Origin of the sequence: Granulicatella sp. 20925_1_45 (assembly GCF_041433555.1) — a bacterium.
Taxonomy (GTDB): domain Bacteria; phylum Bacillota; class Bacilli; order Lactobacillales; family Aerococcaceae; genus Granulicatella.
This window is the reverse complement of record NZ_JAPWBR010000008.1, coordinates 1-57,671: the sequence shown is the minus strand read 5'-3', so window position 1 is coordinate 57,671 and position 57,671 is coordinate 1. Positions and strand designations below refer to the sequence as shown.

The 57,671-nt window shown below is 38.1% G+C and carries 49 protein-coding genes and 1 other annotated feature (1 of these 50 running past the window's edge); of the genes, 46 read left to right on the top strand and 3 right to left on the bottom strand.

The features are described from left to right. On the top strand, positions 1-824 hold the 3' portion of the coding sequence (locus tag O3798_RS04040) for an ABC transporter substrate-binding protein (protein ID WP_371463485.1). Its footprint begins 247 nt before the window's first position; only the last 824 of its 1,071 coding nucleotides appear in the window; its start codon lies off the left edge, out of view; its stop codon occupies positions 822-824. Positions 825-1,354: 530 nt separating this feature from the next. Here O3798_RS04040 and O3798_RS04035 read toward each other — a convergent pair. After that, positions 1,355-2,842 carry a DUF1846 domain-containing protein gene (locus O3798_RS04035; RefSeq protein ID WP_371463484.1) on the bottom strand — a complete coding sequence of 496 codons (1,488 nt, stop codon included), beginning with the start codon at positions 2,840-2,842 and terminating at the stop codon, positions 1,355-1,357. Between the two features lie 160 nt (positions 2,843-3,002). On the opposite strand from O3798_RS04035, the gene O3798_RS04030 reads away from it, so the two are divergent. Then, positions 3,003-4,289: a DUF2974 domain-containing protein gene (locus O3798_RS04030; protein ID WP_371463482.1), complete on the top strand. Its 1,287-nt coding sequence runs from the start codon at positions 3,003-3,005 to the stop codon at positions 4,287-4,289. 59 nt (positions 4,290-4,348) lie between these two features. Here O3798_RS04030 and O3798_RS04025 read toward each other — a convergent pair whose 3' ends face one another. Beyond that, positions 4,349-5,539 (bottom strand): acetyl-CoA C-acyltransferase, encoded by a 1,191-nt coding sequence (locus O3798_RS04025; RefSeq protein WP_371463481.1) that lies wholly within the window; start codon positions 5,537-5,539, stop codon positions 4,349-4,351. Positions 5,540-5,775: 236 nt separating this feature from the next. On the opposite strand from O3798_RS04025, the gene O3798_RS04020 reads away from it, so the two are divergent. The 13 genes from O3798_RS04020 (at position 5,776) to O3798_RS03960 (ending at position 22,662) form a co-directional block, all read left to right on the top strand. After that, a complete protein-coding gene (locus O3798_RS04020) occupies positions 5,776-6,936 on the top strand; it encodes a hydroxymethylglutaryl-CoA synthase (RefSeq protein WP_371463479.1) in 1,161 nt (386 codons plus the stop codon). A gap of 779 nt (positions 6,937-7,715) precedes the next feature. Continuing rightward, positions 7,716-8,684 carry an asparaginase gene (locus O3798_RS04015; RefSeq protein ID WP_371463519.1) on the top strand — a complete coding sequence of 323 codons (969 nt, stop codon included), beginning with the start codon at positions 7,716-7,718 and terminating at the stop codon, positions 8,682-8,684. A gap of 15 nt (positions 8,685-8,699) precedes the next feature. Further along, positions 8,700-9,815, top strand: coding sequence for a 23S rRNA (adenine(2503)-C(2))-methyltransferase RlmN (gene rlmN / locus O3798_RS04010; RefSeq protein ID WP_371463477.1), 1,116 nt, complete (start codon positions 8,700-8,702; stop codon positions 9,813-9,815). A gap of 148 nt (positions 9,816-9,963) precedes the next feature. Further along, entirely contained in the window at positions 9,964-11,574 is a 1,611-nt protein-coding gene (locus O3798_RS04005; protein ID WP_371463475.1) for an ABC transporter ATP-binding protein, read from the top strand. A gap of 392 nt (positions 11,575-11,966) precedes the next feature. Then, positions 11,967-12,785, top strand: a complete 819-nt coding sequence (locus tag O3798_RS04000; protein WP_371463473.1) for a 3D domain-containing protein — start codon at positions 11,967-11,969, stop codon at positions 12,783-12,785. Between the two features lie 179 nt (positions 12,786-12,964). After that, positions 12,965-13,915 carry a peptidylprolyl isomerase gene (locus O3798_RS03995; protein WP_371463471.1) on the top strand — a complete coding sequence of 317 codons (951 nt, stop codon included), beginning with the start codon at positions 12,965-12,967 and terminating at the stop codon, positions 13,913-13,915. 147 nt (positions 13,916-14,062) lie between these two features. After that, positions 14,063-14,314: a binding site (T-box leader), on the top strand. 108 nt (positions 14,315-14,422) lie between these two features. Next, positions 14,423-15,277: a MetQ/NlpA family ABC transporter substrate-binding protein gene (locus O3798_RS03990; protein ID WP_371463469.1), complete on the top strand. Its 855-nt coding sequence runs from the start codon at positions 14,423-14,425 to the stop codon at positions 15,275-15,277. Positions 15,278-15,391: 114 nt separating this feature from the next. Next, a complete protein-coding gene (locus tag O3798_RS03985; protein ID WP_371463468.1) occupies positions 15,392-16,186 on the top strand; it encodes a hypothetical protein in 795 nt (264 codons plus the stop codon). Positions 16,187-16,411: 225 nt separating this feature from the next. Further along, positions 16,412-17,875: an NCS2 family permease gene (locus O3798_RS03980; protein ID WP_048709643.1), complete on the top strand. Its 1,464-nt coding sequence runs from the start codon at positions 16,412-16,414 to the stop codon at positions 17,873-17,875. Between the two features lie 129 nt (positions 17,876-18,004). After that, positions 18,005-20,200 carry a Tex family protein gene (locus O3798_RS03975; RefSeq protein ID WP_371463466.1) on the top strand — a complete coding sequence of 732 codons (2,196 nt, stop codon included), beginning with the start codon at positions 18,005-18,007 and terminating at the stop codon, positions 20,198-20,200. Positions 20,201-20,847: 647 nt separating this feature from the next. Further along, positions 20,848-21,120 (top strand): DUF1507 family protein, encoded by a 273-nt coding sequence (locus tag O3798_RS03970; RefSeq protein WP_048784348.1) that lies wholly within the window; start codon positions 20,848-20,850, stop codon positions 21,118-21,120. A 12-nt stretch (positions 21,121-21,132) separates the two neighbouring features. Then, positions 21,133-22,353, top strand: a complete 1,221-nt coding sequence (locus O3798_RS03965; protein WP_239681756.1) for an FtsW/RodA/SpoVE family cell cycle protein — start codon at positions 21,133-21,135, stop codon at positions 22,351-22,353. Between the two features lie 12 nt (positions 22,354-22,365). Continuing rightward, positions 22,366-22,662, top strand: coding sequence for a YlbG family protein (locus tag O3798_RS03960; RefSeq protein WP_048712297.1), 297 nt, complete (start codon positions 22,366-22,368; stop codon positions 22,660-22,662). Between the two features lie 50 nt (positions 22,663-22,712). Here O3798_RS03960 and O3798_RS03955 read toward each other — a convergent pair whose 3' ends face one another. Next, complete coding sequence (locus O3798_RS03955) at positions 22,713-23,033, bottom strand: hypothetical protein (protein ID WP_371463464.1); 321 nt, start codon at positions 23,031-23,033, stop codon at positions 22,713-22,715. A gap of 145 nt (positions 23,034-23,178) precedes the next feature. On the opposite strand from O3798_RS03955, the gene opp3b reads away from it, so the two are divergent. The 31 genes from opp3b to O3798_RS03800 all read left to right on the top strand — a co-directional run bounded on the left by opp3b (position 23,179) and on the right by O3798_RS03800 (position 57,495). Continuing rightward, on the top strand, positions 23,179-24,123 hold the full coding sequence (opp3b, locus tag O3798_RS03950) for an oligopeptide ABC transporter permease (RefSeq protein ID WP_048784346.1): 945 nt from the start codon (positions 23,179-23,181) through the stop codon (positions 24,121-24,123). Then, a complete protein-coding gene (opp3C, locus tag O3798_RS03945; protein ID WP_048712288.1) occupies positions 24,123-25,115 on the top strand; it encodes an oligopeptide ABC transporter permease in 993 nt (330 codons plus the stop codon). The genes opp3b and opp3C overlap by 1 nt, the downstream gene beginning before the upstream one ends. Before the next feature lie 10 nt (positions 25,116-25,125). After that, the gene (locus tag O3798_RS03940) at positions 25,126-26,172 is read left to right on the top strand and encodes an ABC transporter ATP-binding protein (RefSeq protein WP_371463461.1); all 1,047 of its coding nucleotides are present in this window, start codon (positions 25,126-25,128) and stop codon (positions 26,170-26,172) included. After that, entirely contained in the window at positions 26,165-27,058 is an 894-nt protein-coding gene (locus tag O3798_RS03935; protein ID WP_371463459.1) for an ABC transporter ATP-binding protein, read from the top strand. The genes O3798_RS03940 and O3798_RS03935 overlap by 8 nt, the downstream gene beginning before the upstream one ends. 183 nt (positions 27,059-27,241) lie before the next feature. Then, positions 27,242-27,481, top strand: a complete 240-nt coding sequence (acpP, locus tag O3798_RS03930; protein WP_371463457.1) for an acyl carrier protein — start codon at positions 27,242-27,244, stop codon at positions 27,479-27,481. A 284-nt stretch (positions 27,482-27,765) separates the two neighbouring features. Then, positions 27,766-29,559: an oligopeptide ABC transporter substrate-binding protein gene (locus O3798_RS03925; RefSeq protein ID WP_371463455.1), complete on the top strand. Its 1,794-nt coding sequence runs from the start codon at positions 27,766-27,768 to the stop codon at positions 29,557-29,559. Between the two features lie 1,067 nt (positions 29,560-30,626). Next, a complete protein-coding gene (locus O3798_RS03920; RefSeq protein WP_371463453.1) occupies positions 30,627-31,745 on the top strand; it encodes a lanthionine synthetase LanC family protein in 1,119 nt (372 codons plus the stop codon). Positions 31,746-31,760: 15 nt separating this feature from the next. After that, entirely contained in the window at positions 31,761-33,491 is a 1,731-nt protein-coding gene (locus tag O3798_RS03915) for an ATP-binding cassette domain-containing protein (RefSeq protein ID WP_371463451.1), read from the top strand. Next, positions 33,475-36,366, top strand: coding sequence for a thiopeptide-type bacteriocin biosynthesis protein (locus O3798_RS03910; protein WP_371463448.1), 2,892 nt, complete (start codon positions 33,475-33,477; stop codon positions 36,364-36,366). The genes O3798_RS03915 and O3798_RS03910 overlap by 17 nt, the downstream gene beginning before the upstream one ends. Next, on the top strand, positions 36,332-37,219 hold the full coding sequence (locus O3798_RS03905; protein WP_371463446.1) for an ATP-binding cassette domain-containing protein: 888 nt from the start codon (positions 36,332-36,334) through the stop codon (positions 37,217-37,219). The genes O3798_RS03910 and O3798_RS03905 overlap by 35 nt, the downstream gene beginning before the upstream one ends. Before the next feature lie 11 nt (positions 37,220-37,230). Then, on the top strand, positions 37,231-38,418 hold the full coding sequence (locus tag O3798_RS03900) for a hypothetical protein (protein ID WP_371463444.1): 1,188 nt from the start codon (positions 37,231-37,233) through the stop codon (positions 38,416-38,418). Then, positions 38,405-39,385 carry a hypothetical protein gene (locus O3798_RS03895; protein ID WP_371463442.1) on the top strand — a complete coding sequence of 327 codons (981 nt, stop codon included), beginning with the start codon at positions 38,405-38,407 and terminating at the stop codon, positions 39,383-39,385. The genes O3798_RS03900 and O3798_RS03895 overlap by 14 nt, the downstream gene beginning before the upstream one ends. Positions 39,386-39,936: 551 nt before the next feature. Then, positions 39,937-41,727 (top strand): oligopeptide ABC transporter substrate-binding protein, encoded by a 1,791-nt coding sequence (locus O3798_RS03890; protein WP_371463440.1) that lies wholly within the window; start codon positions 39,937-39,939, stop codon positions 41,725-41,727. Between the two features lie 198 nt (positions 41,728-41,925). After that, complete coding sequence (locus tag O3798_RS03885) at positions 41,926-43,701, top strand: oligopeptide ABC transporter substrate-binding protein (protein ID WP_371463517.1); 1,776 nt, start codon at positions 41,926-41,928, stop codon at positions 43,699-43,701. 312 nt (positions 43,702-44,013) lie between these two features. Continuing rightward, the gene (locus tag O3798_RS03880) at positions 44,014-45,015 is read left to right on the top strand and encodes an ABC transporter ATP-binding protein (RefSeq protein ID WP_371463439.1); all 1,002 of its coding nucleotides are present in this window, start codon (positions 44,014-44,016) and stop codon (positions 45,013-45,015) included. Next, positions 45,015-45,959, top strand: coding sequence for an ABC transporter ATP-binding protein (locus tag O3798_RS03875; RefSeq protein WP_371463437.1), 945 nt, complete (start codon positions 45,015-45,017; stop codon positions 45,957-45,959). The genes O3798_RS03880 and O3798_RS03875 overlap by 1 nt, the downstream gene beginning before the upstream one ends. A 2-nt stretch (positions 45,960-45,961) precedes the next feature. Beyond that, the gene (gene opp4B, locus O3798_RS03870) at positions 45,962-46,924 is read left to right on the top strand and encodes an oligopeptide ABC transporter permease (RefSeq protein ID WP_371463435.1); all 963 of its coding nucleotides are present in this window, start codon (positions 45,962-45,964) and stop codon (positions 46,922-46,924) included. Between the two features lie 18 nt (positions 46,925-46,942). Next, on the top strand, positions 46,943-47,863 hold the full coding sequence (locus tag O3798_RS03865; protein ID WP_371463433.1) for an ABC transporter permease: 921 nt from the start codon (positions 46,943-46,945) through the stop codon (positions 47,861-47,863). 135 nt (positions 47,864-47,998) lie between these two features. Beyond that, positions 47,999-48,754, top strand: coding sequence for a CPBP family intramembrane glutamic endopeptidase (locus tag O3798_RS03860; RefSeq protein ID WP_371463431.1), 756 nt, complete (start codon positions 47,999-48,001; stop codon positions 48,752-48,754). Between the two features lie 218 nt (positions 48,755-48,972). Beyond that, positions 48,973-49,407, top strand: coding sequence for a hypothetical protein (locus O3798_RS03855; protein WP_371463429.1), 435 nt, complete (start codon positions 48,973-48,975; stop codon positions 49,405-49,407). Further along, complete coding sequence (locus O3798_RS03850; RefSeq protein ID WP_371463427.1) at positions 49,391-49,822, top strand: NusG domain II-containing protein; 432 nt, start codon at positions 49,391-49,393, stop codon at positions 49,820-49,822. The genes O3798_RS03855 and O3798_RS03850 overlap by 17 nt, the downstream gene beginning before the upstream one ends. A gap of 178 nt (positions 49,823-50,000) precedes the next feature. After that, positions 50,001-50,144: a hypothetical protein gene (locus tag O3798_RS03845; RefSeq protein ID WP_371463425.1), complete on the top strand. Its 144-nt coding sequence runs from the start codon at positions 50,001-50,003 to the stop codon at positions 50,142-50,144. 194 nt (positions 50,145-50,338) lie between these two features. After that, on the top strand, positions 50,339-50,914 hold the full coding sequence (rsmD, locus tag O3798_RS03840) for a 16S rRNA (guanine(966)-N(2))-methyltransferase RsmD (protein ID WP_371463423.1): 576 nt from the start codon (positions 50,339-50,341) through the stop codon (positions 50,912-50,914). Between the two features lies 1 nt (position 50,915). Next, positions 50,916-51,449 carry a pantetheine-phosphate adenylyltransferase gene (gene coaD / locus O3798_RS03835; RefSeq protein WP_371463421.1) on the top strand — a complete coding sequence of 178 codons (534 nt, stop codon included), beginning with the start codon at positions 50,916-50,918 and terminating at the stop codon, positions 51,447-51,449. Beyond that, a complete protein-coding gene (locus O3798_RS03830; RefSeq protein ID WP_371463419.1) occupies positions 51,436-52,479 on the top strand; it encodes a SepM family pheromone-processing serine protease in 1,044 nt (347 codons plus the stop codon). Before coaD ends, O3798_RS03830 begins: the two co-directional genes overlap by 14 nt. Before the next feature lie 59 nt (positions 52,480-52,538). Continuing rightward, positions 52,539-53,171 (top strand): helix-hairpin-helix domain-containing protein, encoded by a 633-nt coding sequence (locus tag O3798_RS03825; RefSeq protein ID WP_371463417.1) that lies wholly within the window; start codon positions 52,539-52,541, stop codon positions 53,169-53,171. Further along, positions 53,168-55,495 carry a DNA internalization-related competence protein ComEC/Rec2 gene (locus O3798_RS03820; protein ID WP_371463415.1) on the top strand — a complete coding sequence of 776 codons (2,328 nt, stop codon included), beginning with the start codon at positions 53,168-53,170 and terminating at the stop codon, positions 55,493-55,495. The genes O3798_RS03825 and O3798_RS03820 overlap by 4 nt, the downstream gene beginning before the upstream one ends. A 47-nt stretch (positions 55,496-55,542) precedes the next feature. Beyond that, positions 55,543-56,574, top strand: a complete 1,032-nt coding sequence (holA, locus tag O3798_RS03815) for a DNA polymerase III subunit delta (RefSeq protein WP_371445321.1) — start codon at positions 55,543-55,545, stop codon at positions 56,572-56,574. A gap of 142 nt (positions 56,575-56,716) precedes the next feature. After that, the gene (gene relB / locus O3798_RS03810; RefSeq protein WP_371463411.1) at positions 56,717-56,935 is read left to right on the top strand and encodes a type II toxin-antitoxin system RelB family antitoxin; all 219 of its coding nucleotides are present in this window, start codon (positions 56,717-56,719) and stop codon (positions 56,933-56,935) included. Continuing rightward, positions 56,935-57,210, top strand: a complete 276-nt coding sequence (locus O3798_RS03805) for a type II toxin-antitoxin system RelE/ParE family toxin (protein ID WP_371463409.1) — start codon at positions 56,935-56,937, stop codon at positions 57,208-57,210. Before relB ends, O3798_RS03805 begins: the two co-directional genes overlap by 1 nt. 9 nt (positions 57,211-57,219) lie before the next feature. Next, entirely contained in the window at positions 57,220-57,495 is a 276-nt protein-coding gene (locus O3798_RS03800) for a hypothetical protein (RefSeq protein ID WP_371463407.1), read from the top strand. Positions 57,496-57,671: the final 176 nt, after the last annotated feature.

The window sequence follows — 57,671 nt, the reverse complement described above, 5'->3', positions numbered from 1 at the left end:
ACGATATCGCCATTCCTAGTGAGTACACTATCAATAAGATGGTAAAAGAGAACTTACTAGAAAAACTGGATTACTCAAAAATCAAAGGGATGGAACATATCGATCCACGTTTCTTGCATAAATCCTTTGACCCAGACAACACTTATAGCATCCCTTATTTCTGGGGAACGCTAGGAATTGTTTATAATAAGAAAGTTTATCCAGAAGGGTTTATAAGCGAGTGGCGCGATTTATGGAAAACGGATTTGAAAGATTCGATTCTCTTTATCGATGGTGCTCGTGAAATGATGGGGATTGCCTTACAAACTCAAGGGTATTCTCTCAATGAAAAAGACGAAACGATTGTTAAAGAATCTGGTAAGTTCTTGAAGACATTGATGCCAAATGCTAAAGCAATCATCGCTGACGAAATGAAGATGTATATGATTCAAGGGGAAGCAAACGTAGCCGTGACTTTCTCTGGAGAAGCCTCAAAAATGTTGAGCGAGAATGAAGATTTAGCCTATGTGGTTCCAAGCGAAGGAACGAACTTATGGTTTGATAATATTGTCATTCCAAAAACGGTTGGCAACAAGGAAGGCGCGTATGCGTTTATCAACTTCATGTTGCGTCCGGAAATCGCAGCTAAGAATGCTCAGTATGTTGGGTATGCAACTCCTAACAAGGATGCGCTAGCACTCTTACCAGAAGAAATTACTTCGGATGAGAGCTTCTATCCGAGTGAGGAAGCGATGGAAAAAATGGAGGTTTACGAGAATTTAGGAACCGACCTATTATCGCTTTACAACGACCTCTTTTTAGAAGCCAAGATCTTTAGAAACTAAGAAAAATCGAGACACGCTCTCGATTTTTTTTGTGCAAAAAAATGAATAAAGGAACTTCGTTCCTTTGAAATTCGGGAGCAGAGAAATAAGTTCAGAACATCAAACAAATTATAAAAACTACGAACTCTCCTCGGATATCTTCATGATAGTGATAATAGCTGTACCGGTGTGAGCCTTACGTCTCATCACCTATCGAGCCTCAAAGTGACTCTAGGAAATAAATTTCCAGAGTCACTAATTCGCATCGATTACACTCGCTATTATTACTATCATAGAATCCGGGGAGTTCTCCGTTTTTATTAATACATTGATGAATTGATTATTTTAAGAGGCCGAATTTCAAAGTAACGAAGATTTTTTTGAAAAAAGGAGAGAATGCGGACTTTTAGGGTTCTGCTTCTAGAAAGAGGTGTTGGAAAGAGGAATAGGTCTTAGGGACAGCTAGAGGAACAGGGAGAGTGCTGAGACGGGTGCTAGGAGGATGATTGTGCTAATAAAAAAGCCCTCGTCCGATTGGAGAGGGCTGGAGGTTAGTTTGTGTAGTAAAGGTTTGTGCCAGCAAATTGTGGTTCGCAAGTCGCCATCACTCCTAGGCTTCGGAAGGTTTCTTCGTCGGCTTTTTGAAGGATGACGGTGCTGTGTGCTTGTAAGTGGCGCAAGTTTTGTAATTGGTTTTTGGCAGCTTCTGCGGCAGGGTTAGTGACTGCTGAGATGCTGAGTGCGATTAAGACTTCTTTGCTATCGAGTGAGCGGCGTTGGTGTTTTAGAACGTCGCTTCCGAGTTGTCCAATCGCATTTAAAATGACTGGTGGTAATAAATGGATAGAGTCACCAATTTCTGCTAATTCCTTAATGCAGTTGAGTAGGCAGGCTGCGCTGGCTGTCATGGTGTCTGATTGTTTTCCTGTAATGATTTTGCCGTTTGGAAGTTGTAAGGCTACAACTGGGACTTTGGCTTCAGCTTCTTTTTTAAGAGCGGCTTTTACAACTGGACGGTCTTGTGGAGAGAGTCCACTTTCTTCCATGATGTATTTGCCACGTTGAGCTGCTTCCAGTGTTCCGATTCCGCGTTTGTAATCGCATTGGCCTGCGTAGTAACGGCGGATGATTTCTTGGTTGGAAGCTTCGCGAACGACTTCATCATCAGTGATAGCAAATCCGACACGGTTCACGCCCATATCTGTTGGAGAGTTGTAAGGGATTGGGGCGTCGCCGTAAATCTTCGTCAAAATACGACGGAGAAGTGGGAAGGCTTCGATGTCTCGGTTGTAGTTCACGGTTGTTTCACCGTATTTTGCAAGGTGGAAGGTATCAATCATGTTGACATCTTCTAAGTCTGCAGTGGCTGCTTCATACGCCACGTTAACTGGGTGATTTAATGGTAAATTCCATACAGGGAATGTTTCGAATTTAGAATAGCCGGCACGACGTCCACGTTTTGTTTCGTGATACAACTGGCTTAAGCAAGTCGCTAGTTTTCCGCTGTTGGCACCAGGAGCGGTTACGACGACAAGTGGGCGAGTCGTTTCGATAAATTCGTTTGCGCCATATCCTGCGTCACTAACGATGGTTTCGACGTCCATCGGATAGCCTTCTGTGTAGCCGTGCGTGTATACTTTAATTCCGCGACGTTCGAGTGAGTTTTTGAATTGCGTTGCAGCAGGTTGCCCTGTGTAACGAGTGATGAGGACGCTGTTAATTTTAAGGTCCCAATAGTGAAGGTCGTCCATTAAGCGAAGAACATCTTGGTCATAAGTAATCCCAAGGTCACTGCGAACTTTATTTTGTTCGATATCACCAGCGTACACGCAGATAATAATCTCTGCTTGGTCGCGTAGGCGGTGAAGTAATTTGATTTTTCCGTCTGGATCGAATCCTGGCAATACTCGCATCGCGTGGAAATCGCCGATTAGTTTGCCTCCGAACTCTAAGTATAGTTTGTCATAAGCGTTTACTCGTTGAAGAATGAATTGACTTTGTTCTTCAAGGTATTTCTCGCTATCAAATCCTAATTTCATACAACAACCCCCTTAATTTCATTTCAGTAGTATAGCACGAAAAAAGGGCGAATTCTATAGAAAATGACGGCTTTTTGCCCCACAGGAAAAAGAGTTGCAAGTGCCATAATGACAGAGTAGAATAGTAATGGACTCACTCAAAATAATGGAGGATTTTCGTATGAAAAACATGTTGGATTATATTAAAGAGTTTGGGCACGTTTCGTTTGAAGAAAGAGCCTTTTCTGAAATCGACGCATTAGTTTTAACGGAATTAGAGTATTTACCACTTGAAAAAGTTGTTCCAAGCGATGAAAATGGTGAGAATTTTGTCACAGTGAAAGAAATCGCCGAGTATATGCAGGAACATAAACAAGAATTATTCGATGAGAATCCAATGATGATAACGCAGGAGCGACATGAAGTATCGCAAGTGATTGCGGATGCACCTCGTTTCCAATCGTTGAAATTCTTCGGTGTGGTAAGCGTTTGGGATAAAGATACAACAAAACAATTCGCAGCTGTCACGGTGGAAGTAGAACCTAGTGTCAGACTTGTTGTGTTTAGAGGGACGGATGAAACGCTGATTGGCTGGAAGGAAGACTTCCTAATGACGTATTCACCACTTGTTGCGGCTCAGACGGATGCCAAGGAGTATTTAGCCAAACAAGCCAGTCTATTTGATGGGGACTTAATGGTTTCGGGACATTCAAAGGGTGGTAACTTAGCCATTTATGCTGCGGCTACTCAGGAGGAAGACGTGCAACTGCGCATTGTCGATATTTTCTGCTTTGATTCTCCTGGATTGTACCGTTCTGTACTTGAAACAAAAGGATATCAAAATATAGTGCCATTAGCGATGCGTTATATTCCACAAGATTCACTTGTTGGATTAATGCTAGAATCCGAAGTGCCGTATGTCATTGTCAAAAGTAATGCCACCGGTGCGATGCAACATAGCGCCATGACATGGGAGATTGAAGACGGTCAATTTATTAAGATGGAAAAATTAACCAAAAATAGTCAGTTGAATGACCAAACGTTCAAGAAATGGACGGAATCGGTGAGCGATGAAGAACTGGAATTGTTCTGGAATGTGTTCTTTGAACTACTATTTTCTGTTGGAATCGATACGGTGAATGATTTATACGGACAGTTTATGCATTATGTGCAAGAGTTCTTGAAGGCAGCAGGGGATATGGACGAAGAAAAACGTGAATTGTTAACACGTATTGCGCTATTACTCGTTTCGACTCGCTTTGAAGTTTGGAAAGACTCGTTAGATATGTCTGAGATGGTGCCGTTTGAATTGCCTGAGGTGAAATTGCCAACATGGGATGAACTCATGACGACTTTAAGTTGGAAGAAGAATGGCTTTGAGGTCCATTATCGTGCTACTGAGGAAAACGAAGAGATTCGCGCGTACTATCAACAGCGCCACGAACAAAAGAAACACGAAGAGCAATAAAAAGAGAGTTGTCCAAAATTCACTTATAAGTGAATTTTGGGCAACTCTTATTATTTATACTATTGTTCGCGTTCAATCGCGATGGCAACACCCATACCGCCGCCTACACAGAGGGAAGCGACACCGATTTTACCGTCGAGTTGGTCGAGAGCATTGATCAGTGTGACCACAATACGAGTACCAGAAGCACCGATTGGATGGCCTAGCGCAATGGCACCACCAAATGGATTTACTTTTTCAGTTGGAATCTTCAAGTCTTTGATGACCGCCATGCTTTGTGCGGCGAATGCCTCGTTCAGTTCAAAGACATCCACTTTTTCAAGCGGAATTCGTGTACGCGCCACTAATTTTTGAATGGCAGGGACAGGACCGATTCCCATAATCGAAGGATCGACACCAGCTTCGGCATAGCCTTTCAAGGTTGCAAGAATTGGAAGGCCAAGCTCTGTTGCGTATTCACGTGTTGTCATGATGACACAAGCGGCACCATCGTTAATTCCAGAGGCGTTTCCGGCTGTTACTGTTCCGTCTTTTTTGAAGGAAGGTTTGAGACCAGCAAGACTCTCAAGATTCGTGTTTGGACGGATGAATTCGTCCGTTACTTTTAAGTCGTCGGATTTTGTTTTGCGATTGAAGACTGCTACGGGAGTGATTTCGCTAGCGAAACGTCCTTCTTCTTGTGCTTTAGCGGCTTTTTGTTGCGAAGCCACAGCGAAAGCGTCTTGTTCTTCGCGTGTAAATCCGTATTTTTCAACGATATTTTCAGCGGTAATTCCCATCGCGTCTTGTGAGTAGGCGTCCGTTAATCCATCATTAAATAAAGAGTCGACTAATGTCACAGGGCCATTTTTTGGAGCAAAGCGTTGTTGTAATAAATGCGGTGCAAGGCTCATATTTTCCATACCGCCGGCTAAAACGATTTTGGCGTCTCCTAGTCGAAGGACTTGTGCGGCTGAAATAATGGCTTTTAGTCCAGAGCCACAGACTTCATTAATTGTTACGGCAGTACTTGCATGATTCAGTCCAGCTCCAAGTCCGACTTGACGAGCTGGATTTTGTCCAAGGCCTGCTTGTAAGACATTTCCAAAGATGACTGTATCAATTTGTTCAGGTGAAAGATTCGCTTTTTGGATGGCAGCTTTTGCGACCGTTGTTCCTAATTCGATAGCAGAAGTGGTAGCAAATTGCCCGCCAAATTTACCAATCGCAGTACGTGTGGCACTCACGATGACGATATCATTTCCGTTCATATTTTCATTCCTTTCCAGTCTATATTTCCTATTTCGTTTCTATTTTATAAGATTTTGCATAAGAAACCTATCAATTTAGTACAAATAATTAGTAAAGAATTGTTTAAATTCCCTAACATTTGGTGAATTCAATTGTCCTAACGGCGAATTTTTGCTACTATAGTGTGTGCTAAGAAAGAACAGGAAGCTCTATTTGTGTTTGGAGAGCTTTATTCGTAAAGGAGAACAATAAAACAATGAATATAGGGATAGATAAGATTGGCTTCTTCGTACCACCGACTGCATTAGATATGGAAGCATTAGCAGCCGCGCGTGGAGTAGAGCCAGCTAAGTACACGATTGGAATTGGCCAGTCTACAATGGCAGTAGCACCAGTGACGCAAGATATCGTGACTTTAGCCGCAAATGCTGCGTTATCAATCATTGATGATAAAGACCGTGAAGATATTGATATGATTTTATTTGGGACAGAAACAGGAATCGATCAATCGAAATCAGCTGCGGTTTATATGCAACGCATGCTTGGATTATCAAACCGTGTTCGTAGTGTAGAATTAAAACATGCCTGCTACGGGGCAACAGCTGCCTTACAATTAGCTAAAGGGCATATTGCCTTAAATCCAACTTCAAGAGTACTAGTTATCGCAAGCGACATTGCTAAATACGGATTAAACTCTGGCGGGGAGCCAACACAAGGTGCCGGAGCAGTCGCAATGGTTGTTTCTAGTGACCCACGTTTACTCGTTTTAGATAACGAAACAAGCTTATTCACAGATGACGTGATGGACTTCTGGAGACCAAACTATGCAGCGTATCCAATGGTAGATGGAAAATTCTCAAACGAGCAATACATCCGTTTCTTTGCAGAAGTATGGAACGACTATCAAGCAAAAACAAATGCGCAATTCTCAGACTTTGACGCGATTTGCTTCCATTTACCATATACAAAAATGGGGATGAAAGCCTTCAAGCCATTCTTAGAAGAAATGAGCGAAGAGGAACAAGAACGCTTTACGGCGCGTTACCAAGAAGCAGCCGTGTATAACCGCCAAGTTGGAAACATCTACACAGGTTCATTATTCTTAAGCTTCATCTCATTATTAGATAACAGTTCTGTTTTAGTAGCCGGAGACCGCATCGGATTCTTCAGCTATGGATCAGGAGCCGTTGGGGAATTCTTCGCCGGAGAATTAGTCGAAGGCTTCGAAAACCAATTGCATATCGCAGAACATAAAGCGTTACTAGAAAATCGCAAAATGTTGACAGTAGAAGAATACGAAGAAATCTTCACAGAAGTGGTGGACGCAAGCGGTGAACAAACTTTCACACGCGAAGACAACAGCCCGATTACATTAACAGCCGTTGTTGACCACCAACGTCAATACACAATTAAATAAGACGCAAACCGTAGCCCGTGTAAGGCTGCGGTTTTTTTTGTTGAAGATGCAAAAAATAAAAATGTAGCATATATGTTACATTTCAAATTTTAAAATTAAAAGTAAAATATAAACGTTGAAATGATGCGGTTTTTAGCGGTTTGTTCAACAACCTAGTTTTAGAAGCATTGCACAATTTCGGAAGATAGTAGTAAAAATCCGAGAAAAAATCAAAAAAATTTTTTTCAGTCACACCCAACTTTAAGTTGCCAAAAAACCTCAGAAACTCCTATGGGATGCACTTTATATCACCCAGCAAGATTCCTTCAAACTGAGTGGCACAACACTTTTTTTCATTTTTTTATAAGGGATTTGAATAAAATGCACAAAAAGTGATACCGAAGAAAGTTGCTGATTTTATAATCGCAGTAACAGGAAATCGCATCGGAGAAGAGGGAGAAAGACAGAAATCTCTTAAATACATTAATGTATTTAGGGGATTTCGTTTTCTTTCCCCCACAAAGTTGAATAGGGATGAGCAAGCTAGACATAGCGAAGCTCATCCCATTCAACCACTGTGCTTAGGCGAAGTAGGGACTTGTTCCGTACTTCGCGTTTGAAGCTTCGAAGGTGCAAGACCGAGGCTTGCACCGGTGCCCTGTAACAGCGATTATAAAAATAATCCGCAAGGATTCGAAGGTATCATCTTTTTTGTGCGTATTTACTTACAAATACTTCGGCACTTTTTGCTGTTTTGTGGTATCCTATGTAAAGAGAAAATGAAAGAAAGTAGTAGCGCCATGAAGAAAATTATCGTCATAAACACCGGTGGTACGATTGCCATGAGTGAAGACCGCTCAACCGGTAACGTAACCCCAACAAGCACAAACCCATTAACCAACTCCGACACCATTTTTGCCCCAATCGCAAGTGTCGTCGTAGAGGATCTATTTAATCTTCCGTCTCCACATATGACAGAGGAAAAAATGTGGGAAGTTCAAAAGCGAATCGTTCAAGCGCAACAGGAAGGCTTTGACGGAGCGGTGGTGACTCACGGAACCGATACATTAGAAGAGACGGCGTATTTTTTAGAGTTAACAACAGATGGAACATTCCCAATCGTTTTAACGGGAGCGATGCGTTCCAGCAATGAAATCGGAGCGGACGGGTTAGCGAACTTACGCAGTGCCATTATTACGGTAACGAGTCCAGAGAGTGTGGATAAAGGCGTTCTTGTCGTGATGAATGATGAAGTTCATGCGGCAACATATGTGACAAAGACACATACTACAAACGTTGCGACTTTCCAAACACCAACCTTTGGACCGCTTGGATTAGTATCAAAGAGTGAAGTCATTTACTTCCAAAAATTCTTACATCATGAATATTATCCAATTAAAGAACTCTTGGATAAGGTATACTTATTAAAAGCATATGCTGGAATGGATTCCATGTTATTTGATGCCATTGCCGATTCAGATGCCAATGGAGTAGTCATCGAAGCTCTTGGGGCAGGAAATCTTCCTCCAATGGCACTTCCTGGATTGCAACGTTGCTTAGATAAAGGGATTCCAGTCGTTCTGGTATCCCGCGCATTTAACGGTGTAACGTATGACGTCTATAATTATCTTGGCGGAGGCAAACAGCTTCATGAAGCAGGAGTGATTTTCACAACAGGGCTTAGCGGACAAAAGGCTCGTGTGAAATTATCGGTGTTATTAAGCGCTCATGCAAACAGAGAAACAATCATTAGAGCATTTCAAGTATAGGAAAGAGGAATAGATATGGTTAGAAAAATTGGACGAGTGGTTCGTCAATATGAAGGAAAACCAATTATTTACGGCATGCCACTAGAAGAGCTAACAGCTTGGTTTGAAGCAAAAGGCGAAAAGAAATTCAGAGCAGGTCAATTATGGGACTGGCTTTATCGCAAACGTGTAACTAGTTTTGAAGAAATGACAAACTTACCGAAAGCACTGATTGAACAATTACAAGAAGAGTTCACATTCCCAGTGTTAAACGAACGTATCAAACAACAATCAACAGACGGAACACGTAAATTCCTCTTTGAATTAGCAGATGGCCTCTTAATCGAAACGGTATTAATGCCACAAGAATACGGCTTATCCATCTGTGTGACGACACAAGTAGGATGTAATATCGGATGTACTTTCTGTGCCAGCGGGATTATCGCAAAACAACGTGACCTCGTTGCTGGGGAAATCGTGGCGCAAGTCATGCACGTACAACGCACATTAGACGAAGTGTCTCCTGGGGACCGTGTCAGCCATATCGTAGTCATGGGGATTGGAGAACCATTTGATAACTATGATAACGTGATTAAGTTCTTGAAAGTGGTCAACTCTGATAAAGGGCTTGGAATCGGGGCTCGTCATATCACTGTATCTACAAGTGGTTTGGCTCCGAAGATTCGTGAGTTCGCAGACGAAGGATTACAAGTCAACCTTGCATTATCACTTCATGCGCCAGATAACGATACACGTTCTCGTATCATGCGTATCAACCGTAAATATCCAATCGAAGTCGTGATGGATGCCATTAATGAATACATTGCTAAAACCAATCGTCGTGTAACCTTCGAGTACATCATGCTCGATCACGTGAATGATTCGGTGGAACAAGCGCAACAATTGGCTGACCTTCTAGCGGATAAAAAACGTCTTTCATATGTCAACTTAATTCCGTATAACAAAGTTCGTGAACATGACCAATATGAACGTAGTGGAAAAGAACGCGTAGTAGCCTTCTACGATGTGTTGAAGAAAAACCACATCAACTGTGTCGTTCGTAAAGAATTCGGACATGATATCGAAGCAGCCTGCGGACAATTACGTTCAAGCCAAATGAAACGTGACCGCGCTGAAAAAACAAAAGCATAATGAAATAAATGAACCGCACCTGAATGGGTGTGGTTTTTTATGCAAAAAAGGAAAGTTCTTTTGTTTTCCGCCAAAAGTCCTATATACATTGGATTAAGACAATGGTACACTATGAGCATAGTCAGATTTTGAAGTGGAGCGAGTATATATGAAGGTTGTTTTTCAGAAATTTAAAAAAGAAGTGTTCATCATGATTACGTTGCTCACCCTCATTGCAGGGGCGGAGCTTGTATCCAGTATCGTGAATGCGCAGACTTTAGATACTTTAGTGAACATGGATATTCATAATTTCTTTTATAAGGCTATTTGTTTAGTTGTTATTTTTGCATTTTATCTATTGTTTACATATATGTTGATTCGCTATCAAGCCTACTTTAATCAAAAGGTAGCGACATGGTTAAGGGACCGTATTAGTCATTCTATCGAAGCGACGTCTTATGGTCGCTTCTATGAAAAGAATAGTCAAACGTACATCTCGTGGTTTACAAGTGACTTGGAACAGATTAAAGGGAATGCGATGAATCCAACCTTTGAAGTCATCGGAGGAATTATTTCTGCGGTCATTTCTGCGGTAGCGTTGTTTATGTATCATTGGTCTATCGTTTTACTAGCAGCTATCTGTATTGTCATCATGGCCGTGTTACCGGCTTTATTCTCAGCAGAACTGACAGAAAAAACCATCAAAGTGTCAGAAGCCAATGAAAAATTTGCAAAATCCATTTCGGATTTATTGAGTGGATATGATACCCTATTTGTCTTTCGGAAGCTAGCGTATTTAAAAGCAAAAATTCATGAAAAATCGGTTGAAGTAGGAGATACGCACCGCGATTTTAGTAAGTCGATGGCCAAAGTTGCCGTTAGTGGTGGTATTGGGAATGTCTTTAGCCAAATTTCAGTATTCATCTTAACGGGATACTTGGCTTATATTGGCGAAGTGAGTATCGGGAGTATTCTAGCAGCAATGGCACTAAGTAGCACCATCTTCAACGTGCTCGGAAATATTAGTCAAAAGATTGGTTCGATTAAGAGTGCTGACTCATTATTTAACAAATATGAGCAATTAGAACCAGCAGCCCTTGTAGAGGAAGTACCAGAAGAGGCACCGCGCACTCTTATTGAAGTGAGTGATGTTTCATTTAACTACGGAGAAAAGGTGATTTTAAATCATGTGTCTCTTGGATTTAATGAAGGACAAAAATACGCGATTACTGGCGAAAGTGGAACAGGGAAATCAACGCTGTTAAATATTATCGCTGCTAAATTAACGGAGTATTTAGGCGAAGTGAAGCTTGCTGGAGTCGATGTGAAGAAACAATCCTATAATGAGTTATATCGTCAAATGGTCTATATCGCTCAAAAACCACATATCTTCACGACAACCATTCGCGAAAATGTAACGCTCACTGAAGCGTATACAGATGAAGAGGTTTGGGCATCTCTTGAAAAAGTGGGACTTGCTTCTATCGTAAGAAACTTGCCGATGGGATTAGATACAGTCTTAGGCGATGGCGATTCAAATCTATCCGGCGGTCAGTTGCAACGCATTGCCTTTGCACGTGGATTGATGAAACAACCAAAAGTCTTCTTGCTCGATGAAGTCAGCTCCAACTTAGATGAAAAGACAACCATTGAGGTATTGAAGCCAATCTTAGAAGATAAGAGCGTGACCGTTTTATGGGTAACGCACCATCTTCCCGAAGCGTTAAAAGAAAATATCAATCAAACGATTCAAATGAGTGAATTAAATCAAACGGCTTAACGAATGTTTAGTGACCTTCCTATGGATGAATAGGGAGGTCTTTTTTGATGTGTCGAGTGCATGAAAAAGTGCGATTTGATAGGTTTTTGCCTCAAAAAAGAACGAAAAACAGTGTAATAAATGAAGAAAGTATGACTGAGATTGTAAGAAAATTCTACGAACGTGTTACAGAACGGTTTCGACTATTACAGAAACATATGTTCTTGTCATGCGTTTGTAATAATAACATCAGAAAAAGTCAAAAAAATTAAGTGACCTTAACAAACCGCATAAAATCAACATTTTGAGTTTTTCCTGTGCTAAAATAATTAGCATCAATTAAGTTCGCAACCAAAAAATCCAAGCGAACGAGGTTTTTGACTTTAGAAAAAGTCGGAATCGGAAAGGAAAATATGAAACCAATCAAGAAACAATTCATGATGGTGACAGCATCACTTGCTTTATTTAGTTTTGCAGGATTTTCAGCAACAACAGCAAGTGCCAACGAAGTAGAATGGACAGCACGTACTGTAGAACAAGTAAAACAAGATGTAAAAACAGACGATAAAGGTGTACAAGAGTACACAATCAAATGGGGAGATACGTTATCAGTGATTTCTGAAGCAACTGGTGCATCATTAGATACATTAGTTAAAGTGAACGAAATTCAAGATGCAAACCTTATTTACCCAGGGACAGTGTTACGTTTCTCAGCTGACCAAAAAGAAGTGACAGTGGATAACGGAACAGAACAACACTCATACCGTGTTCAAAACAACAATGAAGTAAAAGAAGTTGAAACGACTGAAGCGACAACACAAGCAGCCCAAGAAACTGAAACAACGCAAGCTGCTCAAGCGACTCCAGCAACTGAAACAACGCAAGCTGCTCAAGCAACAGAAGCAACTCAAACAACACAAGCTGCTGCGGCTTCTTCAAGCCAAGGTGGTTACTACTTAACAGTAGAAGCAACAGCTTACTCATATAACGAAGCTGGTTTATCAAACTATACTGCTGATGGAACAAACCTTGTTAGTGAACCAAACGTGATTGCGGTTGACCCAAGTGTGATTCCATTAGGATCATATGTTGAAATTCCAGGATATGGTATTTTCCGTGCTGCAGATACAGGTGGCGCCATTTACGGAAATAGAATTGATGTTCACTTAGTAAACTTGAATGATGTTTACAACTTCGGACGTCGTACAATCACAATTCGTGTATTACAATAATCACAATATTTTTTGAACTAAACTTAACTTACCGAAGAGTCAGGAAATAGGTCCTGGCTCTTTTGCTTTTTAGAAAGTTAAGAAAAAGTAAGAGATGGGTGGAAAATTAGGAAACAGCTTAAAACTGTGGTATATTAATAACATCGATTAAAAAGAAAACCGATTGGAGAGGGAATTTTATGAAGAAAAAATTCGTAGGAGCATTAGCGCTTGCATCAACTTTCGCATTAGCGGCATGCTCAAATGGATCATCTGAAAACGTTGCGACTACTAAATACGGTAACGTTACAAAAGATGAATTTGTGACAGCAATGAAAGACACAGTTGGAGAACAAACACTACAACGTTTAGTATTAACAAAAGTACTAGAAGGATCTATTGAAGATGCAAAATCTCTTAAAACAGCTGCAGATGAAGAAGTGGCTAAATTAGTAGCTCAATACGGCGGTGAACCTGGGTTATTAGCGGCTTTACAACAAAGCGGAATTACTTCTGTAGACGCATACCGTCAAACACTTTACTTAAATAAATTAATGACAGAAGCAGTGAAGAAAGCTGCGAACTTCTCAGAAGAAGATATCAAAGCGTACTATGATGCGTGGGAACCACAAATTACAGTTCAACATATCTTAATTGCAGCTAAATCTGATGCATCTGATGAGGAAAAAGCAACTGCTAAAGCAAAAGCTGAAGAATTAATCAAACAATTAAAAGATGGTGCTGACTTTGCGGAATTAGCAAAAGCAAACTCTGCAGACACTGGTACAGCTGCAAAAGGCGGACAAATTGGACCATTTAAACGTTCAGACATGGTAACTGAATTCTCAACAGCAGCTTACGACTTGAAGAATGTTGGAGATATCACTGAAACGCCAGTTCAAACTCAATTCGGATACCACATCATTAAGTTAGTATCGAAAGAAGAGAAGAAACCATTTGATGAAATGAAAGAACAAATGGAAAAAGAAATGTTAGATGCGAAATTGAAAGATTCTGCATACTTACACCAAACAATGGTTGATTTAGTGAAAGCTGCTGACGTGAAAATCACAGACGAAAGCTTACAAAATGCTTTGAAGAATTTCTTACAAGCAGCAGATTCTGAAACAACAACAACTGTTGCTAAATAAGACTGTTTTAACCTCTACGCGAACTTTCGTGTGGAGGTTTTCTTTATGCTAGAGTCAGTTTGATGGTTTTGTTTCTGTTTCAAAAACAAATGTCTATAAATGAAAGAGTTTTGTTGACATCGAAAAGAATGAGCGTATAATGGAATCCATAACGCATCGAGATGGAGAGTACTCATCGAGGCACTGAGTAGAGAGCTTAGGGTTGGTGGAACTAAGTAGTGACGAAATGGGGAAGATGGCCATTGAGCGGACTTTCTGAACAATTGTAAGGGAAGTACGGGGCGCCCGTTATAGCGGTACGATTTCAACGCAGAGATGTGGAATCGGGTGAGGTTTATCTAGTGATGGATAAACGAATAAAGGTGGTAACACGGTATTTTTGAAATGATCGTCCTTTGTCCTATTTGGGCAAAGGATTTTTTTATTGTGTTCGACAGTTTAAGGAGGAATGTTTCAAAGTAATTCACAACCAACACAACAAACGTAAGAAAATGGAGGAAAAACAAAATGAAAATTAAACACTTATTTTTAACAGCCGTTGCAGCAATTACTTTAGCAGCATGCGGAAACCAAAGTTCACAACAATCTAGCGAGGCTTCAAAAGCAACTGAAGCTCCAGCACAAACAGTTAAAGTTGCCGTAGTAGGTAGCGCAGCACACGAAATCTGGGATTACGTAGCTGAAAAAGCGAAAAAAGAGAACATCAATATCGAAGTTGTAGAAATGAACGACTACGTATTACCAAATACAGCTCTTGAAGAAGGTTCTGTTCAAATGAACGCGTTCCAACACCGTGCGTATTTAGCACAATGGAACAAAGATAAAGGAACTGATTTAAAAGAAATCGGTACAACATTTATCACACCATTATATTATTTCTCAACGAAATATAAATCATTAAAAGATTTACCAGATAAAGCAAAAGTATTAGTTCCTAAAGAAGTAGCTATCCAAGGTCGTGCATTAGTCGCACTACAAACAGAAGGCTTAATCACATTAAAAGACGGCGTTGGAACAAAAGCTTCATTAGCCGACATCACAAGCAACCCTCGTAACTTAGAAATCATCGAAGCAGAATCAGCACAAGCACCACGTTTATTACAAGACGTTGATGCAGCTTCAATTAATGGTTCTATGGCACAAGATGCTGGTTTGAAAATCGAAGACAACATCTTCTCAGATGCAAACCACTTAGATACAATTCCTAAAGATCGTTACAACATCATCGTTGTTAAAGCAGCAGATGCTGACAACCCAACATACAAAAAAATCGTTGAATTATATCAAACAGACGATGTAGCGAAAAAAATGGATGAAGTCGCACCAGGACAATACTTCCCAGTGTGGAATTCAGATAAATAATCCCTTTAGACGTCAGAGTACAATGGTGCTCTGGCGTTTTTGTTTGGAATAGGAGCAGATTCTGATTGCGTGTAGTATAATGAAAGTGAAAGTTCGAACGTTGGAGGAAGAATGATGAAGACATGGATAAAACTAGCGTTGTTGTCGGTAGTAGCTGTTATGCTTGCAGCATGCGGAAAAAAGGAAAAAATCCCTCTACCATATGCGTTGCAGTCAGATAGGATTTGGATGGATGTGCATCACGGAGAGAAAACAGAGTTAGATCCACATAACACGGTGACGGCGGTCTATCATTTTGATGGAAAAGGAAACGTGCTTGCCTATACAGGATTGGATTTGGACCTCGGGGATTTAAGCGGGAAAAATGAAAAACAAATTTTAGAACTAGCCCAAAAACAATTTGAACGCAATTTCTATCGCCATAAACAAAAACTTCGAGAAAAATTGGAAGTCCAATTAGAGGCACTGAGAAAGGAAAGTATTAAAGTATGGCAGGAGGGAAATTCTAAGGAAGTCCGAGAAAAATTGGAAAAGATAGATGAAAAAATTAAAGAGTTACGAGAACAATTCAATGCTGTAGATTTCGCAGAATACGAAAGCCCAAAGCCTTCGCCAGTCAGCTACTCCTTTGGGAAATACGACGAAGACGAGTATAGAAAAGACCAAACGCAGTTGATTGTAAGATTTGAGGTACAAGAACTTGCTGAAGAGTCGATGGAGTATATGAATGTAAGGGTTCAAAAAAACTTGAGAGAAGGGTTCTTTGGTTCAAACGTAGGAGAAGTTAAAGGTTCTTATTATGTAGGCCTCTCAGAAGCAGGGCTAGAAGAGGATGAACCTGGGGATTATCATGACTTTATGACACCGGTGGAAAAAGAGCGTAAAGGAATTAAATTAATAGAAGAATAACTAAAAGAAAAAGGAGTGGCGAATACCACTTCTTTTTTTGTTGCTAATATTCGCGTTTAGAAACAAAATCACTTGTTTGACAATCTTTAAACAAAATAAAGTTAAATAAAACGAACAAAAATAAATTTTATAAGTTAAAATGTACGTGTTCGATATTGTAAAACGAAAATAGTTCTAGTATACTTAAGTCGTCAAATAAACCAATAAAAAGGAGTTATCATTTCAATGGATAAGTTTTTTAAACTGAAAGAGAACGGCACGAACGTTTCAACAGAGTTTTTGGCTGGATTAACGACATTCTTCGCGATGTCCTACATCATTTTTGTCAATCCGAACATTCTTAGTAAAACAGGGATGCCATTCCAAGCAGTATTCTTATCAACGATTATCGCAACAGTTGTCAGCACATTAGTGATGGGTCTTTTCGCAAACGTTCCTTACGCATTAGCTCCAGGGATGGGGTTAAACGCGTTCTTTACATTTACAGTCGTTTTCGGCCTTGGATTCACTTGGCAAGAAGCGTTAGCAATGGTATTTATTTGTGGTTTATTCAATATTTTTATTACTGTAACAAAAGTTCGTAAGATGATTATTAAAGCCATTCCGGTCAGTATGCAACATGCCATCGGGGGCGGGATTGGGATTTTCATCGCTTATATCGGTTTAAAAAATGCTAACCTATTAGAATTCCTTTCTGATTCAAAAACGATCACTCAAGTCAATGGTGCTGCGTATAATGTCGCTACAGAAGCGTATAAAGGCGGCGTGTTCAGCGTGAATTCAAATGGTGGAATCGTTCCATCTCTTGTAAACTTCACATCTCCAGGAGCCCTTCTTGCAGTGATTGGTTTAGTCATTACTGTAGTCTTATTATTGAAAAAAGTTCGTGGAGCTATCTTGCTTGGGATTGTTTTAACAACACTTTTAGCGATTCCAATGGGGGTTGTCGATTTATCAAAAGTAAGTTTCGAAAGTAACTCTCTTGGAGCAGCGTTCAACGACTTAGGCACAACATTCTTGGCCGCTTTTGGTTCGGAAGGAATCGTAAAACTCTTCTCTGACCCAGCACGCTTACCTTTAGTATTAATGACGATTTTTGCATTCAGCTTATCGGATACATTTGATACACTTGGAACCTTCATCGGGACAGGTCGTAAAACAGGAATCTTCTCTGAAGAAGACGAACGTCAACTTGAAAATGGATCTGGGTTCTCTTCTAAGATGGACAAAGCCTTATTCGCAGATGCGATTGGGACTTCTATCGGGGCGATTTTCGGGACTTCAAACACTACAACCTATGTTGAAAGTGCAGCCGGAATCGGTGCAGGTGGACGTACTGGTTTAACAGCAGTCGTTACAGCAGGTCTCTTCCTATTATCAACCTTATTAGCACCATTCGTGGGCATCGTTCCTGCAGAAGCGACAGCACCAGCGTTAATTATCGTTGGGGTGATGATGCTTTCTTCATTCGCAGATGTGAAATGGGACGAATTGGACGAAGCCATTCCAGCGTTCTTTGCCGGCATCTTTATGGCACTTTGCTACAGTATCTCTTACGGAATCGCAGCAGGATTCATCTTCTACTGCTTAGTCAAAGTGATTACTGGTAAAGCAAAAGACATTCACCCAATTTTATGGGTCGCTACAGGATTATTCATCCTTAACTTCATTATCTTAGCTCTTCTATAAGAGTGAACATCAGCTGATATTGAACAATTTTATTGAACTTTAGTCGTAATAGAGCACCTAGGTATTTTTGCTTAGGTGCTTTTCCTTTTATTTCATGATAGGATAGAGGAGACAGAAAGGGAGTTGACTATGGTAGAACAAACAACTGAAATCACTGCTTACGAGCGTTCCATAGCGCTTGTGAAGGCAGAACTCACTCAATATAAACCAAAACAAATCGATACGGTATTAGGCCTCTTGCAAGATGGCAATACAGTACCGTTTATTGCGCGTTATCGTAAAGACCAAACCGGTTCGTTAGATGAGGTGCAAATTCGTGAAATCGAAGAGCGCCAACGTTATTTGGAAAACTTCGAAAAACGAAAAGAAGAAATTAGCCGTCTTATTGACGAACAAGGCAAACTTACACCAGAGATTACGGCTGCATTAAGCAAGGCGACCACCTTAACGGCATTAGAAGATATTTATCGTCCGTATAAACAAAAACGTCGCACGAAGGCAACGATTGCTAAAGAGGCAGGACTAGAGCCGTTTGCATTATGGTTACTCATGACGACGAAAGATTCTGTAGAAGAAAAAGCAGCAACGTTTATCAATGAAGAAAAAGCAATTCTAACGGTCGAAGATGCCATTAACGGTGCTGTAGAAATTATCGCTGAATGGATTTCCGATGAAGCAAAATACCGTAAACAATTGCGTCAATTTACGCAAAAGAATGGTATCGTGAAGTCTGTCGTGAAGAAAGAAGAGCTCGACGAGAAGAGAGTCTACGAAATGTACTATGACTACGAGGAGCCAGTGAAATCCATCGTTCCTCACCGTGTTCTTGCCTTAAACCGTGCAGAAAAAGAAGACGTATTGCGTGTGACGATTGAAGTCGACGTGACGAACCCTCTTACAAAGATTAAAGAAGAGAAAATCAAAAATCCGTCGTCACCATCTGCACCGATTGTCGAAGGCGCGATTGAAGAAAGCTACAAACGATTCATCGGACCAGCGATTGAACGCGAAATCCGTAATGAATTAAGTGAAAAGGCACAAACACAAGCGATTGCGATTTTCGGGGAAAACTTGAAGAACTTATTATTACAAGCGCCAATGAAAGGCCAAGTCATCTTAGGGCTCGACCCAGCATACCGTACAGGATGTAAATTAGCGGTAATCGATGAAACAGGAAAAGTGCTTGGGAAGTCTGTGATTTACCCTCACGTAGGAGCTTCAGAAGCCAAACGCGCTCAAGCAGGCGGACAATTCCGTCGCATCGTGGAGCAGTATGGTGTAACACTTGTAGCGATTGGGAACGGAACGGCTAGCCGTGAGTCTGAACAATTCGTGGCGGAACAATTACGACAAATCCCACGCAAAGTTGTGTATACCATCGTCAGCGAAGCAGGAGCCTCTGTGTATTCTGCCAGCGATATCGCACGCCAAGAATTTCCAGATTACCAAGTCGAAGAGCGTTCAGCAGTTAGCATCGCTCGTCGCTTGCAAGACCCATTAGCAGAATTGGTTAAAATTGATCCAAAAGCCGTTGGAGTTGGACAATACCAACATGACGTTCCAGAAAAACAATTAGATGAGCAGTTAGACTTTGTTGTTGAAACAGCCGTGAACAAGGTTGGGGTAAACGTGAATACTGCGAGTGCCGCTCTCTTGGAGCACATTGCCGGATTAACGAAAACAACAGCAGCCAACGTGGTCGCTTTCCGTGACGAAAACGGTAAGTTCACAAACCGTACGCAATTGAAGAAAGTACCTCGCTTAGGGCCAAAAGCTTACGAGCAAGCCGTTGGGTTCTTACGAATCATCGATGGAACGAATCCATTTGACGGCACTGACATTCACCCAGAGTCTTATGATGTTGCTAAAGCCATTTTGAAAAAAGCCAATGCCGAAAAATTAGCGCTTGGTTCACCAGAGTTGGAAGAAGCCCTTAAAGGACTAAATACGAAAGAGTTGAAAGAAGAATTTGGCATCGGACAAGAAACACTGGAATTAGTGCTGGATGGATTATTGAAACCAGGACGTGATCCGCGTGAAGAAGTCGCAGGACCAATCTTACGTAGCGATGTCTTGAAGATGGAAGACTTACAAGTGGGAATGGAACTAGAAGGAACCGTTCGTAACGTTGTGGACTTCGGCGCGTTCGTTGATATCGGTGTGAAACAAGATGGCCTTGTGCATATTTCGAAATTGAAAAAAGGCTTCGTAAAACATCCAAGTGATGTCGTTGCGGTTGGGGATATCGTAACGGTTTGGGTGACGGAGCTTGACCTTAAAAAAGGTCGTGTCGGACTCTCTATGATTGGACCAGAAAATAAATAATTACGCTGCTATTACTGCGTTCTGACGGAACTCTTTATAGTAGCGACAATAGCTGTATCGGTGGCTGTTGTTGCTACTATAGATTCCGTGCAGAACTCCGTAATAGCTTTTTTTGTGCCGTCATAGAAATGCCTTTGTGGAAAGGAAAGCGTGTATAGCAGTTCCTAGTAAGAGATCCGTAAAAGATTTTCTGTACAACCATAAAGAGGATTTAGTGAGTGCACAGCTTTAGCTAGATGGAAAGATAGCATTCTCTTTTAGTTACTTGCACAGAAAAAAACTACTAACAAAGTGGAAAACAGAAAAAATATTGGCTGCATAAAGATGATTCCGCAAAGACTAACGGATTCTATAATTACAGTAACGTGATACGCATCGAAAGTGAATTAAGCGGAGTAGGGACTTGTCCCGTACTCCGCTTTTGAAGCTTCGAAGGTGAGAGACCTATTGGCTCGAACCGGTGCAACGTTACAGTGATTATGAAGACATCCGTTAGGAAAGGCGGAATCATTTCTTTTATAAAGAGCACCACAGCGAACTCTAAATTTTCAGTAAATTCCACTTGCATTAGTGGTATTTTTTTGTGGATGCAAGTATACTAAAAGAGTATATGCTTTGAGCATGGAATATAGAAAGGGGAGTGTGAGATGACTCAAAATCCTGCTTTAGTTCAGTTGACAGAAAATGCCAACCAAATTTATCAACTCATTTCAAAACAAAAAACACATCTTTGCTTGGCAAAATGCCCAGCATTCGAAGAAATTATCGATACACAATTATTTGGTTTATCGAAACAAGTGGATTTCGCAGTGTCACTTGGATTAATTCACGCGAACGAAGGCCACAAAATTATGGCTGATTTAGAATACGCATTAAACGACATGTATACGCAAGTGTACGAAGAGTCGCGCCAAAATTAGAGGAGGCTTGACGTGTTAAACTTTCATGAAAAAATGAAGCACCTTCTCAATGTGGATCCACTCATTATGGGGTTGTATTCGGTACTTTCGATTTTCGGACTCGTCATGATTTATAGTGCAAGTAGTTATTACGCTCTTGCCAATCAAGGGAACTCAGAAGCGTTTATGGTGAAACAACTTGTCTTTATCATCATCGGAATTGTGATGGCACTTGGGATTTCCGTTCTTCCTGAGAAGTTGTTGAAGGAAGAAAAAGTCATGATGGGAGTCGCAGGAGTTATCTTTATCCTGCTAGTGATTGTATTATTTACTCCGAGTGTAAACGGGGCGAAGAGTTGGATTAACTTGAAACTCTTCAGTTTACAACCATCTGAACTAGTAAAACTATTTGTGATTTGGACATCGGCTTATTTTTATAGTAAAAATGAGCGTAGCAAACGCGATTGGAGATTTTATCTTATTCCAGCGGGAATTACGATTTTCTTCATTGGAATGGTCATGCTTCAACCGGACTTAGGAACGTCTATCATTATTGCGGGTGTTGCTGTACTACTCGGTCTTATGACAGGTGTCTCAAACCGCGCGCTAGCGTTTTGGGGTGTGGGGTTTGCAGGAATGTATGGCCTCACTTATTTAGACGCTTCGATTTTTGAGAAATTCGGATTAAAAGCGTACCAATTAAGCCGTTTTACATCCTTCCATAATCCATGGAGTGATCCAGCAGGTGCTGGTTATCAATCGATTCAAGGTTATCTTGGTTTATCAAGAGGTAGCTGGATTGGAACAGGATTATCGAATTCTGTTCAAAAAACTGGGTTCCTACCAGAAGCCCATACCGATTTTATTTTAGCGATTGTCGGAGAAGAGTTAGGATATATTACAATCTTTATTCTCCTTCTTGCGATTTTTGGTTTAATCATCGCGATTATCCGCAAAGGAAATAAATGTCGTAATCTTTTTGGAAAATACTTATGCTACGGTGTGGCGATTTTATTCTTGATTCAATCAGGAATTAATATCGGAGCGCTTGTTGGGGTAGCGCCTTTAACAGGGGTGCCATTACCGCTTATCAGTTACGGTGGGTCGAGCTTCTTTGCATCCAGTGCCGGAATCGGTCTAGTATTATGGGCTATCCGACGTGATAAAGAAAGTCGCGAACAAACGCCACCACCAACAAGAGAAGGTCTTCCAGAAGAGGAAGAAGAAAAAATTATCGAATTAAAAGCTATGTAGAAGGGAGAAACAATGGAGCAACAAGAAAGACAAGCACTCGTTGTTTGGTTGTATACATTGAAACCAATTAAACAGTTGAAGAAGTTTGGGAATATTCACTATATTTCGAAACGCTTAAAATACATCTATTTATATGTTGCTAAAGATGAAGCCGAAAGCGTAATGGAACGCTTATCGACATTCCACTTCGTTCGTAAAGTGGAGCCATCATTGCGACAAGAACTTCGTATGGATTTCACGCAGATTCTTCCAGAATTACGTGAGGAAATCGAAAAAGAAAAAGCAGAGAAAAAAGCTGCAGAACTATAATACAAAAGAAGCCGTGCCCTTTTACGAGGACACGGCTTTTCATTTTATAATTATAATAGGAAGATTCCGGATAAAATGGATAGAATTCCCAGAACCGCAGCTACTTCTAAAAAGAGGAGTGTCGATGATACGGTAAAGAGAGTGTGCTTCTTGTGCTCCTTATTAGGAGTGAAGCTCTTCAGGAAAAGGGTGAAGAAGTCGGTGCGACTTAAATAGGCAAAAAGGCCCAGCATTAAACAGACAAGTGCGCACATAAAAAGGGCGTTGCTGAGGGCGAGAAGACTAAAGCCACTAGTTAAAGTTACATACAATGCGCATAATAATAGTAGGATTCCTGAGATGAGTCCTATTTTTTTATAGTCGAATGACATCAGCTTCCTCCTTTTTCTGCCGTTCTTTCCACTGTATCAGAACTTTTGGCAATGCGCAATGGCTAGCCTGAAACTAATTAGTTGAAACTTTAATTCTATAGATAGTATGATGAAACAGAATTAAGATATCGATGGAGGTGCAGAGTTGAAAAACTATTTAAAATATATCGGGAAACGTGTATTTTACATGTTTCTAACCTTATTCCTGATTGCTACGATTACATTCTTTCTAATGAAACTATTACCTGGGTCTCCATATGCCAATGAAGAACAGTTAACGCAGGCACAACTAGAAATTATGAATGCTAAGTATGGCCTCGACAAGCCTGTATTTGTTCAATATTTGATTTACATCACTGGATTATTCCGTTTAGACTTTGGAGAATCGTTCCAATATAACTCAACAGTCGCAAACTTGATTTTCTCGCGTGTAGGACCAAGTTTCCAATTAGGGTTTCAAGCCTTAATCTTCGGGACAATCGTTGGTTCACTACTCGGTATGATTGCGGCCATGAAACAAAACACATGGGTGGACACACTCGCAACATTCTTTGCGATTATTGGACGTTCGGTTCCAAGTTTCGTGTTTGCCGTTGTGCTTCAATTAATCTTTGGAGTGATTTTCCCAATTCTACCAATTGCGCTATGGAATCAAGGATTTATCTCTTCGATTCTTCCAACAATGGCGCTGGCGATTTCACCAATTGCCGATTCGGCGCGTTTTGTCAGAACAGAAATGGTAGAAGTATTGCATTCCGATTATATTGAATTGGCGCGTGCGAAGGGCTTAAGCCGTTTCGAAGTCGCGTTCAAGCATGGATTTAGAAATGCGATTATTCCACTGGTGACTATCCTTGGACCAATGCTCGTTGGACTTATGACAGGGTCGATGGTAATCGAAAACATCTTTGCGATTCCTGGGATTGGGGAACAATTTGTCAAATCGATTTTAACAAATGACTACCCAACGATTATGGGAGTAACCATGCTTTACTCTGCATTGCTCGTATTCGTGATTTTAATTGTAGACTTGCTATACGGATGGATTGATCCTCGTATTCGTATTACTGATGAAGGAGGGGAAGCGTAATGGCAGAATTAACAGAAAAAGAGTTATTCCAACGTGTGGATTTAACGCATAGTGCTGACCGTGAAAAAATCGCTGCACCTTCTCTCAACTTCTTACAAGATTCATGGAGACGATTGACGAAAAATAAAGGAGCCTTAGTATCGCTCTTTATTATTTTAGTGATTGTGTTACTAGCAGTTTTAGCGCCAGTCATTGCTCCATTTGATCCATTAGAACAAAACACCGAGTTTGCCAACTTACCAGCGCGTATTCCAGGCCTCTTCAATGGCTATCGTAACGGAGTTGATGTGTATGCGCAACAAGGGGTCCCAGAAGGCGTGAACTTCTTCTTCGGAACAGATAACCTTGGTCGTGACTTATTCTCACGTGTGCTTTACGGAACGCAAACATCGCTGATTATCGCCTTTGTGGCAGCGTTGTTTGATATTACGATTGGTGTGACATACGGAATTATTTCTGGATGGTTCGGCGGACGTGTGGATACCGTGATGCAACGTTTCTTAGAAATCATCTCAGCGATTCCAAACTTAATCATCCTTGTATTAATGTTACTCGTATTAAAACCAGGTCTCGTGTCGATTATTATCGCGATTGGGTTTACAAGCTGGGTAACGATGGCGCGTGTCGTTCGTGCGCAAACCTTGAAGCAAAAGAATTTAGAGTACATTTTAGCGTCTCGTGCGCTAGGACAAAGTTTCTGGAAGATTGCTTTTAAACACTTATTGCCAAACATGGCCGGTTTAATCATCATTCAGACAATGTTCTCCATCCCATCAGCGATTTTCTTTGAAGCCTTCTTAAGCTTCCTTGGAATCGGGATTCCGAGCCCGGATGCGTCTCTTGGAGCCCTTATTAATGGGGGGTACAAAACATTCCGTTTATATCCTCACTTGATGTGGTTCCCTTCAGGAGTACTCTGTGTTCTAATGATTAGCTTTAACTTATTGGCAGATGGTTTACGAGATGCCTTTGACCCGAAAATGAAAGACTAGGAGGATTCGAATGAGCGAAACTATTTTATCGATTGAAAACTTACGAATCCACTTCGAAACATTTGCGGGAGAAGTACAAGCGATTCGTGGAGTGAATCTGAAGTTAGAAAAAGGCGAAACACTTGCTCTTGTCGGTGAGTCCGGCTCAGGGAAAAGTGTGACTGCCAAAAGTGTCATGAAACTATTATCGAATAATGCGGTCGTTAAAGAGGGGGCTATCATTTTTAAAGGTGAAAACATCCTCGAAAAGAGCGAACGCGATATGCAATCGATTCGTGGAAAGAAAATCGCCATGATTTTCCAAGACCCAATGACGTCACTCGACCCTACGATGAAGATTGGAAAACAAATTACAGAAGTGATTATAAAGCACGAGAAAGCCTCAAAAGAAGAAGCCGATAAACGTGCTGAAGAATTACTAGAGCTTGTAGGTATTCCAAATGCCAAAGAGCGTATGAAACAATATCCTCACCAATTCTCTGGTGGGCAACGTCAACGGATTGTCATCGCTATTGCCTTAGCATGTAATCCAGATGTGCTGATTGCCGATGAACCGACAACAGCGCTTGACGTAACAATTCAAGCACAAATTTTAGAGCTTTTAAAAGAGCTTCAACAACAATTCCAAATGGCGATTATCTTTATCACGCATGACCTTGGTGTGGTGGCCAATGTCGCAGACCGTGTAGCCGTCATGTATGCCGGAAAAGTCGTTGAAGTAGGAACAGCGGATGAAGTATTTTACAATCCGCAGCATCCATATACTTGGGGATTGCTTCGTTCAATGCCAACGTTGCATACAGGAGATACGCTCTATGCGATTCCTGGAAGTCCACCAGACTTACTCGACCCACCAGTAGGAGATGCCTTTGCGCTTCGTAGTGATGTGGCGCTTGAGATTGACCGTGTGAAGGAACCACCGATGTTTGAAGTGAGTCCAACACATTTTGCAGCAACATGGCTCTTGGACCCTCGTGCTCCAAAAGTACCTGTTCCTGAAGAAATCGTAAGAAGACGAAACCTCTTCTTTACAGAAGGAGGACAGGCACATGACTAATACAGAAAATAGAAAAAAACTAGTTGAAGTAAAACACTTAAAACAGTATTTTGGTTCGAAGAAAAATGTGGTGAAAGCCATCGATGATATTTCCTTTGAGATTTTTGAAGGTGAGACATTCGGTCTCGTTGGAGAATCTGGTTCTGGGAAATCAACGACTGGACGTGCCTTACTTCGTTTATATAAACCAACCGATGGCGAAATTCTCTTCGAAGGAAAAGACATCGCGAACTTGAAAAAAGGGAAAGAATTACTCGAGTTTCGTAAAGAAGCGCAAATGATTTTCCAAGATCCATATGCGTCGCTCGATGGTCGTATGAAAGTGCGTGATATTATCGCAGAAGGCATTGATATTCACGGCCTTGCAAAAACGGCAGAAGAGCGTGATGCGATGGTGGATGAACTGCTTGAAACAGTAGGATTGAATAAAGAACATGCCAACCGTTATCCGCATGAATTCTCAGGTGGTCAACGTCAACGGATTGGGATTGCGCGTGCTTTAGCCGTGAATCCAAAATTCATCGTCTGTGATGAAGCCATTTCAGCGCTAGACGTATCGATTCAAGCGCAAATCGTGAACTTACTCAAGAGATTACAAAAAGAAATCGGACTAACGTATTTATTTATCGCCCATGACTTATCTATGGTGAAATACATTAGTGACCGTATCGCAGTGATGTATCGTGGTCGTATTGTGGAGTTAGGCTCTGCAGACTGCGTGTATAATAACCCGCAACATCCGTATACGAAGAGTCTACTTTCGGCCATTCCTCTTCCAGATCCGCGCGAAGAAAAGAATCGCAAACGTTTGGTGTATAAAGGGGAAGAGTTTAGCGAAGAAGCAAGCCTACAAGAGGTGGAACCTGGGCATTTTGTCCTTCGTTAAGTAATAAGAAATCGCTAAGAAAATCGTACTTTTTATTGAAGGTATAGACATTTTCACAAGAATTCTGTAAAATAACAGTACTATCCACTTAGAGGATAGCCCGCAAATGGTAGCGGAGAAGAGGATCTGCCCGAAATGGAGCAGTACCGAATATAGAACCTTAATGAGAAGGGAGAGAGAGTTATGTCAAATCAAGAAGTTTTTGATAAAGTAGCTCAACTAATTGCGAACCGCTTTAGCGTTGACGTAGAAACAGTAACGGAAGGCATGACATTCCAACAAGACTTAGGAGCAGATTCACTAGATGTTGTGGAATTAGTTATGGAATTAGAAGACGAATTTGGTGTTCAAATTTCTGACGAAGATGCAGAAAACATTTCAACAATTGGAGACGCAGTAAATTATATTGCAAGTCATCAATAAGAAATTGGAAAACCGGAAGTGAAAACTTCCGGTTTTTTTGTGCTTCTGCCAGAAACGTTGATAAGATGCGAATGTTGAGAAAAAAGAAGAAAGAATTGTCCGCTATTTGTGGACAAATGAGTTATAATGTGCTGGAATTGCGATAGTGACGCGGTTTTTATGATTAAAAGTAAATGAATTTTCGGTAAAAAAATGGTGAGAAATAGAAATAAAGGTTGCAGTAATGAAGGAATGGGAGTATTATTTAAGTTATTCTAATATCAATCCAATTTGGAGGGAAACATATGAACAAAAAAGCAATTGCTAGTTTATTAGGTGCTGCTTCATTAGTAACTTTAGCTGCATGTAATAACAACAACAAAGCAAGTGGTGATTCTTCATCAAATGCTAAAACTGAAGAAGGTAAATTCGCTTCAGTTGTAACGAATAAAGGGACTGCTATCGAAGGCGGAACAATTAAATACGCTGTCGTATCTTCTTCAAAATTTAAAGGATTAATTAACCCTTTATTATACGTGGATTCAAGTGACGGTACTTTAGTAGACTTCGCATTCGCGTCATTATTTGAATTCGATGCAAACCAACGCATTAAAAAAGATGGCGGTATGATGGAGTTCACTCTAGATAGAGAAAATAAAATCGTTACACTTAAATTACGTTCAAAAGACTACAAATGGTCTGACGGACAACCTTTAACAATCGACGACTACATTTTCACTTATGAATTTGTGGGACGTAAAGATTATGACGGAGTTCGTTATGACGAAAATGCTGAAAACATCGTTGGGATGAAAGACTTCCACGAAGGTAAAGCGGATAAAATCTCTGGACTTGAAAAAGTGGATGACCAAACTGTTAAAATTCACTTAGAAGAAGTTTACCCAGCCTTAGAAATGGGTGGTAACGCAATCTTAGGACAAATGTTACCAAAACACGTCTTCAAAGATATGTCTTATGAAGATGCCGTTAAATCAGAAAAAAGCCGTACAGATGTTGTTGGTAACGGACCATTCGTCGTTGATAAAGTAGTTCCTGGTGAATCTGTAGCATTCAAGAAAAACCCTTACTACTACAAAGGCGAACCTAAAGTGGAAGGCTTGAAAGCTGACGTTGTATCTCCAGACACAATCGCTCAAGAAATGAAAGCTGGTAACTACGACATAGCTTCAATGCCTGCAGATCAATACGATACTTATAAAGATTTATCAAATATCACATTAATTGGTAACATCACAAACGGTATTTCTTATGTTGGTTTCAACATGGGTCACTTTGACAAAGAAAAAGGTGAACACGTATTCGAACCTGGTAAGAAGATGAGTGATCCAGCTTTACGTAAAGCAATTGCTTATGCATTAGATAATGAACAAGTAGCTAACGAAACTTACCAAGGATTACGTATCTCTGCTAACACATTATTATCTCCATTCTTTGGTGAAATCTACGCAGACAAGTCAGAAGTCCCAGGATTCACATACAACCCAGAAGAATCTAAGAAAATCTTAGCAGATGCTGGATACAAAGATACTGATGGCGATGGTTATGTTGAAGATAAAGACGGTAAACCATTAACAATCACATTATTAGCACCTGAAGGAGGCCAAATAGACGCAGCTGTTGTTCAACAATACATCGAATGGTGGAAAAATGTTGGTCTACGCGTAGAGTTATTAAACGGTCGTGCGTTAGAATTTAACGCATATGCTGAAAAATTAACGAAATACGCTGATGACTTCGATATGTGGTTAGGTGGATTCACAATCGGTTACAACCCTGACCCAGATGGATTATACGGACCAAAAGCTCGTTTCAACTTCGGTCACTATGTAAACGATGAACACACTAAGTTAATTAGTGAAATTGCTTCAGAAGCTTCATTCGACCCAGCTAAACGTGTTGAATTATTCAAACAATGGCAAAAATTCGTGTTCGAAAATCCATTCGAAATCCCACGTTTCAACTCTTACTCATTAACAGCAGTAAACAAACGTATCAAACATATTGACATCGCTCAAGGTCAAGAGACTGGATGGGAAGAAATTGAATTGTTAGCTAATGATCCAATTAAAGCTAAATAACAGAATAAGAATTAATTATAGCGTTCTCGAATTTAGATAAAATTCTGGCTCTTTGTCAAATAGCGTTGATGATGAATATTAGGAAGGGATTAAGCAACTAATTGTTGCTTAATCCCTTTGATATGTAGTATATTGTTCATATGGTCATCATCCTTTTGTATTAGGTTTAGGAGCTTTTAATATAATGGATGTTGGCCTTTTTGTATACACTAAAATAGGGTTGATGGAAAATCCCCATCGACCCTAAAAATTATAGAACCTTAAAATACAAAATCACCATTTTCAGGGTGATTTTGTTTATTTATGGGATAAAAAATATATAAGCGTAAAAAGCTACAAAAAGCAAAACAACTGAAGAAATTTGCACCCATAAAGGTACTTTAACAATATTTTTCTTTCTTAAATATATTCCAAACATAAATAATACGAACCATAGTAAATAAAACAGTATTTTCATATAACTTCCCCCTTATCTAGGGTAGCAAGCGAAAGTGAGCCAATAATTGACATCTAATACTCATCCGTTCCCATCTAAATCAGCATTATATTCGACAGAATTCGCAACAGTATTTGTCCACCAAGCAGTTACTCCACTAGTATAGGGGGGCAATTTTATCTATAAAGAATGTTGAAAAGTTAATTTTCAGATAGTGGTATTAAAGAGCCTGATTGTGTTGACACGGCTGGAATAACAAACAGAAATATATTGAAAAGAGAAATATAAAATCTATGGAGATAAGTATAGATATGTAAATATGAATAAAAGCTATAGGATGGGATTTTTAAAAATCTCTGTGGATTAATTACTTCATAACAACTGATTTGTACATAAATTTGTCATCCGTTGTGTAGATAATACTAATTATATAAATTTAAAAAAAGTGTAAAAATGGAACGGATATCTTATTATAAATTTATAGTGGAGATAATATAACTATGAAATTAAAAATAATGTAGTTGCTTTACGAAATACTATTTTATTTTGATACTTTATTCTAGACATTTTAAAATAAAATAATATAATGAACATGAGAAATAAATCACAATGTTAAAGAGGCGATGGACCTATGCTTTTCGGAGAAGAATTTTTAAAGGAAATAATAGAGGAAATTTCTAACAAAGAATGTAAGCGTTTTATATCTTATGGATCCTTGATGACCGGTGAACTTGGTTACTATTACCTATTAAGCTTATTATGTGAATTAAGATTGTATAATAAAAAGAATTTTGAAACAAAATTTATGCAATTTCTAGGAGATGTTAATTATTTCGAAGATGAGTCTTCCTGTTTTACTGGATATGCATCTCTTGCTCTAGTGATTTCTGAAATAAATAAAGGAAAAGAAATTACTAAGTTAGAGAAAGAGATAGATAAGAAGGTGATGAGAAATATATATAGTAATAAAAAAGAGACTTTTGAAGGAAATCTCGATGTCATTTATGGGAATGCAAATATTTTATTATATTGTATAAGTATGTTTGAAAGATATTCACTAGGGGAGCATCGTGATGCTGCAATATTATTATTGAAAAAAATAGAGTCATATCTAGAATCTGTTTTTGATAAAATTGATTATGTTTTAGGTTTAAATGAAAAAAATTATTCTAAAGGAAGAATAGGTTCGGCCCATGGGATATCAGGTGTCATTTCTATATTATTAATTGCTTATAAAAATGGCGTTTATACTTCAAAAACCAAGCAACTTATAAGAAAATTATTAAATTTTTTATTTAACACCCCAAAGTTAGATCAAATAATAAATAGTAATTTATCGTGGTGTCATGGTTATACAGGATTAATACATGCTATCTTATTGGCTAAAAATATTGGAATCGTATCAGATAAATATGATAAATATTTTAACAATTATATTAATGTTCTAAGAGATGTTGAAAATAATGAAATATATGATAATCTAGGGCTCTGTCATGGATTAAGTGGCCTTCTTTTGGAAATTTTTATATTTGAGAATATGTTAAATTTTAAAACTGATAAATTTCAAGAAATAAAAGAAAAAATAATCAATAGAATAAAATTGGAATGGAATAAAGATGTTTCTTTTCAACCTGGAGATCCTGAAAGTATATTATTTGGACGACTAGGAGTATTGTTTATCGTTTTAATAAATGATGGGTATATATTTTTTGAAGACTCAATAGTATCAAGGTTGTTACTAAAAAAATGACGATGAGGTAATCTTATGAATAAAATTATTCGAACGGTTCATTATTTATTGAATATCTCAAAGTATCGTTTTTTCTTATCAGTTATTCTATCTTGTAGTAGAAGTTTGTTGCCATTAATTCAAATATATTTAATGCAGCAAATTGTTAATTTAATATCTGTTAATCAATCGTTATTAACTTCTAAAGAACTGTATAATGTAATATTAATTTATACATTTGCTTTAATTCTAGAACTAATTTGTGGAAAAATAGCAGAATACAATATTATGCATTTTAGAACGGAAATAGAACTAAGTTTTACTGAGGAAATATTAACGAAGGTTTGTTATTTAAGTTTATCTTCGTTTGAAGAGTCAGATGTTCAAAATAAGGTTCGGAGAATCTGCAGTTTTGGTTCAAGTACAATCTATACTACACTTAATTTTGTACTGGAGATAATAATTAATTCAATAGTATTATTTGTTTCAGTTATCTATGTTATAAACATTGATACTAATTTGCTCTTCCCTTTATGTATAGTATCAGCGTATTCTTCATTAAAATTTATAGATGTAAGTAAAAAAAATTATGAAATTGATTTTTTACAGACAGAACAAAGAAAAGAAAATTGGTATTTCAATTTTTTGATAACGCAGAATAAATCTTTTAAGGAATTAAAAGTTTTCGGTGGTGTTAACAAAATTATAAAGAAAATCAAATCAAATATAATGAAATTTTTTAGTGATGAAAAGTATTTGTTTTGGTATAGTCTAAAAAAAACGGGATTATGGCAAGTATATAATATTATAATTGTTATTTATGTATTAATTCGTTTTTCTTCAAACGGAAACTTTAATGTAGGAGATTTGTTAGCTACTATTCAAATTGTTAATAAATATTTAGGGGCTAGTCAAAGTATGTTGTCAAGTATTACTACATTTAACGAGAAAAAACTACTCTTAACAGAAGTGTTTGATTTTCTTGATTCACGAGAAGTAAATAGTCGAGATGATTTTAATCCTGAGTCGTTTAAAAAAATAAGTATAATTCATGGAAGTGTGAAATGTTCGGATACAATAATACTTGAAGAAATTCAACTCGATTTAGAAGAAGGAAATGTCTATTTTGTGGTAGGTGAAAATGGTGCGGGGAAAACGTCTTTAATTAAGTGTTTATGTGGGCTGTACGAATTAGAAAAAGGAACAATGTACTTAGATGATAGGGTAGTAAGAAAAAGTGAAGAATTATTGAATTATTCTTCGGTGCAGTTTCAAGATTTTACTGAATTAGAGATGGATGTTATTGATAATATATATTTTTCTGCCGAGGAGAAAGATAGTGTTGTAACTTCAAGAGTTTTATGCCAGGTTGGCCTAAACACAAAAATTAATTCTTTACCTCAAAAGGAAAGAACTAGACTTGGGACATGGTTTTCTAATAGTGTTAATCTTTCGGGCGGGGAATGGCAAAGGTTAGCGATTGCTAGAGCTTTATCACGAGACGCAAAGATTTATTTGTTTGATGAACCAACATCGATGCAGGATTTATTCTCGAAAGAGAGAATAATAAAAATACTTCGTAAGCTTAGTAAAAATTCGATAGTAGTTATAATAAATCATAACATTGAAAATTTAAGACCAGAAGATAAAGTAATTTTTATATCAAATAAAATTGTAAATAATGTACAAATTCATCAGCAATTAATAGAAGACAATCATGAATATGCAGAATTCGTAAGGAGGGGTTCGAATGAAAAAAATTCATGATGAATTTTTCTTTAGAAAATCGTTGTTTACACCGAGTATGTATTTTTCTTTCTCTGATAATATGATAATTGATAATAAAAAATTTCAATTGGCTATTTATTTAAATTCACCTATTCTATACCAATCAATATTTATGGTGGAAGAAAAATTGAAAAAAAGTGAAGAAATATTACATAAATATTTTTCTAGGTGCTGTTTTAGAAATACTCCTTTTGGGTATTTTTCAGGAGTAGGTAAGGGAGAGTTTGGAGAAAAAAGCTCAGAAGAAATAATTGCTACACCATATTTAAATGTTGATTCAAATTGGATAAACAAGATAGTGCAGCTGATTGAAAATGATTCTTTGGTTTTTAGTAAACTTTATGTTTATCATAATATTAATTTAACTCAGGAAGGCGAATATTATCATGTATTATGTCCGTTTATAACAAGCGGAGAACCACAATATAAAATTATTAAGCGAACGGATTTGTTGTCAAAAATAGTAGATGTAACGGGGAAACCAATTAAAATAGAGTTAATTGTTAATTTGTTACTTAAAAGTTATGAAAAAGAAGACGATGACTTATTTAAAGAGAAATTAGAGTCGTATATAAAAAAATTATTAGCTGAAGGTTTTTTGATTTCAACATTAAGAAATGAAACGTCATTTAAAGATCATTTGTCGATTTTAGTGGGAGAGTTAGAAAATATTGGTTTATGTCAGCATGAATTATTTATTAAATTGTTAAATTTGGAAAAATTAATAAAATCATTTAATGAGGAAAATAATAAAACCTTGGGAAGGGTTAAACAAATTGACGTGCACGCGCAGTCATTATTGAATGAACAACCAGTTTTGTTTGCGGATACACTGTTTTCAGAAATACAGTTGCCTGTGGAATTTAAACACAATGTAGAGAGAACAAGTAATGTTATTGAGTTATTTATGTTTAAAAACAATTATGATATTCCATACAACAATATCGTTAGTTTTATTCAAAAACGATATAGTGAATTTGATTTTATCCCACTCACAGAGCTTTTGTTTTCTGATTTTAGTCTTCAAGAATTAGATATACTACCAAAACAGAGTGAAGAAGAAGATATTGAGTCTATCTTGGGAGACTTACAATTGCGTCTACAAAGAACACAATTAAGAAAAGAAAAAGAGCTTGTTTTGGAAGACGATTATATTGAATGGCTTTCTAAAAAAAGAAGAGAAAAGCTGGATATTAATTATGATTTGACTTTAAAATTTTATGAATTTAACGGAAAAGACATTGTTGAATTTGAAAATAGATTATCGGGGGGACAAGTGTGTTCATTAATGGGTAGATTCTTGTATTTATTTAATGATTCAAGAATAGTAGATTCGTATTTAAAAGAACGTTATAAGGATATAGTGGGATATTCTGTAGTTAATTCTATATCTCCTTCAAATAATCTTGGATTATCTATTCCCATATTTAAAAATAACATTTCAATTGATACTCAATCCAATGATGCCAAATTATTTTTTAAGGATATTTCAGTAACCTTAGTAGATGGGTGCATTACTTTAATTAATAATAATACTCTAAAGAATGTTGGAGTTGGCCAATTAGACTCGTTAAATGTTTTAAATATGGGAAGGATAAGTCAATTTTTATTTTTAATGAGTAACGAACTTGAAAATAGTAGTTTCTCTATATTTCATTTACTTGAAAAAAGATTCAATCTTTATATACCAAGAATTAGATATCGAAATATCATATTGGCACCTGCAAAGTTTGCTGTTAGTAAGCAGATACTAGGTGTTGAAAGTTTATCATCATTTAATGAATTTAAATCTGCAGTAAATAAATGGAAAAAAGAGTTTGATGTTCCACGTTTTATAAAGATTGAACTTGAAAATGTGATGCTTGTATTAGATTTAGAAAACGAACTTGACTTAAGTGAAATTTTTAAACAACTAAATAAAAGAGAATCTGAGTATATTCTTTGGGGAGAGGAATATTTTTGTGGTAAAGCGATTGAGAATATAACAGAAATGGAAAGTATAGATTATACATTTCATATACTTAACACAAATGAACGCTTAAGGTCAGGGGATAAAATATTTCCTGTTAAAAGTGAACCTCATAAAATTGACAATAATACTTTGTCGATGAAAATTTATTTAAGGAAGGAATATGTAAATAGAACACTAGATATAATCTATGAATTCATTGAAAGTAGAGATTTTAAATTTAAATTATTCTTTATAGTTTATAGTGATCCAAAATTCCACTTGAGAATTCGATTCCAACTTAAAGATTGTTATGCACCTTTTAAATTTGTAGAAGAATTAAAACTATTTTTAAGGGATAGAATCAGTATTAGTCAAATAGTGATTGATGAGTTCTTTCCAGAAATTAATCGTTATGGTGGAGAAAAATATAGTCCAATCGTTTATAATTATTTTTGTGAAGAAAGTAATTTAATTGCGGAGTTGAATAAGAAAAAATATTCTGAAGTAGAGTATTTGAATATTATATTTGATATTTTTGATATGTTGTCCGATGTATTTCAAATTAAAGAAGAGAAATTGATAAGAGTACTTCAAGAGTTACATGAACACAGAACGTTCGAAACTGTTAGAAATAATTTAAAGAAAATGTTAAATACTCGAAAATGTTATAGATTTCATGCCGAGCTTAAAATCGCGATTGATAAATTGATGAAATACTCAAAGAATATTGAAGGGGAACCAGAAAAGATAATGACTTCAATGTTTCATATGTTAATCAATAGATTTAGTATTTTTGAAATCCCTTCAGAACAGGAAATTTATGCTTTGTACGAAAAAATCCTAATCAGAAGAAAGGCGATGCAACAAGATGGACAAAATGAAATCTCTAAAAATAAATATTGAACAGTTTTCATATACTCCATCTAATCCTATATTTTTAAAAAATAAAATTGAGATTGGGTTAGGTGAGATTGTTGGAATAGTAGCACCTAATGGGTATGGGAAAAGTACCCTAATGGATATCATAGCTGGAAATATCGTTTCTCCAAATTGTGAGATTCAGTATAGTGGGTTAAATGCGGGAATGAATATCAAGTATAAGGCTATTGTTACAAAAATGCTTGAGCCGATGGATTTATATGAACAATTAACTGGCCGTGATCATATGGAACTATTTGCATCCAGTTGGGGGAAGAAGGAAAAAGATATCATTCAAATTGAAGAACTACTCGGAATGAATAACTATATCAAGAAGAAGGTCAGTGTATATTCCTTAGGGATGAGACAAAAGTTATGTTTAGCTTTATGTTTGATTAGTGGTGCGGAAGTGTACTTGTTTGATGAAGTTCTCAACGGTTTAGATCAAGAAAATGTTAAAAAGGTTGAATCTGTTATTTTTGACTTAAAGAATAACGGGAACATTGTGCTTTTAGCTTCCCATTTATTAGAAAATCTCGATGAATGCTATGACCGCGTACTCTTCTTGAAAGATGGTAAATTAATTGATGTAAAAGCAGTTGATCTCAATCGTAATAAGAAATTGGTAGTAAAATTTATTGATGAGTTACATTTAAAACGTTATAAGAATCCGTATCCAGTAGAGTTGTTAGCTGACAATAAAATTGTTTTTTCTCCTCAAAATAATAGTGAAATAAAGATAATTTTGGATGGATTATTAGAAGAAAACTCTGGAGTCACTTCAATATCGTTGGGAAGAGAAAAAATCAGTATGATTTATAGAAGCCTGTACGGTTAGGGGTGGTTTTTATGCTTAGTTTCATATGGAAAATCATGTTTGATTGGAAAACTCTTTTAAAGAGAATGATGATTTTTTTGATTATGGCGATTGTGATAATTCTTCCTAAAATTAAAACTGATGATGAAATTATGGAAGAATATCGAAATGGCGCAATGATGACTTTACAAATAAATAAACGGGTTGAAAATTTGAAAAAATCAGGGGAAGAGAAGGGAAAGGATTATCATCAATATTATGAGTTTATTCATAATACTAACCTAGCTAATCAAAGTCTACTAGACAATAATCTAAGTGATTATTTACTATATTTTAGTAATGCTGCTAAATATGGCGAAACAGTATATGAAATTTTTCCAGAATTTTTTGGGTACGGAAGTATTGCAATGGAAGTAGATGATGTTCCTATTAAGACGGCTAAAGAGAATGTGAAGAGAAGTTTCATTAGAGACTATCATAAATTGGAATTTTATAATTCTAAACTCAAAGAGTTGTCTTTTCCTGATGTGCTAAGAAGTGATTTTTATGAAATAATTGGCGAAAATAAATTGTTTTCTAATTTCTTTCTTATTTTATTTCTAATAGTAGTACTAATGATGGACCTTATTTTAAGTTTTGAGGTAAAAGATTCTGTTTGGAGAACTATACCTAAATCCTTTGTTTCGTATCAAATTAAGAAGAAATTGATTTCTACGTGCTTAGTATTTGGTGTGCAAGTTTTCGTAGCGATACTTGTGTTTGTTATGTTACTTCTTACTAAGACTATCAATCCACACATAGTTCCATCAATTGTAATTTTTAGTATGAATAATGAAGCAACAAGTGTTTCAGTGTTCTACTTCATGATTCCTATTTTATTTATTGTATTCTTGCTAGATTTATTGTTTATAATGATGGCCACCATCCTATTTCAAATCACAAGATCTAAAATTTTTTCCTCATCTTTAATACTATTTGTACTTTTTTTAGAAAGAATGATGATTCACTCTTCAATGCACCAATATTTTCCAGCGTTGAGTCCAATCTATTATATTGATACGGTGTCTGCTCTAAATGGAAATAAATCACTAATCTACAATTATCCTTTTAGTTATATAGATGCGTGCAAGAGCATATTTATGTATATTTGTTTGCTATTTATTTTGCTAATCTTAATCATTAAGCAACAAGATAGGAGATGTAAATATGGGAATAAGTAGATGGGTACATAAACTAATATACAAGACGACACTGATTTTTTGTGGATTTGTCTTACTTTTGTTAAGTGGGTTGTTTATATTTGAATCAAGTGTCGGAACTGATGCTATATTTCTGAAAGAAGATTATCAAATTAAGGAAATAGTATTGCAAAATCTAACGGATATTGAAAATAGTGGAGAGACGATTAGTGATGAACTTAATGAACAAGTGCAACATTTCAACTTCGTAAGCAGTAATTTGTATATTGCGTACCGTAATGATAATTATTCCAAATTAAGAGAATTTAATAATCAGAGGGTTGAAAGTGTTGATAGCTTATTAAGTGTATTGCCTGAAACAATGAGGGAAAGAATTGCAGCTCTAAAAGCAGGTGTAGAAAAGTCTGCAAAAATAATGGATTATCTAATCGAACACAACATCAACCTTAAAAAGTATAACAAAGTAGCCCCGTTTTTGGAGGTGGCTATAAAGCTATTGCTTATTAGTGTTCTATTGATGATAAGTGTAGTAATAATTAATAGAGAAATGGAGATAAATGATAGAAAAGCGAAACTTTATAGAATAATCCCAATATCTACTAATAAAATTAATCAGAGTAGACTGTGGAAGTATCTCTCACATTTATTCTTAATTCCATCTGTTTTCTATATTTTACTACTTGAATTGTTTAGCAGAGTGTTATTGCAAGAGTCCATATTTGTAATACCTATTACTGTTTTTAGCAAAATTCAAGGAAGTTGGAATATTATTTCGCTAAGGGAAATTATTATTCCTATGATTCTATATCAATCTATTGTAATAGTAGTTATTTTTTATGGTATGGCCAAGATAAAGATTGTAAAGAAATCGTTAATAACCAATATTATAGAGTTAGGGTATTTTCTTTCAATCATTAATACAAGTGAGTGGGTCAACTTTTTGCCAACTAGTTGGATTTCGTTTTATCATTTTCTGACATTTTTTTAAATGTAAAACATTATTATAAAGAAAGGAGGGAAATAAAATGGATGATCTTTTCAACTTGGAAATTAAAATTTCCGAAGGAGAACGCCCAACAGCTCAACCAAGTACAAGATATTATTGTCCTACATTTACACCAGTACCGACAGGTTCCTGCAGTGAATACTGCCCATCTGCCTACAAGGTTTGTACTTATCCAAGGAGTAAAACGTGTATGATTGCAGCGAACAATAGAGAAGGCAAATAGTAGTCTATGTATATTTAGTAGTAGACTTTGTATTTGTCCCAGGCGTCTAATTAGTGAAGTAGAGAACTCGGAACTTTGAGTTCTCTACTTTTTAATGTGTCTGGATTTTTTTTATGATTCATGATAACTATGTTTTTTTAATTTTACTGAATGTTTGAGTATTGAATATAATAACTAACATAAAAAAGTGATTTTTGATATTTTACTTGCAAAAAATTAAAATTATGTTAAAATTAACATCAAGTATTAATTTGTCAGACAATTCAATACAAAAAGAAAGTTGAATCGGGTGTCTGAGAGTGGAGGAAAAATGAAAAAGAAAAGTTTAGTATTCTTATCAGCTGCAGCAGCTTTAACATTAGCAGCATGTGGTTCAGAAAACAATAACAGTAGCACTTCTTCAGAAGCATCAAAAGCAGCTTCAAAATCAAAATTCAGTTCAGAAGTGACTCATGAAGGAACAGCGATTGAAGGCGGAACATTAAAATACGCCCTTGTAACACCTACGAAGTTCAGTGGAATCTTCATTGATGAATTAGCATCAAACTCAACAGACTCAACAATTGCGAGTCAAGTTGACCAATCAATGTTCGAATATGATGAAAACCGTAAATTAACAAATACTGGTTTAGCTTCTATCGAATTTGACGTTGAAGGTAAATCTGTAACGATTAAATTAAATGCAAAAGACTATAAATGGTCAGATGGAAAACCATTTACAATCGATGACTATATCTTCGCTATCGAAGCTATCGGTAACAAAGACTACACTGGTACTCGTTACAACGACCGTTACACAAACATCGTAGGGATGAAAGATTTCCACGAAGGAAAAACGGACTCAATCTCTGGTGTTGAAAAAGTGGATGATTACACAGTGAAACTTCACTTTGAAAAAATGTTACCATCAATGCAATTAGCAGGTGGTGCAATTCCAGCATATACAATGCCAAAACACATCTTCAAAGATATCCCTGTAAAAGAATGGGAACAAAGCGAATATGTTCGTGGAGATAAAGTAGTAGGGCTTGGTGCCTTCACTATTGAAAAAGTTGTTGCAGGGGAATCTGTAACATTAGTTCCAAATAAACACTACTATAAAGGTAGTCCAAAATTAAAGAAAGTAGTGATGCAAATTGTGTCACCAAATACAATTGTTTCAGAAATGAAAGCTGGCAACTATGATATTGCTACAATGCCAAGTGCTCAATATGAAGCATTTAAAGATTTAACAAACGTAACTTATGTAAGTTCATTTGCACCATCTTATGAATATATTGCCTTCCACTTAGGTAAATTTGACAAGACTACAGGTAAGAACGTAACGGATCCTAATGCGAAAATGAGTGATGTAAAACTTCGTCAAGCGATGGGGTATGCATTAGACATCGATGCAGCGGGTGAAAGCTTATATAACGGATTAAACTATGGTACGAACTCAATCATCTTACCATTCTTCAAAGACGTATATAATGCTGAGCAAGAAGGATTCGCCTATAACCCAGAAAAAGCAAAACAATTGCTAGATGAAGCGGGATATAAAGACGTAGACGGCGACGGAATCCGTGAAAGCAAAGATGGTTCTAAATTACAAATCAACTTTGCAGCACGTACTCGTGATGATGCCAATGAATCATTAGTGCAACAATACTTACTATGGTGGAAAGAAATTGGATTAGACGTACAACTTTACACAGGTCGTACAATCGAATCAAATAACTTCTACGAAAAAATCCAAGCAGACGATCCAGAAATCGATGTATTCGCGGCTGGATGGGGAGTAGGTTATGATCCAAACCCAGCGAACTTATTCGGTGAAACTGCTAAGTTCAACTTTGCTCGTTACGTAAATGAGAAAGGGACAGAAATCATGAAGAAAATTTCTTCAACAGAAGCTTTTGATGAAGCAAAACTAAAAGATTACTATAAAGAATGGCAAGCTTATGTTAAAGACGAAGCGTTTATTATTCCAACATTAGTAGGAGATAGCGTAACAGCTGTTAATAAACGTGTGAAATACTATGACACTGCTCTTGCAACAAGCGGCTCTAAAGCTCAATTGTATCAATTAGAATTAACTTCTGATACACCAGCTAAATAATGAATTCAAAAAGCCTAGGAGGATTCCTAGGCTTTTTCATTATGAAAAAACTTTCCAAAAATGAGAAATAAATTATGAAAATTAAAAAAAGATTAGAAAAAGTATTGCAATTATTAAAAAGTTGGAGTATGATAAGTCCAACATAAATTTATGGATACACTCAAAAGCCTTAAAATAAAAGAATGGAGACTGATTATGATGAAAAAGAGAAATGTAATGATTCTGTTTTCTGCAACAGCTGCACTAACGTTAGCAGCATGTGGTAGTAAAGAGCAATCATCTTCAACTAGTAGCAATGGCGGAAAAACGAAATACGCTTCTGAAGTCACTCACGACGGGACTCCAATTAAAGGTGGAACATTAAAATACGCAATCGTATCTTCTTCATCTTTCACTGGAATTTTTGCAGATGAGTTATCTGCGGATACAAACGACTCAACGATTGGTGGTTTGGTTGATGAAAGTATGTTCGAATACGATGAAAACCGTAAGTTAACAAATACAGGTCTTGCAAGTATTGAATTTGACGTTGAAAATAAAACAGCAACCGTTACATTAAACTCAAAAGACTATAAATGGTCTGATGGACAACCTGTAACCATCGACGACTACATCTTTGCTTACCAAGCCATCGGTAATAAAGACTATACGGGTGTTCGTTACGATGATGATTATAAAAATGTAGTCGGTATGGAAGAATATCACGATGGAAAAGCAGATAGCGTTTCTGGTCTTGAAAAAGTGGATGATTACACTGTGAAAATTCACTTCAAAGAAATGAGCCCTTCAATGCAATTAGCAGGTGGTTCTGTGTGTGCATACATCATGCCAAAACACATCTTCAAAGATATTCCAGAAGCTGAGTGGGAAAAAAGTGATTATGTTCGTGGAACAAAATTCGTTGGTTTAGGTCAGTTCAAGATTGAATCGATTGTTGCAGGAGAATCTGTGACATTAGTTCCTAACGAGCACTACTTCAGAGGAGTAGCGAAAGTTGATAAAGTCGTAATGGAAGTTGTATCTCCAGACAACATCGTTTCAGAAATGAAAGCTGGTAACTACGATATTGCTACAATGCCAAACTCACAATACGAAGCGTATAAAGATTTAACAAACGTAACATTCCTAGGTTCACAAGCATCTGCATATGAATATATCGGTTTCCACTTAGGAAAATATGATAAAGAAACTGGTAAAAACGTGACAGATCCAAATGCGAAAATGTCCGATGTAAACCTTCGTCAAGCAATGGCATACGCGCTCGATATTGATGCGGCAGGTCAAAACTTGTATAACGGCTTGCAACATTCTTCAAACTCAATCATCATTCCATTCTTCAAAGATGTATATAACAAAGATCAAGAAGGATTCTCATATAACCCAGAAAAAGCAAAACAATTGCTTGATGAAGCGGGATATAAAGACGTTGATGGAGACGGAATTCGTGAAAATAAAGACGGTTCTAAATTGACAATCAACTTTGCTGCACGTACTCGTGACGAAGCGAATGAGTCACTTGTTCAACAATACTTGAACTGGTGGAAAGAAATTGGATTGAATGTTCAATTATATACAGGACGTACAATCGAATTGAACTCATTCTATGATAAAGTTCAAGCGGATGACCCAGAAATCGATGTGTTTGCAGCTGGTTGGTCTACTGGTTACGATCCAAACCCATCAGGATTATTTGGTGAAACAGCACAATTCAACTTCGAACGCTATGTAGATGCTGAAGGAACAGCCATCATGGATAAAATTAGTTCAACAGAATCATTTGATTCAGCTAAAAACGTTGAGTTCTATAAAGAATGGCAAAAATATGTTCACGATAAAGCATTCATCTTCCCAACATTAGTCGGAGAAGAACTTACAGCAGTCAACAAACGTGTGAAATACTACGATGTAAACTTAGGTAGCAAGAAATCTGCGTTATATCAAGTAGAATTAACGAGTGAAACTGGTGCTAAATAAGAATTGGAAGGAGACGAGCTTCGGTTGGTCTCTTTTTGTTTGCACAAAATCTATAAAACCAATGAAAACGCATTAATGACGGGATTTTAGTGAAATTTGAATTTAAAATTAAAATAACATGAGAAAAGTTAATTTTTTGCTCATAAATAATGGTAATCACGCAGGATTCATGGTAAACTAAAAATACGCTGTATCTGCGCTCGAATTGTCATACAATTTGCAATCAGAGAGCATGCAACGTATAATAGAAACGTTGTTTTATTATTTTAAATATTGAAATAGTTAACCAAAGAAAATAAGGAGGAATCGGATTTGACAATTGATAAGCCACTATTAGAAATCAATAACTTACACGTTGGTTTCCGTATCAAAGATGATTTTTATGATGCAGTAGATAATGTGTCATTAACATTAGAAAAGAATGAAATTTTGGCCATCGTTGGGGAATCAGGATGTGGGAAATCTACATTAGCGACAACCATCATGGGCTTACACAACAAAAATAATACAAAGATTACAGGGGACATCATTTATAACGATGTGAACTTAGTAAACTTAAACGAAGCGTTATATAACAAAATTCGCGGAAATGATATCGGTATGATTTTCCAAGATCCATTGGCTTCGTTAAACCCATTAATGACAATTGGTGCTCAAATCGATGAAGCTCTTTATTATCATACAGACTTAAATGAAAAAGAACGTACTGAACGCGTACTTGAATTGTTAGGACAAGTAGGGATTCCAAACCCACAACGTACTTACAAACAATACCCACACGAATTATCAGGTGGGATGCGTCAACGTGTGGTTATCGCGATTGCTTTATCATGTAAACCACCAATCATCATTGCCGATGAACCAACAACTGCCTTAGACGTAACAATCCAAGCGCAAATCTTAGACTTATTAAATGATATCCAGAAAGAAACAGAATCAGGTATCATCTTAATTACTCACGACCTTGGCGTAGTAGCAGAAACTGCGGACCGTGTAGCCGTGATGTATGCTGGACAATTTGTGGAAGTAGCACCTGTTGAAGAGCTATTCACAAATCCACAACATCCTTATACACGTTCATTACTACAATCAATCCCACAAGCGGGAGCAGAAGGTCAAGAATTACACGTGATTCAAGGAACTGTGCCACCATTACCAAAATTACCACGTAAAGGTTGCCGTTTCGCACCACGTATTCCATGGATTTCAGCGAACGCTCACGAAGAGGATCCAACACTTCATGAAGTTGGACCAAACCACTTCGTTCGTTGTACATGTTATAAACATTTCCATTTTGAAGGGGAGGAAGCATAATGAGCGGTTTTGTAACCATTGAAGATTTAAAAGTTCACTATCCGATTCGTAGTGGCTTCTTTAACCGAGTAACGGATTATGTTTATGCGGTAGACGGAGTGTCACTTGAAATTGAAGAAGGGAAAACTTACGGTCTTGTTGGAGAATCAGGTTCTGGTAAATCAACGATTGGTAAAGCAATCATTGGTCTAGAACACGTAACAAGCGGTAAAGTCATTTACGAAGGACAAGACGTAACAAACAAAGCACGTCGTCGTACTTCAGACTACAACCGTAACGTACAAATGATCTTCCAAGATTCACTATCAAGTTTTAACCCTAAAAAACGTATCTTAGATATCGTGGCTGAGCCATTAAGAAACTTCGAACGTTTATCTCCAGATGAAGAGAGAAAACGCGTGATTGAATTAATGGAAATCATCGGATTATCTGAAGAAGCATTATTAAAATATCCACACCAGTTCTCAGGTGGTCAAAGACAACGTATCGGTGTTGCTCGTGCCTTAGCAAGTAACCCTCGTTTAATCATCGCCGACGAACCAGTATCAGCGTTAGACTTATCTGTACAAGCGCAAGTGTTAAACTACATGAAACGCATCCAAGATGAGTTCAACTTAAGTTACTTATTCATTTCCCATGACCTTGGGGTTGTAAAACATATGTGTGATGAGCTATTCATCATGTACCGTGGACGTTTCGTTGAAACAGGGAAAGCGGAAGACATTTACGCAAACCCACAACACATCTATACTAAACGTCTATTGTCTGCGATTCCGGTAATCGATCCAGAAAACCGTGAAGCAAACAAACTTCGTCGTAAAGAAGCTGAGCAATTCTACCAAGAAAATCAAAACTTATACTACGATGAAAACGGTCGTGTGTTTGATTTACAAAAAATCTCAGACTCACACTTTGTTGCATTAAATCCAAAAGGAGGAAAATAATTATGTGGAAAACCATTTTACGTCGTGTGTTATTAATGTTGCCACAAATCTTCATCCTTAGTGTGCTGGCATTCTTAATCGCGAAGATGATGCCAGGGGATCCATTTACAGGTTTAATTACTCCAGAAACGGATCCAAATACAATTGAAGCTTTACGTGTGAAATCTGGATTCTATGATCCACTTCCTGTTCAATATTGGAACTGGATTTCAAAAGCATTCCGTGGAGACTTCGGTCAAAGTTATACTTACAAATATGAAGTAACAAAATTAATCGGACAGCGTATTGGTAACACAGTGTGGTTATCATTACTAACGATGATTCTAACTTACTTAATTGCATTACCATTAGGGATGATTGCAGGTCGTTTCCAAAACAGTTGGGCTGACAAAGTAATCGTAGTATACACATTCATTACTTACTCAATCCCAGTATTCGTATTCGCGTTAGTTCTATTATGGTTATTTGGTTATACATTAGGTTGGTTCCCAACTCGTGGATCTGTCGATTCAGATGTAGTTACTGGAACACTGGGCTATTATGTAAATAAATTCCATCACATGATTTTACCGGCGTTTACGATGGCGATTCTTTCAACTACTGGTACGATTCAATATTTACGTACCGGGGTTATCGATGCGAAGAGCCAAGACTACGTTCGTACAGCACGTGCGAAAGGGGTTCCTGAAAATGTTGTGTTCAACCGCCACATCTTCCGTAACTCAATCTTGCCAATCGCAGCCTTCTTAGGATATGAATTCACTGGTTTAATCGGTGGTTCAGTGTTCATTGAAAACATCTTCTCATATCCAGGGATGGGGGAATTGTTCGTATCATCAATCACAGGACGTGACTACTCAGTAATCTTAGCGTTACTATTACTCTTCGGTACAGCGACTCTTCTAGGTACGCTATTATCTGATATTATCATGAGTATTGTAGACCCACGTGTTCGTGTACAATAATAAAAGGAGGAGTAGCAAATGGAGCAAAATAATGTAAATACAGTTGAAGAAACTGTCGTTGAAGAAAGCACCGTATCTACACCGCCTGCTGGTTTTCAGGTTATTGTACGGGAGTTTTTAAAAGATAAATTAGCGCTTTTCGCGTTAATTTTACTAACGTTGATTTTCTTAATCATCTTTATCGGACCATACTTCATCGACCAAGAAACTGCATTGAAAGTTAATATCTTAGGTCGTTATAAAGCCCCAACAAATGCGCACATTTTAGGGACTGACGAAAGTGGTCGTGACGTTTTAGCCCTCTTAATTATCGGGGCTCGTAACTCAGTATTAATCGGTTTCTCAGTTACAATCTTGACATGTATCATTGGTATCATCGTCGGATTGATTTCTGGTTACTACGGTAAATGGGTGGACACAACTTTAATGCGTGTCGTTGACTTTATCATGATCTTACCAACATTGATGATCATCATCGTGTTCGTAACAGTAATTCCAAACTACACAATGTTCCACTTCGTATTTATCATGACAGCCTTCTATTGGGTAGGTTCTGCTCGTTTATTCAGAACACGTACTCTTCAAGAAGCAAGCTTAGACTATGTAAATGCATCTAAGACATTAGGTTCAAGTGATATCCGTATCATGTTCCGTGAAATCTTGCCAAACTTAAGTTCATTAATTATCGTTAACTTAATCTTACGTTTAGCAGGGAACATCGGTATTGAAACAGGGTTAACTTACTTAGGTTTCGGTTTACCATTTACAACACCATCACTTGGTACATTAATTTCTGCAGCGAAAAATGCAGACATCATCGAAAACAAATTATGGGTTTGGTTACCAGCCACAATCTTAATCTTAATCATGATGTTATGTATCAACTATGTTGGTCAAGCCCTACAACGTGCAGCGGACTCTCGCCAACGTTTAGGTTAATCATAAAAATTAGAGAAGAGATTGAAGGAAACTTCAGTCTCTTTTTTTGTGCGCAAAAACTAGATATAGAAAAGATGTCAAAAATGGTATAATATAGATGGTAATTTAAAAGAGATTTTTATTAGAGGATGAATCATGAAGAGTAAGGCCATTATCAAAATGTATTTAATACCAACACTGCTTCAAATAACGGTTATCGCTGCATTGGTTGGAATACTGAAATTTAGAGGATTTGAATTAGGATATAATTCATTTTTAGGGATACTCTTTATTTCTTTAGCGGGTATATCATCTGCACTTTGGGGAATCGTTTATCAAGTTAAATGTCATTCCAAAAGGCCCTTAGAAATTTTAAAAGATTTTTTCAATATAAAGCAATCTGTAAAAAGCTATACATTAGTACTGATTTTTCTGATATTGGAGTTTTCTTCAGTAATAATCAATAGAGGATTTAAAATAGAAAGTCTATTTCTACCGTTCCTTCTTTTCCTTAAGGCGATTGTATTTGGCGGCATCGAAGAATTAGGGTGGAGATATTCATTTCAACCTGGTTTAGAGAAGAAAATTCCCTATATTGCTTCAACACTGATTACTTTTGTGTGTTGGAGTGTATGGCATCTCTTGTTCTTTTATATTGATGGAAGTTTAGGGAGTATTCATATTCTAGTTTTTTTACTAGGATTACTAACCAACTCATTTATTTTGTCGGCATTATTTGCCTATTCCAACAGTCTATGGATTTGTGTGATGACACATGCACTGATAAATACATTCTCTCAAATGAGTATAAATGATAATATCCTTCTAGATTATATAGCAAAAGCAATTTGTATTTTCTTTGCCGTTTATTTATATCATGTATCCAGAAAGAAAAGGATTTTAGAAAAGTAATAAAAGATTATTTTACGAAACAGTAAACGGAATTGGTTTGCTGTTTTTTAATGAATAGGAATACAAGGGAAGAGAATGAAGTAACTAAAAAATCGGCCAAAATGAAGCAGTTCTTAGTATCTAATAGAGAAGAAAAGTGCAGGATTTCGGTGTTTGGTTGTGAAATAGGAGGGAATCTAGTAAAATAGAATATACAAATGGCGAAAGGAGTGGCCACGATGAAGGTTAGTGAATCATTTGAGACGGTTTTAAAGAATCGTGATTTGAAGCTAGATAAGAAAGATTTAGGCGATGGTGGAATCGCGTTTCTTGGTCTGTATTCAGAAGGAGAAGCCGAGTTTCCGTTTAGCGTCGTTTTCGATGATAGCGAGGACCGTACCGATTACCAAATTACCTATGAAGGAATCGGGAATGGAAGAGACTTTGGCTTAGATTTATTTGATGTGCTCTATTCCATTAATCGCTTGAACCAGGAGTTAGTGGCCTACTATACGCTACTCGTGGATTCAGACGGCGAGCTATTTATTCGCTATGTGGGCCGTGTAACTCCATTTGAAACTTTTACCTTGTATGAATTACTCGTGATTGGTTCAAAAATTGCCTCAGAAGTACGTAGAACATTATTAGAGTTAAAGGATGAGAACGATATTTAAGAAGTATTCCCATTTGATAAAGCCATTCGACATTATTATTGTGCTCGTGTTATTGGCGCTATCATTTTTACCAAATGCCATCTTTGCTTATCAACAAGCAACGAGAAAAGAAGAAGCAAAAATTTACGCGATTCTCACAATTGACGGAGAAGAAATCGAGCGCTTTGAACTCAGTGAAAATACACCGCATGAAGAGTTCATCTATTATCCTCATGACGATCAATATAATATTATTGAAGTCGATGGAACGCGTATCCGTGACAAAGAAGATAATAGTCCAGACCAAATCGCGGTACAAACAGGTTGGATTTCCCAGCCAGGTCAGACCAGTATCTGCTTGCCACATGGGCTGATGATTGAGATTATCTCAACCGAGCCTGCTAATAGTGATAATGACACCATTATCCCGTTATAAAACAATGTAAAGTTCGCTACAGTCGTGGCGAACTTTTTTTCGTTCCCGCGACTGTTCCCGTTCCGAGGAGGAGAGCATTTTGCCAGTAGCCTTTAAGCTGCGCCAAATTACCTAAACTCACACAGCGCATGTATTATTCCATATAGTTTCGTGCATTAATAAGAATGAGAGCACTACTGTGTTAGAATTTCTCTTTGAAGTTGACGATGAGAAGAATCGAGCGGATTTTATAATAGCAGTAATGGGGGATGGCATTCAAAGTGAATTACGTACGCTTGAAAATTTATTTTCTAGAGTACGTTTGAATCTTGAAAGAGCTTGAGACTATGGCTCAAGCCGGTGCCCCATTACAGCTATTATAAAAAAATCCGCAAGGATTCGAATCATCGTCTTAGGCTAACGCTCAAGAAGCACCATAAGAAATCCTTTGCTCAGTCGATGCACTACTTATTTTATAAAAAACTCACGAAAGAGCGCTGGAATATGGTATTATAGTGAAATAAGGAGGAATGCACTGTGCGAATTATTTCAGGAGAATTTGGCGGAAGACGCTTAAAGGCAGTACCGGGCCAAAATACTCGTCCGACGACTGACAAGATAAAAGAATCGCTCTTCAATATTCTTGGCGGTTATTTTGACGGAGGAGTCATGCTCGACATGTACAGCGGAAGCGGAGCCGTTGCCATCGAGGCCGTCTCTCGTGGGATGGACCGTGCGTTTCTATTCGAGAACAATCGCTTAGCGCAAAAGACGATTGAGCAAAATATTGAGATTACAAAATCACCCGAACAATTTCATTTAAAACGACAAAACGTCAAACAAGGACTCAAAACCATTGCGAGTGACCCAGCGTTTGAACCGTTCAAGTTGGTGTTTATGGATCCGCCATATCGCCTGCAAGAAATTGTAAAGGACATTGAGCAGTTGCAGGAGTTGAATCTAGTTTCTCCAGACTGCGTGATTGTCTGTGAGGTGGATAAGGAAGTGCAACTTCCAGAGCGAATTTTAGAATTTGAGCAATATAAGCGCGTGGAGTACGGGATTACAGCCTTAGTGTTCTATGACCGTGCGACTAGCGAAGAGGAGGCTTAAGATGAGAAAAGCGGTAGTAGCAGGAAGCTTCGATCCGATTACGAATGGGCATTTAGATATTATCGAGCGAAGCAGTGAGCTCTTCGATGAAGTCATTGTCGTTTTATCGCATAATGTTCAGAAAAACTATTTATTTTCTTTGGACGAGCGAAAATCACTGGTTGAAAAGGTGATTGCGCATGTACCTAATGCCAGAGTGGTCGCCGTAAGCGGAGGTTTAACTGTAGAAGCAGCGGCACAGTTAGGAGCGAGCGTTCTTGTCCGTGGCGTTCGAAACGCAACCGACTTTGAATATGAAGCGACTCTTGCATCTCATAACCGTGTCCAAAACGGTGATGTTGAGACAGTATTATTACTCAGCAAAGAAGAGTACCGATTTGTAAGTTCGTCAATGATGAAGGAATTAGCTCGATTTGGAGGGGACGTAACACCGTTTGTTCCAAGTGTAGTAGCCGATGCCTTACAAGAAAAATACAAAGATGCGCCTGAACGCACAATAAAAATGGATGAGGAGATAACAGATGTCAAAGGTTAAGAAGATTATTATTGCAGCCTTAATTTTCGTTGTATTAGCGATTGTTGCGATGATTCCAATCCCGTATGTGATTGAATCGCCAGGGACTGCAGAAGAAGTATCCCAATTTTTAACGATTAGTGGATCAAAAGATGAGGATCCAGGTTCTCTCAGGGTGCTGACGGTGTATGTCGAGCAGGCGACCGTTTTAACGTACTTTAAAAAGTTCTTGAAGCACCACGAAATGGTTCCGTCCGAAGAGGTATTCGGGGATTATACACCAGAAGAATTCGATACCTTGCAAGATTTCAGTATGCGTAATGCGCGTTCAAAAGCGGTTCGAGTTGCTTTTGAAGCTGCTGGAAAAACGGTCGAACGACATGTAAATGGTATTTTCGTCACACGTGTGGATCCAAACTCTAATTTCCGTGACAAATTAAAAGTCGGAGATATTATCGAAACGATTGACGGAAAGAGCCCAGGGAATACCGATGAGAGTTTTGAAGATTTAAGAGACTATTTAGCAAGCCTTGAACCAGGACATACGCTCGTCCTTCAAGTGAAACGTGATGATGCAACAATGATGATCAGCGGTCAGTTGAAAATGGATAGCCGTACTGGTGGTATCCGTCTTGGATTTGGCGGGGAAGTGGACGAAGATGTGACTTCTGACCCATCCGTTGAATTTGACCCTCATGGTGTGAGTGGCCCTTCAGGTGGTTTGATGTTCACGCTTGAAATTTATAACCAAATTACGAATAGTCATTTGAAAAACGGACATAATATTGCCGGAACAGGAACGATTGAATTAGATGGAACGGTTGGACGTATCGGTGGAATTGATAAGAAATTAGTGGCTGCGATTGAAGCGGGTGCGACAGTTTTCTTAGCCCCAGACGATGAAATCACGGACGAAATGCGTGCACGTTATCCAGATATTAAATCAAACTATGAAGAAGTCAAAGAAGCGGCTGCGAAGTTAGGAACAGAAATTAAAATTTATCCTGTGAAGACTTTGGATGAAGCCATTGAAATTCTAAAAAATCTATAACCAATGAGTCATTTTTCTCATATCTTTAATTGGAGAAATCTTTTTAAGGAGTGAGAGAAATGGCTTTTTTTGATGAGTGGAAAGAAAAATGGGAGTCGTGGAGTTTGTCGGCCAAGGCTGCTGTCATTGGTGGAATCCTTCTTATATTAGTGGGTGTAGGAGGCTTGTTTTCTAAAAAAGAAGAGTCCGTGGAAGGAACGACAGTGGTAGAGACGACAATGCTGGTAGAAAAGACAGAAGTCAGTACGACGCAAGAAACAGTCATTTTCGTGGATATAAAAGGATCGGTGAAAAATCCGGGAGTCTATCAAATGAAGGTTGGAGATCGTGTAAAGGACGCGCTCGATGCCGCCGGAGGATTGACGGACGAGGCGGATAGCCAGAAAGTGAACTTAGCGAAGCGGATAGAAGATCAAATGGTGATTGTTGTACAAAAAGTTGGAGAAGAAGCTGAGGAAATTCCAGCAGGAGCAACAAGTAAAGAAGAAGCTAAAGAAGGAAAAGTGAATATTAATACGGCAACGGTGGAAGAGCTGAAGACATTGAAGGGTGTCGGCGAGAAGAAGGCGGAGGCGATTATTGAATACCGCAAGAAAAACGGTTCGTTTCAAACAAAGGAAGATTTAATGAAAGTCCGAGGAATTGGTAAGAAGCTCTTCGAGTCCTTTCAAGAAAGGATTGTGACGCAATGAGTTACTGGATACTAGCAGTGCTTGTAGCGTCTAGCATCGTTGTATTCGAAGGGTCAGTCGCATGGTGGATTGTCCCTTTATTCATCATTGTTGTGGCGTGGAAACGAGGGCACGAGACATGGAAAAGAGTGCTCGGTATCGTGCTATGTGTAGCGGTAGGGCTGCGGTTATTTTTATATATACGTGAAGTAACGCATCCGTCTTTTACCGTTGATGATGCGATTACTGGGCAACTCGTATTAAACCCGAATCAATTAAAGGTGAATGGCGATTTAGTAACCGGAACTGCCACGCTGGAAGCTGGAACGAAGCACGAGAAAGTTTTCTTCTATTATGTACTCGAGTCGGAATCTGAGCAACGAGCCTTCTTGCAGTTACGTCAAGTGGTGCGTGTCTCGTTTGAAGGGACCATTGAAGAAATCGAGCATGCACGCAATAAAGGGAATTTTGATGCAAAAAACTATTATCTTAGTCTTGGCGTGATGCACGCTTTGAAGGTTGAACGATTGAATTCTGGGATGAAGAGTGTTCCAGGGTTCTGGAGCTTTGTGGAATATCTTCGCTCTTGGTTGTTGCAAGGGGTACGTTCTCAAAAAGACAGCCGCATGAAACAATATACGCTTGCCTTACTCTTAGCGGACCGAACTGGATTTATCGAAGAAGAGTGGGAGCAATACAAACAGCTTGGTCTCTTGCATCTTTTAGCGATTTCGGGATTACATATCTCCTTAATGGTCGCTTGCATCAAACGGCTCTGTTGGCGAATCGGCATTACTAGAGAGAAAACGCGGGGCTTACTGGTTCTTTTTGTAGTGCTCTACGGATTTGTGATTGGTTGGAATATTAGCGGTACCCGTGCTATTGGAATGGTGGTGATTGCTGCCGTATCCAAACCATTCATCAAGAAACGGGGGAGCACGCAGATGGACTGCCTTTTGTGGATGGTGATAGCGTCTATTCTGGTTTGGCCAGGGATTCTTTTAAATATAGCCTTTCAACTCAGTTATGGATTAACGGCCATTATTATTTTTCTTTCGAAATGGCAACGCGCTGTTTTGCCTCGCATTCGCGCTAATTTGTGGGTGCCGATTGGGATGAGTCTGATTGCATTGCCTCTTCTGTGCCAGTATTTCTTTTATTGGAACGCACTGAGTATTCTTTTGACTGCGCTCTTTTCGATGCTATTTGAAATGCTGCTATTTCCGTTATTGACGGCCTATTTATTCGCAGTATTGTTAAGTTTTGCGCCGCTAATAGAAGTTCTAACAACGGTTGGAGAAGGGATTCTCTCTGGGGTCTCAAAGGTTCTTACCTTTTGCCAGCAGTTGTCCTTTACAAAATTCACACTGGGGATTTGGGACAAGTGGGAAGTAGTTCTCTTTCTAACGATTCTTATTGCGATAGGAATTTTATTCGAGCTACGAAAGATGACGATAAAAAAAGGCGTCCTTGGGGGACTAGCCATACTAGCGCTATTGATGGAAGTGCCCTATCACTGGGGAACGGAACTCGTGATGGTGGACGTTGAACAAGGGGACTCCATCCTTCTTTTAGCGCCGGGGTGGAATCAGGCGACGCTCATTGATACAGGGGGACTCTCTGATTTTAAACAGAAAGAGGCGTGGCGGCACAGGAAGAAAAAAGACCAAGGGATCACCACAGTTGTGCCAGCCTTGCAAGCAGAGGGGCTCTCGGAGCTCTCACAAGTCATGTTGTCTCACGGGGACGAAGACCATGTTGGAAACTTAAAAACCATCGCCAAGCATCTCACTATCCGACAGCTCATTATCGGGAAAGGCATGGAGAAAATTCCACTGATGCAGGAAATGAAAAAGAAGTATCCAAAGATTCAGTGGCGATTAGTACTCACAGGAGACGAGTGGAAATGGAATGAGACGACGTGGAAGGTGTTATGGCCAAAAGGGTTATCTCATGCGGAAAATGAAGACTCGATACTGGCGCTAGTGACAGTGATGAAGCAGACGATTCTTCTAACAGGAGACGCTTCAGAGAAGGTGGAAGAGGCTGTCGTTCAGGCGAATCCAAACTTGCGGTTCTCAATCCTTAAAGCGGGGCATCACGGGAGCAGGACATCGAGTGGCGAGGCGCTGCTTAAACTCGTTCAGCCAAGGCTCGCGTTCATATCGTGTGGGAAGCACAATCACTATGGGCATCCCAGTCCAGAGACTTTGGCGCGCTTGAAAGCTACTGGTGCTATCATTTTCCGGACGGACCAAGACGGGCAAATTCGGCTTCGGTTTACCCGCGAAAAATTAGAAGTCACAACAAGGCTTACGAAACGGAAAAAAGAATTGAAACAATAGACAAAGACTCGTTTTCAAGATAAACTAAAACAACAGGAGGCGAAGAAATGGAATTTGAGAAACAGCTCAATCGAATTAAAAAAGGGCAAGTTAGTCTGGTTTATCTCGTTCAAGGGAAAGAACCGTACTTACAAGAGCTTGCACGTAAAGTATTTTTGGACACCATTGTCGCTCCTGAAGATCAAGATTTGAACGTGGGACGATTCAATATGGATGAAGTGTCCGTTCAAACCGCGGTTCAAGATGCGGAGTCTGTGCCATTTTTTGGAGACCGCAGATTGGTTATGATTGATAATCCAACGTTTTTAACAGGGGAGAAGGAAAAGAAATCCATCGACCATCAGTTGGACCGCCTACAAGCATATTTAGAAAATCCGATGGACAGTTCGGTGATGGTCTTCTTTGCGCCGTACGAAAAGTTGGACCAACGTAAAAAAATCGTGAAACAGTTGAAGAAGGTTGCCGTTCTTCTGGATGCAAGCGAACTTTCAGAACGCGATGTGAGACAATACATCAAGGACTATTTACGTTCGCAACAATATGGCATTCAAGAAGAGGCGTTAAACACTTTACTCCTCAAAACACAATACTCGCTTACTACTTGTATGAAAGAACTGGATAAATTAATGGTTGCCGAAATTGGAACGTATTCCATTCGACTTGAAACCGTCGAGGCATTAGTGGCAAAGACCTTGGAGCAAAGCATCTTTGATTTTGGAGAAGCCATCCTGAACAAAGACAGCAAACGTGCCCTTCAAATTTATCACGATATGTTATTGCAAAAAGAAGACCCAATCAAAATGAACGCGATTCTATTAGGCCAATTCCGCCTATTGCTTCAAGTGTCGTATTTGAAAAAAGCCGGCTACCAAGAACCCGAAATTCAAAAGACACTTGCGGTGCACCCGTATCGTGTCAAACTCGCGCTGAACCAATGCCGTCGCTACGGAACACCCTTATTGGAAGCAGCTTTCCAGCAATTAGTCGAAACCGAGTACGCATTGAAAACCAGCGTCGGCATCAAAGAAATGCAATTGGAATGGTTCATCCTCCAATTTTGCGGCCAAAGAACGTTATAATTAGTCTGTTTGAAACGTCGATATCTTATTAAAGATTTCGGCGTTCAGTTGTTTGTAAATAATTATCTAATTTTAATTAAAATTTGAGTTGAATTAATAAAAATATGTGGTACAATGTATATACAATTAAGGAGGGGTTAAAATGAGTACAATTTCATTACGTTTAAATAAAGAAGAAGAACGCCTTTTTAAAAATTATGCAGACTTTACCGGAGAAGGATTAACGACCCTATTAAAGAAAGCATTAACTGAAAAAATTGAAGAAGAATATGATTTACAAGCTGTAAAAGAGTACGAAAGTGCTAAAGCAAATGGAGAAGTTATATTAGTTGGCCATGAGGAATTCTGGGGAGACTTATAATGAGGTACACACTTTCTTATGATAAACGTCTCAAAAAGAAAATTAAAAAATTAGATAATGGAACCAAAGTGATCTTAAAAAAATGGATTGAAAAAAATTTGATGGACTGTGAAGAGCCTAGAAGTAAGGGGAAACCTCTGCGTGGAACTTTGTCAAAATATTGGAGATATAGAATTGGAGATTATAGATTAATTGTAGAAATCGAAGATGACCAATTAAAAATTATAGCATTTGAATTTGCTCATAGAAGCAGTGTTTACAAATTTATGAAATAGGAGAAAACAATGGAGTTACTAATCGTTATCATCGCTGTCGTTTTAGTAGCGGTAGTTGCTCTGATGTTCCGCACAAAACCAAATACCAGCGGAGCGGTGGAACAAATACCATCAACACAAGAGAGTACACCAGTAGAAGAAGCGTACATCCCAGAAGAATTAGAAGAGTACTTACGCGAATTGAAACGCAATGGCCAACCGATTCAAGCTATTCAAAAATTACGTAACGTAACAGGAATGAGCTTGTCAGAAGCCAAACAATTTGTCGACGACATCATCATCTAACAATAACAGAGTGCCCAAGCAGGAGACTAAACACCTCTCTCGGGCACTCTTTTTTATTCTCCGGTGCCTTAACATTAATCGGGTACGTTTCTCGGCACAATTTTTTCCCCCGGCCACCCTTTCTTTTCCCCTCCGCCTTCGAATTGATCGGGCTTTTTCTGTTTTTCCGGAGTGGT

Bases quoted from the DNA above. Each gene is read 5' to 3' on its own strand.
- O3798_RS04035 (WP_371463484.1), bottom strand. From the start codon at position 2,842: ATGAAATTAGGATTTGATAGCGAGAAATACCTTGAAGAACAAAGTCAA.
- O3798_RS04030 (WP_371463482.1), top strand. From the start codon at position 3,003: ATGAAAAACATGTTGGATTATATTAAAGAGTTTGGGCACGTTTCGTTT.
- O3798_RS04025 (WP_371463481.1), bottom strand. From the start codon at position 5,539: ATGAACGGAAATGATATCGTCATCGTGAGTGCCACACGTACTGCGATT.
- O3798_RS04020 (WP_371463479.1), top strand. From the start codon at position 5,776: ATGAATATAGGGATAGATAAGATTGGCTTCTTCGTACCACCGACTGCA.
- O3798_RS04015 (WP_371463519.1), top strand. From the start codon at position 7,716: ATGAAGAAAATTATCGTCATAAACACCGGTGGTACGATTGCCATGAGT.
- rlmN (WP_371463477.1), top strand. From the start codon at position 8,700: ATGGTTAGAAAAATTGGACGAGTGGTTCGTCAATATGAAGGAAAACCA.
- O3798_RS04005 (WP_371463475.1), top strand. From the start codon at position 9,964: ATGAAGGTTGTTTTTCAGAAATTTAAAAAAGAAGTGTTCATCATGATT.
- O3798_RS04000 (WP_371463473.1), top strand. From the start codon at position 11,967: ATGAAACCAATCAAGAAACAATTCATGATGGTGACAGCATCACTTGCT.
- O3798_RS03995 (WP_371463471.1), top strand. From the start codon at position 12,965: ATGAAGAAAAAATTCGTAGGAGCATTAGCGCTTGCATCAACTTTCGCA.
- O3798_RS03990 (WP_371463469.1), top strand. From the start codon at position 14,423: ATGAAAATTAAACACTTATTTTTAACAGCCGTTGCAGCAATTACTTTA.
- O3798_RS03985 (WP_371463468.1), top strand. From the start codon at position 15,392: ATGAAGACATGGATAAAACTAGCGTTGTTGTCGGTAGTAGCTGTTATG.
- O3798_RS03980 (WP_048709643.1), top strand. From the start codon at position 16,412: ATGGATAAGTTTTTTAAACTGAAAGAGAACGGCACGAACGTTTCAACA.
- O3798_RS03975 (WP_371463466.1), top strand. From the start codon at position 18,005: ATGGTAGAACAAACAACTGAAATCACTGCTTACGAGCGTTCCATAGCG.
- O3798_RS03970 (WP_048784348.1), top strand. From the start codon at position 20,848: ATGACTCAAAATCCTGCTTTAGTTCAGTTGACAGAAAATGCCAACCAA.
- O3798_RS03960 (WP_048712297.1), top strand. From the start codon at position 22,366: ATGGAGCAACAAGAAAGACAAGCACTCGTTGTTTGGTTGTATACATTG.
- O3798_RS03955 (WP_371463464.1), bottom strand. From the start codon at position 23,033: ATGTCATTCGACTATAAAAAAATAGGACTCATCTCAGGAATCCTACTA.
- opp3C (WP_048712288.1), top strand. From the start codon at position 24,123: ATGGCAGAATTAACAGAAAAAGAGTTATTCCAACGTGTGGATTTAACG.
- O3798_RS03940 (WP_371463461.1), top strand. From the start codon at position 25,126: ATGAGCGAAACTATTTTATCGATTGAAAACTTACGAATCCACTTCGAA.
- O3798_RS03935 (WP_371463459.1), top strand. From the start codon at position 26,165: ATGACTAATACAGAAAATAGAAAAAAACTAGTTGAAGTAAAACACTTA.
- acpP (WP_371463457.1), top strand. From the start codon at position 27,242: ATGTCAAATCAAGAAGTTTTTGATAAAGTAGCTCAACTAATTGCGAAC.
- O3798_RS03925 (WP_371463455.1), top strand. From the start codon at position 27,766: ATGAACAAAAAAGCAATTGCTAGTTTATTAGGTGCTGCTTCATTAGTA.
- O3798_RS03920 (WP_371463453.1), top strand. From the start codon at position 30,627: ATGCTTTTCGGAGAAGAATTTTTAAAGGAAATAATAGAGGAAATTTCT.
- O3798_RS03915 (WP_371463451.1), top strand. From the start codon at position 31,761: ATGAATAAAATTATTCGAACGGTTCATTATTTATTGAATATCTCAAAG.
- O3798_RS03910 (WP_371463448.1), top strand. From the start codon at position 33,475: ATGAAAAAAATTCATGATGAATTTTTCTTTAGAAAATCGTTGTTTACA.
- O3798_RS03905 (WP_371463446.1), top strand. From the start codon at position 36,332: ATGGACAAAATGAAATCTCTAAAAATAAATATTGAACAGTTTTCATAT.
- O3798_RS03900 (WP_371463444.1), top strand. From the start codon at position 37,231: ATGCTTAGTTTCATATGGAAAATCATGTTTGATTGGAAAACTCTTTTA.
- O3798_RS03895 (WP_371463442.1), top strand. From the start codon at position 38,405: ATGGGAATAAGTAGATGGGTACATAAACTAATATACAAGACGACACTG.
- O3798_RS03890 (WP_371463440.1), top strand. From the start codon at position 39,937: ATGAAAAAGAAAAGTTTAGTATTCTTATCAGCTGCAGCAGCTTTAACA.
- O3798_RS03885 (WP_371463517.1), top strand. From the start codon at position 41,926: ATGAAAAAGAGAAATGTAATGATTCTGTTTTCTGCAACAGCTGCACTA.
- O3798_RS03875 (WP_371463437.1), top strand. From the start codon at position 45,015: ATGAGCGGTTTTGTAACCATTGAAGATTTAAAAGTTCACTATCCGATT.
- opp4B (WP_371463435.1), top strand. From the start codon at position 45,962: ATGTGGAAAACCATTTTACGTCGTGTGTTATTAATGTTGCCACAAATC.
- O3798_RS03865 (WP_371463433.1), top strand. From the start codon at position 46,943: ATGGAGCAAAATAATGTAAATACAGTTGAAGAAACTGTCGTTGAAGAA.
- O3798_RS03860 (WP_371463431.1), top strand. From the start codon at position 47,999: ATGAAGAGTAAGGCCATTATCAAAATGTATTTAATACCAACACTGCTT.
- O3798_RS03855 (WP_371463429.1), top strand. From the start codon at position 48,973: ATGAAGGTTAGTGAATCATTTGAGACGGTTTTAAAGAATCGTGATTTG.
- O3798_RS03850 (WP_371463427.1), top strand. From the start codon at position 49,391: ATGAGAACGATATTTAAGAAGTATTCCCATTTGATAAAGCCATTCGAC.
- coaD (WP_371463421.1), top strand. From the start codon at position 50,916: ATGAGAAAAGCGGTAGTAGCAGGAAGCTTCGATCCGATTACGAATGGG.
- O3798_RS03830 (WP_371463419.1), top strand. From the start codon at position 51,436: ATGTCAAAGGTTAAGAAGATTATTATTGCAGCCTTAATTTTCGTTGTA.
- O3798_RS03825 (WP_371463417.1), top strand. From the start codon at position 52,539: ATGGCTTTTTTTGATGAGTGGAAAGAAAAATGGGAGTCGTGGAGTTTG.
- O3798_RS03820 (WP_371463415.1), top strand. From the start codon at position 53,168: ATGAGTTACTGGATACTAGCAGTGCTTGTAGCGTCTAGCATCGTTGTA.
- holA (WP_371445321.1), top strand. From the start codon at position 55,543: ATGGAATTTGAGAAACAGCTCAATCGAATTAAAAAAGGGCAAGTTAGT.
- relB (WP_371463411.1), top strand. From the start codon at position 56,717: ATGAGTACAATTTCATTACGTTTAAATAAAGAAGAAGAACGCCTTTTT.
- O3798_RS03805 (WP_371463409.1), top strand. From the start codon at position 56,935: ATGAGGTACACACTTTCTTATGATAAACGTCTCAAAAAGAAAATTAAA.
- O3798_RS03800 (WP_371463407.1), top strand. From the start codon at position 57,220: ATGGAGTTACTAATCGTTATCATCGCTGTCGTTTTAGTAGCGGTAGTT.